The following is a 57,671-nucleotide window of genomic DNA, read 5'->3' on the forward strand; positions in this document are numbered from 1 at the left end:
GCTCCCGCCTCAATCACTTCATCATTTTTTGATAAACGGAATAGCCCTTCCATCACGTTATTTAAAACGTTAAACGAGACCGCATCTGTTACTTTACCTGAATTTAATGATGGAATTTCACCCGTTTCTAGTAGCTGTAATACTTTCTTCTCATCTTTCGGCTTTGTAGCTGTTTTTTCTTTTGCACAGCCAACTAAAAATGAAGAAACTAATAGAGTACTAACTAATGAGTAGCGAACAACTTTTTTCATGTAAAAACCCCCCTCTATGTTTTAAGGCAAGTAACGACGTGCACCAGCAAATTCTTCAATATATCCTGGTGTATTGAGCGGTATAATTTCTACCGACCTTTCAGCTTTTGGAGAGTGAATCATATTTCCATCACCAATATACATCCCCACATGATGAACACTACCTTTCCCCTGATCATGTGCAAAGAAGATTAAATCCCCTTTTTGTAAGTTTTCTTTATCAACCGCAACTCCATTTCTTGATTGTGGACCAGAATCCCGCGGAATTGTAATACCGTGTGATTTATAAATCGTATGTGTAAACCCGGAGCAATCAAATCCAAAACCACTTGTACCTGCCCATATATACGGTAAACCTAAAAACATTTTTCCAGTGTTTATTAAATCGTCGGCCGTCGGAGCCGGAATATCATTTTGAGAACGATAAACAGTGCCATCATTTTTCCGTAGCCACGCCTTCTGACCATTTGGCAACAATACACGGTATGAAATTGTATCTTCACTAAGTAGCGGCAGACGCGTATTATAGCTAACTTCAAGTGATTTATATTTTTCAGAAGGATTAATATATATAATCGCTGTCGGTTTCGTTACTAATACGAAAGGTTCATTTGTTTTATCTGCAAATTCCTGATTATATGTTAATTGTTTTTCAGGCATCCATCCCGGATAACCTTCTTCGTTTCGTGGTGTTGGCTGACCATGGACTAACACTTTCACCCAGTCACCTCTCTTATCAACAACCGTTACTTCTTGACCGAGTAGTGCTTGCGTTTCTAATTTATTCGCACTTGTTAACCATAGCTTCTCATCAAGTGTCATTGATTTCGTCCACTTCCATAAATCAACTGGATTTGTAGCGCTCGGTGCATCAATTGGCCGTAATGAATCAGGCGCAGTCCAAAGTGTCGCAGCAGATACATCTATAAATGCTGTACTATCCTTCTTTTCTTCAGCATTTACCGATGTAAACGATGAAAAAATAAATAAAGTTGTTAAAAATGCAGTTCCTACTTTTTTCATATATATCCTCCTTAAAAGATAGTTTACTAGTCACTTCTTCTAAGATTAAATATTCACTGTAGAATGGAGGTTTACCTTTGAACCAGAATACGTCATTCCCTCAGGCTCCTCCATTAACCACAGTGGTGCATCAAGATCAAAATAATGAATATTAGGATGAGCTGCTGCTAAATGTGCAACAGCGCTAACAGAAAGCGAAGATTCCATCATACTGCCCACCATACATCTCACACCAGCTGCTTCTGCGATATCTGCAATACGCCATGCTTCGCGTATGCCACCACATTTCATTAATTTAATGTTGATTAAGTCTGCATATCTTCCTTGAACGAGTTTTAAGGCGTCACTTGCTGAAAATATACTTTCATCCGCCATAATTGGCGTTTGTACATTTTCTTTGACGTACTTTAACCCATCCCAATCTTTCGCGTGTACAGGTTGTTCAATAAATTCAATATTTAAATTACGATTTTCCATCTCTTTAATGATAGATACCGCTTCTTTTGGACTCCATCCTTGATTCGCATCTAAACGTAACGTCGTATTTTTTGGGACCACATTTCGAATTGCCTCAATGCGCTCCAAATCTAAATGTGCCTCTTTCCCCACTTTAATCTTTAATGTTTGAAATCCTTTTTCTATATGTTTCTTCGCCTCTTTTGCCATAAATAAAGGTTCATCTACACTCACTGTAATATCTGTATAAATTTCTTTCTTCCCGCCTAATAATGCGTAAAGTGGAACGTTTTGATATTGACAATATACATCGAATAAAGCGATATCTACCGCTGCTTTCGCACTTGTATTTCCAATACAACTCATTTGAATATACTGGATCAATTGTTGAAATTGAATCATATCTTGACCAATTAAACATAAACGAATCGGCCCTAATATCGCTTCCTCAATCCCACTTGCAAAATCACCTGTAATAACTGGTGTTGCAGCCGCGGCACCCTTTCCAACAATGCCTTCGTCCGTATGAATATATACATCTATAGTTTCAATTTCTGTTACAGTGCGAAGTGCTGTTTTAAAAGGAGTATGAAGCTTTACATGTCGGCGCTTCACTTTTATATCCGTAATTTTCATGTCGATCATCCTTTCGTTGTCCAATAAAAAATCCAGCCGTAAGAACATGCTTACGGCTGGATTTTGTCTATGATTGAGTAGACAAAGCAGCAATCTGATTATATTTTTTTTGCGCATCTTTTAGCGCCACAAGTAGCGCCTTTTGAGATGAACCGAAATAACGATTTTTAATTTCCATGACTAGCTCTGGATCGTTTATACTTTTATATAAGAATAAATATTTAACGAACTGCGATGTTAATGCAATTGTTGCGGAACAATCTGCATCAACAATTTTTCCTGTATCCTTTTCGATTACAAATGCTACAAAATAACTTTTAAACTTCTCTGTAATCGGATTATTTTGAGGAGATTTCGCATCTCCTACAATATAAATTGTATTTGAAGCGTACACAACTATCTTCCTTTCTTATACGAGGATAACGGTTTTCTTAATAGACGTATGAGTGGTAACTCAACGATGATTAAGAAATGTATCCGCTTACGCACATTATATAAAATTATCAGAATTTTAACAACATTTATTTTTACATATATTCCATAATTAAGGATATTCATACATTTAACTGGAGAAATCTCTAACTCTTCATCTAAAAATATGTCACTATCCCTTGTAACATGCTATTGAATGCCTTCTTTTTCCACACTTTCTTCACAAATAAAAAACAGTTAGCTATAGCTAACTGTTTCATTACTTTGGCAATACGAAAATTGTTTCATTTGACTTAGAAAATTGATATTCTTTTCTCGCAAACTTTAATATTTCCTCTTCATTATCCGTTAAATTCTCGATATTCGTCTTTAAAGACAAATGATCCTTTTCTAATGAAACTAATTGTTTTTTTTGACTTGTAATCGTATTTTTTTTATTCATTATTATCTCTTGTTGCTTCGTTAAAATATATTGAACGTACAAAGTAGTTGCTGCAATAAAAAGGGTCATTAAAATAAGTCGTCTTAACTTCTTTTTGTTTATAGTACGATTGTGACTAGGCTGTGATTGTTGCTCTGGTATATTAGGAACATTTACTCGTTTGAGTTTCCTCATTCAAATCCCCCTAACCCATATTTTTCACTACCATCGGCACGTTTTCTTATTTAACTAAATTCTATTTTTATAAAATAAGCTCCTTCACAAAAATATCTCATAAATTAACCAATTAAAGATAGCATTCGACGACATTTCCGTATTTCCATCGAATTTTTTTATGTATGCTGCAATAAAATAGTAGTTTATGTTATTCTTTTTCTACTATTGTAGAAGAGTTTTTCCACACAAAAAAATAAATATAGATAAATGAAAGGACATTACATGACTAATATGTAATGTCCTTTTCCTCATCAATCCAGCAACTATAAACTTCAACATAAGCAACCTTTTCAAGTTAAAAATCCATATAGATATATTTTGAAGAATCCAGTTGCGACAATATATTATGTCTTCTAGTTTGAATACCCTATTTTTTAACTTTAGTAATGAAAATAAGCCGATATTACACAATGCTGTATAATATCGGCTCTAGTAATTTTATACGTTATAGAAGATTAACTTTTCATTACATTTACAGAACTCTTCTAATTAAAAATGATCGGAAAAGTAAATGTAACGAAAGCTGCCCAAAGTCCATAGGCCGGCAAATACTTAGTAACGGCATCTTGGATAGCTGAAGGTCCAGATTTATTTTGTAGAAAACGCATATAGGAGAACATAATCCAAATTAGATTTGCACAAATAAGTATGTTTACTCCTAAAACAGCCAGCCTATTAGGCGTAATCCCATAAGAAGAAAGTCTAAATACGATAGCTGACAGAGCTACACTGTCAATGATAAGCGCAAGAACAATTAAGGCAAAATTTATATAATCTGAAATGTTCTTTTGCTCGTCTGAGTTGCTCTCGGTAATAGAAAATACAGTAACTACCAATACACCAAGAAGTATCCCGTTGAAGGCTATCAGGAAATTGCGATCCAAGAATGGATTTTTCCCTACCCATATAACCGTTATAAGATATACCAACAATGTAACCAAGACAAGCGGACTAAAAATTTTAGCTATATAGGGTGTAATATTCTTAGCAAGTTTAAGATTCATTGATACTACATATGCAGCCACAATAGCGAGAGCGGCAGCACCAAATAAAACGACATTACTAAAATAGAAGTCTCCTATATCCAAGTCAATAAAGCTAAATAATCGCATGGTTAATATCGCTAGTATCATTCCGCTAACTGCCATACAGGCGTAGAGAATACAATATTCTAAATTGAATTTAATATAAGCTAATCTTTTACTTCCTTTTGAATATTCATTTCCTGTAAATGCAAGTCCTACCAATACCCATAAAAATATAGGAAAGTGTAAATAGGCAAGGATAATACTGTCTTTATAATTTAATGGCAGCATATTAAAATACAATCCGGAAATTAGGAACAACGCTGCAATGGAATATATAACACTTTTTTTCGGCGTATTTTTGTAAATAAAATAGGCAGCAATAAAAGGGATTATACCAAAAGCTAGGTTAATTGGAGCAATTACTTCCTGTTCAACAAAATGGAAAATGATCCTAGTGCTTATCCCGGCCAAAATGGATAAAATGCCCATGAATAAGAAACCTTTTTGAATCAAGGAAGTTTTCCCTGTATTTTCCGCCTCCTTGAAATGCAATCTTTCATACCAAATACCCAGAACTTGAGAATCAGGATTTTGTTCCCATGCATGTGAGAATGACTTTTTAAAAGCTTTCGGGTCTTTTCTATACATTTTCTCCAACTCATGAGGGTTATCAATATTTTCAACAATCCAATTGTTAATATCCATAGTTATGCCTCCCCTAATAATTATTATGTTACGTTTCTCCGACAGTAATTAACTGTCTTCATCACTCCTGAAAAAATAACAGCTATTTTTAAATACAAAGTTGTTTCTTTTTCAATAAAAAGCACCTCAATTATTCATTCTGATTTTAATACAAACTTTATTGTTTTACAATAAATTTTTATCAATTAAAATAATATTTTTATTGTATTTTTGTTTCAAGGAAAAATAAAAAGTATTTCTCATTCCAAGAAATACTCTATAACTTTTTATAAACATCGACTAGGCTACTTCTAGTTGTTATCTTAATTGCACGTTTTCATTTGAAAATCAATAGTTTACATAATAATATTATTTGATTGATTTTAATTAAACTTTATTGTCTATTTTAAATATTAAAATTTTTTGTTAAAATAATCGTATTATGCTTATTTTAAGGGGGAGAGATTATGTTACGAGTAATGCCTTTAGACACTGAAGACTATGATTTAATTAAAGCTGCTGAAAAAGTAATCGAAAAAAACTATAAGTATGGTCGCCACCATATCGGTTCAGCTGTACGAACTAAAACGGGAAATGTTTATGCAGCAGTACATGTTGAAGCAAACGTCGGAAGAATAACAGTATGCGGTGAAGCTATGGCAATCGGAAAATCTATTTCAGAAGGTGATCATGAATTTGATACTATTGTAGCAGTTGCTCACCCACACCCTCACGAAGATATAGAAAAATGTTGGGTTGTTGCTCCATGTGGCATGTGTCGAGAATTAATAAGTGATTATGGAAAAAATACGAACGTTATCCTTTCTTATAATGGCGAAATTGTAAAATGTAACGTAATGGAATTATTACCTGAAAAGTATACAAGTGAAGTAAAATAATTTTTAATGCTTACAATTAATAAAAAAATATTATTCCAATAAATACAAAAAACAATCCGTTTTTGAAATGGATTGTTTTTGTATTTCTTTTTTATGCAGTTTATTTTTTCTTATTTTTATTCTTAATAGAAATTCATTAATGAAAAATGAAATCAGAATATATTCGTGTATATCACGATAGAATTTATCATTCGAAAACAAAAATCCACTTTACCCTTACATTTGAAAAATATGTATAAAACTCTCTTAATTTAGTAGCCTTATCATACCAATCTATAACAATTCTGTCTTCTGCCCTTACCTGTTTCCTTTAACACATACGACTTCAAAACAAGAGCGGTTAACGAATCTGTTAATGTTTTATATGATAAATTAGATAGCGCCAATAGATCGTTCGTATATAACATTCTATGTTTCTCTAATAATAATAGTACTAATCGCTCTGACGGTTTTAATGCCTCATCACTTTCTAATATAAAGTCTATATTTTTCATTTCTCTAATTCTTACTCCTCATATAAAAAAATACGTTAAATGATTATTTAATATAAAAATAATACATAACAAAATTCGAAATATATTAAAATAACATCGTCTTAAAACACTATTACACTATAACATATAAAAGGCATTTCCCCAAATTGGAAATGCCTTTTATATGTATCTATCTTATTTATATAATTGATATGATTGTTCTAGCCCTATATTATACTTTATATTATTATCTGTCCATTCTCCCCCTAAACCTCCTGGCCATTCTGATGTATTGGTAACATATTTAAGTAAATTTCAACCCTTCAATCTTTTTTACAACACGTTCATACGATTTGACTACACTGGAAATTTCCGTGAAATTACTGCGGCATATGTTTAAGTCCCTAGTACTTTTTTACCAAGAGGTTTCGTGCTATTCGAATCTGGTTCAATTGTAATACCAATGTTATCAAAGGACACGGGCTGTTTTTGTGAGATTTCATATGTCAAGAGTCCAGAACCAGTTTCATCAGGTTTAAATATCCCAGCGTTTTTTCTTTCTCCATCTTTTAACAACCAAACTTGATACACTTCTGAATTTTTTACTTGTGGCAAATGTTCGGCTTGTACAACTAATTTTTTCTTTTCTCCTTGTTGCATAACAAATATATAGCCCTTTGTATTTTCATGGTTTTGATCGCTTGATATTAATGGCCGAGTAGAAATTACTTTAATCGGATCACTGCTTAATTCATGCTTAGCTAAAGATTGTATTTTTAATTGCGAATTTTCGATTGTTACTGCTACAGTAATCACTGCCATTATCCCTAATAATACCGTTGCCAACGGTGTAAATTGTTTTCTTAGTAAACCCGTCCATTCTTTCAATTTCGCTGTTACTGTATTATCTCTACTCGTTTGTTCGTGAACAAATATAAAATCAAACACTTCCGCTTTTAATGTTGCTGGTACTTCTTTCTCTTCAAAATCGAAATGTAACGCTTCCCAAGCTGCCTGCATTGATGAATACTCAGTTTGACATTTCAGGCATGTCTTTAAATGTTCTTGAAACTTTCTTTGTTCTCTTTCATCAAATGTATTCGTAACGTAAGATAATAAATGCTCACATTCTCTCTCCATACTATCCCCTCTATTCTAGATATCTTTTTAATCGCTTTAAAGATTGATGAAGACGACTTTTAGTGGTTCCTACTGGTTCACCTTCCATTTTAGCAATCTCACTAAGGGAATAACCTTTCCAATATAGCAAGTCGATTAATCTTTTTTGAGATATAGACAAATTCTGCTTTGCCTTTTGAATTTCAACACTGTGCATCCTTTGCTCGATTTGATTTTCCGAATCTGCTATATGCATATGTTTTTCAGAATCATAAATATTTTGAAAGTTTTTATACATAAGTTCTTTATTTTCTTTTCGGACATAATCAACACATACATTCCTCGTAATAGTAAGTATCCAATTTACGAAATCACCTTTTGAAGGATTATACATACTTTTAGTTGTCCAAAGTTTCAAGAAAATTAATTGAACAACTTCTTTTGTTTTGTCTTCATTTCCTTTGAAAAATTTAAAAGTGAAGCTATATATCAACTTAACATATCGTTCATATATTTCTTCTAATGCAGGACGATAGTTTCTTTGTACTAATTGCATTAACTCATAATCATTTTTTTCTTTCATTTTCACCTGCACTCCCTATTGTTTTTCTTTAATTTTTGATAATTCTAAATTAACTTAATTATATAATCCAAATAGAGAAAAAGGAACCACCAACAACGTTGGTCGCTCCTTTTAGCAGAATATTTATCCCGCTATTCGCGGGCAGTAAGACCCCCACTTCAAAATTCATTGAGGTGAATAACTGCTGGCATGTGCCCTATTCAACATGCTTCCCATCACTGCTTAAATGTAGTTTCACTATTCAGTACAAACCATATATCTTTAACCCCTTGTCCATTTATATCCCCTTTTGATTTATCATTAGCAAAATAGTAAAGAGGATAGCCTTTATACGTTACTTGTTTCTCTTTTGTATCTTCTCTTGTTATCGTAGCAAAGTCTTTTTTATCAAATCCTTTTGGAACTTCAAAATCTTTCGCAACAAATGGTGGCCAAAGTTTTACACAATCACCACTACAATTACTTACCTTAGATGTGTCTTTTGCAAAATAATAGAGTGTCTTTCCGTTTGAATCTGTTAAGTATTTTCCAACCTTATCGTTCTCTAATACTTGTAAACTAGGAGATTCGTTTTTATCACTACTAACTTCACTCACCTTTTCTCCGCCCGTTTTCTTACTTTGAGAATCTTCTTTCTGATCGCTATTACACGCTGTTAATAAAAAAAGGCTTGCTAATATAGACACAATACATTGCCATACTTTCATACTGATTCCTCCTTCAATTTTTTATTTATATTTAAGGTAACGATAGAAAGGTTTAAATGGTTTGATAAAAAATAAAAAAAGATGCAAGTTAGTCATCTCTCCCTCTACTTACATCTTTTTTAACTCTATCAATTTATGTATTTTTCTTATACCAAAAAGGGATACTCCCCTCATAGTATTCTATATCTCTACAATAAAGTTCACTCAAAAATACCTCATAACCAAAAGTTTTACGATAAATAAAAAGAATCAATTTTGAAAGGATTGATCAAAATTGATTCTCTTCTAGTAAATTTAAGTTTAGTTTTTATAGAAAAGGGCATTTATTTAAAAACGAAATACCCTTTTTGTATTATGATTTGTTGTGCGATTCTACATTTATAACGACATTTCCCTCTTATCATTTCCGTTACAAAATGAAACACATATATACGGATTAAAAATTATGGGATTACCTACGTCTTTTTGATTAACATTTTTACCTTATATAATATCTCTTGCAATATGCGGTTTACTATAATGACTCGTTCCACCACCGCCTACTATTACTTTTCCACCTTTATCAAAGATTAATAATTTTCTTGAACCATCAGAAAGTAACACTACTACTTCTGCATTGTCATTCGTAGCCGTATATATTACATATCCACTCTTCGAAATACAAGTTGCCCAATTCTTATCAAATTCCGATCTTAATACTCGATTAGAATACACTTGATTTTCAACTCTTCCCGGTTGTTCGTTTTCCAATTTCCTCTTACCTTCCTTCTGAAGTTGTCATTTTTATATAAATGACGGTTTCTCAGTAAATTAGTGACCGCCTTTAATATAAATAGTATATGTGTTTATTAAGAAAATGCTTGGACAACGAGAACATAACAACATTTAAGTATTTTACAACCGGAATTTTTCCTTAAGCATTACAGCTACTTCTTTAGCACTCAAATGAGTATTATTAATTTTTATATAATCTTCTTTTTCAATTTCACCATGAAATGAATTTAATCTATGTTTTTCCAACGTCTCTTTTAAATTTTTTTCAGACCACTCAATGTCTCTTTTTTTCGGTTTTTGCTCTAATCTATGTGGACTTTTATTGCGTTCCAACCTTTCATTTAAGGCTGCTTCCAGCTCTACAAAATATACTGTTCCACCTTTCGACTCAAAAATGCTTACTATATGATTTATATATTCCCAATCAGATTGTAGGTCAAATGCCCAAACATATGTAAATATCATTCCGTATAAGTTACTTTTAGACACTTCTTCAAAGAGTTCATTCCGAAACAAACTCACTAATCTTTTTGCTTCCTTTGTACTGTAATCAAAAAATGGACAAACAAAATCAATTGTCATATGATTATGAAACAACTTCAAATCGGTTATTTTCTCTAATTCATGTCCAACCGTCATTTTCCCAACTGCTTGTGGGCCAAATATTATTATGAATTTCATATTTTTTCCTCCGAACCACATAAGATTGAAAATAAGACAGTCACTTTTGTATCAACTTTAAAATTACCCTTAAGAAATAGAATAATGACTCGTCCCACTTCTAACGTTTCTTCGAGAATTTTAACAAACGTTCTTGGTAATACTCATTTCCATAGACTGTAATCATATTGTATAATATTCACTTCAAAATAAACATGTGGAATTCTCAAAAGGAGGATATAATGAATTCATTAATTGGATTTCTTTTTCTTCTTATCGCTTCTAATACACTAATTTTCTTTATAGCAAAGAAATATAAGCAAACATGGAAAATAGCTAGTTGTATTTTTATTCTTTCTTCTCCTCTTGTTTTCTTCACCACTTTACACATAATTGGTGAAAAAGTAGGAGATGGGTTCGCTGGAGGAATTGCTGGACTTACCTTTGGAGGACTTTTAATCATAAATGCAATAGTCTTATTTGTTGTAAGTTTTTTTATTTCAACAAATAAAAATTCATAATAAATCACTACATTTATAAAAATATATCATTTCAAATGACAAAGAGCTTACTATAGTAAGAGTAAGCTCTTTGTTTTTAATCATTTATTTCACAATCGGTAATGTCACTTCACTTAATTTTACTGTTAGTTTTGTTCCAGCTTTCGGTCTAATTGTATAGTCGTAGTCACTTGCGATTAAAACAACTCCTATTTGATGCCCAGCTTTAAATACATAATCATCTGGTTGCATATCCCATGTAAATGTATAATCTTTACCTGGTTGAAGTGCTGTTGAGTTTTTTATGCTATTTAAGTTTTGTGGGTCCATCCAACCTCTCGTAACAATTTCAGGCTTCGCTCCGCCATAATCAACAAGTAATGCCGTTAAATTAGATACAGAGCGATCAATATTTCCTGTAAATGAAATCTTCGGTGTACCGCTAATACGCGTGTCTTTTTGCAGTACAGGCATTGTATACACTAATCGATTTGCTACTTCTAGATCCGGATTTTCTACTAATTGATTTGACTTTATTTTTGCATCATCAACAAATGAGAAAACCTTATTAGCAGATCCCATACTTAATGGTAAATTAACTGCTTTATTACTTAAATACATGCGAACTTTTGATGGTACAGCTGCTGGATCTGGCCAATTTTTCAACTTTTCCCATGCTTTATTTTCTCGTTGTACATCAACCATTGGTTCATCCATAATTCCATTTTCAATTCCGTACAACCAATAATCTAACCATTTATTTTGTGTTTTTTGCCAGTCATTACTTGACGTACCACCATGTCCACCTTGATGTAACCACATTTTACGAGGTACATCATTTTCTCCCAGCGCATCCCACCATTGTGCGAACTGCTTCGTTTTTACGTTCCAATCGTTTAAACCATGAACGACAAATACACTTGCTTTTATATTTTTAGCATCTTTTACATAATTTCGTTTATCCCAAAAATCATTATAATTACCAGTTTTCCGGTCCTGTCCAGCAGTCAGTTCTTTTATTATGGGACCACAAACTTCTGGATTCTTTCTTGTTAGTACTGCTTCTGCCATATTATCTGTATCTTCCCCTTGATATCCACCAGGAGCAATAACTGCACCATTTGCGCGATAATAATCATACCAACTACTAATCGCTGCGATTGGAATAATCGTTTTTAATCCTTCAACTCCAGTCGTTGCAACAGCATTTGGTAATGTACCATTGTAAGAAACCCCTGTCATACCGACATTTCCTGTAGACCAATCAGCCTTAACTTCCTCACCATTTTCTGTATAGGCTTTCGCACGTCCATTCACCCAATCAATCACAGATTTCGTCCCAAGTATTTCTTGTTCATCTCCAGTTGTCGGACACCCATCTGATTTTCCAGTCCCAATACTTTCTCCTAAAATAACGGCATAACCTCTTGGCACGTAATAATTTCCGTATGAACCAAGATTAACCGCCCCATACGGCTTTCCTTCATACGCATACAATTCTTCATCTACATTGTAAACCGGAACATCTTTTAACCCTGCCCGATATGGGCTCATTTCATAAATAACAGGAACCTTCACATTCGGTTCAGTCTTTGGACGCATTACCTTTATTGATACGCGGTCCTTTTTACCATCGCGATCACTATCAACTTCTGTCTCTACAAATAAATTTTCAATAATTGCTTCATCAAGAGAATAAATTGGTTTTGTCATCCCATTTTCTAATTCAATTTTCGTACTGCTTGTCTCGTCCTTCTTCTCTGCATGCACATCCGTTGTCAAGTTAGGTATAAAAGTTGCAGATAGCATTGCTGACAGTGTAATTGCTATTTTCTTTTTACTCAAAATGTCCCCTCCCCTTAATTGCTCTCTTTTACTATATAATAAAATAACTGAAAATTCAGTTTTAATTTTGTGTAAAAGTTGAGAAATTTATGGTGATGTATCTATCGATCATCGGTAATTTCTAAAACTGTAAAAAAGACTAATATTTCATTAGCCTCTTTTCATATTCACATAAAATTGTATTTCTTCACCTATAATAGAAACTTCATATCCAAAACCGTCTTTCGCTAATAAAACTTCGAAATCTTCTTTTTCAAAATAAGCTTTTAGAATTTTTAACATATCTTGTTCATCATCTGCAATTAATACTTTCATGCTTATTTCTCCATTACTTTTAAACAAAAAATCAATTGTATCATACAACTTCTTTGTTACATGAATGTGAAAGAAAAATATTTATATCTATTGAGGGTATAGTAATGATGAGGTGTTATACTATGATTAAAAAAATCGGCGTCATTACTCTTCTTTTCTTCTTATTATCAACAAATGCTTTCGCAAATACAAATAAACAAATTGAAGTATTTGATTGTCAAAAAGAAATGGTCGTTCAAAAGCAATCTTTAAATCCAGCGCTTGAAAAAGAAGCAGTCCAATACGCTAAAGCAATCACTGGCCCATTTAAAAACTTAAATGTTGTTCCGAAAGATGGCCATATGATAAAAATCCCTTTATCTAAACCAGTTTCCATCACAAATCAATGGTTACATTCAACAATTGATGAAGTACTTATCTTACTTCCTCTTAATGAAAAACCTTATATTATGCTTTACGATGATGAAAATAATCCACATTTTTATTATGTAAAAGGTGATCCAAAAGTTTTATTGAAACAGATGAAAGTTAAAATGTAATTGGATTGGTCTCTAATCTAATTTTCACAATATAAATCAACAACTAAAATAGCTGTCCAAAACTTTTCTTTGGACAGCTACTCCTATAATACTTTATAATGACTAGATCCTTTATACATGTTCCCTCTTACAAATCCATTTGCCATATAGAACGCATCACCTTGTTTTGTATCTGTATGTAAAATAACAATTTGAAAATACTTCTCCGCATGACTTAATAGCCGATTTAATAATAAGTTCCCTAACCCTATACGCCGATAATCCTTTGAAATGTAAAATCTCCTTAACCGGCCAATCTTATTATCTTCTGTGTATGGATCTTGATTTAAGCCCCCAATTCCAATTAACATTTCCTCTTGAAACATACCATATAAACATTCACCAGTTTTATTAAATGTATTTACTTCGCTTTCATATTCATTTACTAATTTCGTTAGGAAGTTAAAGCCTTCTTCTTTACTTTCTTGGACAAGGTGATGAATCTCATATTTGAATACATCTTCAAATTTCTTCATTTGTATTTCTTTCAACTTTGCCACCTACTCCATCTTTTGAAATTTATTTGAACGTTTGCTTATTCATTATTTAACCAATTCAATAGTTTAGGAATAGTATCTGCATAAAGATTGATGTCATTTAATGTTGTAGTCACTTGATTCGTTCCTAGTTTTTGCTCCTCTTCATCCGTACATTCAAGCCTTAACGAGCGCTTTACATTATACTCTAGCCAACCTAACCTCCCTAAAAATCCTGTTGCTAATATATTTTCCCAGTTCGCATGTAGTGCACCAAACTTCTTTTTATATCCATTTATAAAAGAATCGAATCTTTGTTTATTAAGTTTACCTTGTTCATTTTTTGACCAATAAATTGCAGTTTCTATTAAATCCTGCATCGGATTAATATAACCAGCTGATTCCCAATCGATAAGTACTGGTTTATTATAATTCCACATTACATTCTTAGGATCTAAGTCTCTATGACTAATTACCGTAGTTGTTGATAGCATTTTGGATGCTTCATTCGCAATTGCATTCCACCTTTTAAGGTTTTCATAGCTTTTTAAGAATAGCTGATACCATTCCAAATGTTCTTCTTCGCCTCTTACTAAGTAATAGTTCCAATCAATTAATTGGTCGTTTTCGAATGTATCATTGGTTATACTTAACTTTGTAAAATCAGTTTTATGTATTTCCGCAAGTATTTCACCTATCTTTTCACATTGGGTATTATTTATTTCATCGTCTTTCAATCTTTTACCTTCCACCCAATCAAATATAAGATAAAATTGGTTATTAATTTTATGTAAGGAATCTCCATTGATTTTTTTAGCGGGAAGAGCTGGTACCTTCTTCGATATGAGAGTAGCTATCTTTTCTGAATGTATATAGTTTTGCACCGCCGTCGTTCTAATCATAATTTGTGGATTTAAAAGTTTTATCGCGTACTTTCCTTTTGTCGTTTCAATTGCATACATCCGATGCAAAAGACCTCCACATATAGGTTTTGGAGAAGTTAACAATTCTCCAAGAAAAGATTGTTTACATATCCCTTCAAATTCTAATTGATAATTTATGCTATCCATTCTTTTCACCTGCTATTCTAAAATTACTTGTTCAAATCTATGAAAAAATGCTCAAAAATATTAGAGCATTCACTCGATATATTTTTAATAGTCCCCATTATTTAGTTTCGATTCCTTTAAATAAGCCTCAAATATTCGTCTACATCTTTATGAATTTGCATAAAGGCTTTATTCCAAAATTCATAATCTGTTATATCTATTTCAAAATGTTTTTTCATAAGTTCTTCTACTGGGGCCTTTCCTGTTTCTCGTAAAAACTCTTTATACTTCGAATGAAAAGTACTTTTACTTTCCTGAGCTACTTCTAATAAACTAAAACTTGCTAAATACCCGAATGTGTATGGATAATTATAAAAAGGAACATCTGCAATATAAAATTGAATGTATTTCATCCAAACGAAGGGCTGGTATTCACTTAAAGCATTTCCATACGCTTCTTCTTGTGCTATTATAGATGTTTTTTCTATTTCATCAGCACTTAAAGGACCTGCTTTACATCTCTCATAAAACTTCTTCTCAAATTGAAACGATGCTCGAATTGCCATTACATAATTAAAACAGTTTCTTATTTTCCAACTAAGCAATGACTTTTTCATATCAATACACTCTGTAGTTTCGATTAAATAGTTTATGAGTACAGTTTCAAAAAAAATAGACGCTGATTCTGCTGTACTCATTGGCAAATAATCATCTAAAAATGAACTAGACTGTTCAAAACTCATATTATAAAAATGCCAAGCGTGACCTAATTCGTGAGCAAGTACCCTTACACTATCAATACTTCCATCATAACGCATTGAAATTCGCGATTCTTTCTCACTGAAAAAAGGAGCACAAAATCCACCTGGTGGTTTATTCTCTCTCGGTTCCGCATCTATCCATCCACTCACAATCGCATTCCGTGCAAATTCTGCTAATTCTTCATCTATAATCTTTAATGCATCATATATGTTTTGTACTGCTACTGAAAAAGGAATACTATCCCCATTATTTTCCTTTACTGTCATAAGTTCATGCCATGTAATCGGAGTTTTCCCTTTCTTATACACGTTTAAAGCACTTACTAATTTATTAAGATTTTCTTCTGTCGCATTCCACATTTGTAATAATACAGTTTCAGAAATACCATTTGCATGAAGAGATTGTGTTAAAATCTCACTATCTTCTATCTCGCAACTTTTTGCATTACGTAATCTCCCTATTTGATTTAACACAGTCGCAAAGATTTCTTTTTCCTTATTCAAAGCATTTGTAAGAGAATCAAATACTTTTAATCTTTTATTAGGATCATCATTATTCATTGCAACGTAGTTTGCTTGTCCATAAAATAACGTATCTTTACCATGTATTACTTCAATCTTGTTTCGTAATTGTATATACATATTTTCCCAAGCTTTCAGTTCATTTTCTAATAGGTTAATAATTGGATTGTTAACACTTTGTTCCTTACTAGATTCTATTAATAGTTGAACTTCTTTCTTTAATTGATTTGTTTTTACACTTAGTAAAGTATCTTCAGGTTGTGTATCATCTTCAATAGATCGGCAATATAAGTAATACTCTGCTTTTTCAATTGCCTGTATAAGTTGTGAAAGGATTACTTGGTCTTTTGTTGCTTTATATTCTACTTTTAGCTGTTCTATAGAAATCATAAGGTCCTGTTCATTGGAATATAATCTGCATAAATTCCAGTTAGTCGGAGCTTGTATAAGCATTTTCATTTTAATAGCCTCCTATTTTTACAAATAGTTACAGAAAATTAACCTCTCCACAATTATATACGAACCTACAATATTTTAATATTTTTAAATATTCTTTCTTAAACGAATCCAGATTAACATTCCTTATTTTCTCCTATTTAAAAGTCTACCTTTTTTCGAATGTAAGTAGCATTAAAGCACTAAATCTACTGCTATTGGAATAAGTATTACTCCTCCAATAAAAGGGTAAACCGCTTCACAACATGTAAACGCAATAATAGAAAAAATTTCACCTAGCCTATTCTTTATTAATTTAACTCCAACCACAACAGAAGGATATCTTCACTCTTTAACGAATACAGGATTATAAATAACCTTATCAAAAGTGGTGAGATAAATAGGAAAACAATTTAATTTCTTATTAGACGATAAAATGGAAAAATGTATAATTAAACAGCTTCAGAGCGCTGGTTGTGTTTTCGCAGCAGAAGAGGCTCGTTTCCTTATCTCAGAGGCACGAACTCCTGATGACCTTAAGAAAATGGTGAAAATGCGAGTTGATGGTTTACCTCTAGAATATGTTGTTGGATATGCAGATTTCTGTGGTGTGAGGATAGAAGTGGACCGAGGTGTTTTCGTACCGCGCCAACGTACCAAATTCCTTGTTCACCAAGCTGAAGCCCTGTCATGCTCCAATGATGTCATTGTTGACTTATGTTGCGGATCAGGTGCTGTAGGTGTCGCACTGTCGGCAGCTTTAGGACGGGTTGAATTATATTCTGTTGACATTGACCCTATCGCAGTACAATGCGCTGGACGCAACGTAATGGATTTCGGTGGCCATGTTTTTGAAGGTGATTTGTATAAATCTCTTCCCCTTTCACTTAAAGGTCATGTGAACACCTTAGTTGCGAATGTACCTTACGTTCCTACTGAAGCTATCAAACTGCTTCCACAGGAGGCTCGCCTATATGAATCAAAGTTGGCGCTTGACGGCGGAGTGGATGGACTTGATATTCAGCGAAGAGTAGTAGATGAAGCGGTTCTCTGGCTAGCACCAGGAGGACATCTTTTGATAGAGACGAGTGAAATACAGGCACCTCAGACATTTGAAATTTTCACTCGTGCTGGCCTCACTACGAAAGTGGCTAGAGACGAGAAATTGGACGCTACTGTTGTTATCGGATTGAATTCTGTTTTTTAGATTAAATACGTACTTAGACTTAATCACAAACGAAATAATAATTTTCTTAGCATTATAACAATAAACAAAAAGGATTGATCAAAAGATCAATCCTTTACCCTACTTTATTTAAGAAGAACAATGTTATAACACCAGGTCCTGTATGTGCCCCGATTGCTGCTCCGATTGTATTTACAATAAATACTTCACAGCCAAATCTTTCAGTAATTAACTCTTTTAACGCTTCAGCTGTTTCTAAGTCATCACCGTGTGTTATACCAATTGTTTGACCTTTAAGGTCTTTTCCACGCTCTTCCATAATATCTACAATTCGGCCAAGTACTTTCTTTTTCCCTCTTACCTTTTCAAGTGGTACAAGTTTTCCTTCTTCCACGTTTAATATCGGCTTAATGTTTAATAAACCGCCGATAAAACCTGCTACTTTACTTAAGCGCCCGCCTCTAACAAGGTACTGTAAGTCAGCTACAGTGAAGATGTGTTCCATATGCTTCATTAGAAAAGCGACACGGTTTAAGATATCTTCTTTTGTTGCGCCTTCTTTTGCCATTTTAGCAGCCTCTAATACGACAAGCCCTTGACCTAGTGAAGCGCATTTCGTATCGATAATTTCTAAATCTAAGTTAGCGTATGTTTCTTTCACTTCTTCTTTAATAAGAACTGACGATTGATATGTACCTGATAGTTCAGATGAGAAAGCTAAATATATACAAGGATTACCTTCTTTTGCATAAGAAACAAATTTTTCTTGGAATGTTTCAAGTGAAGGCAATGACGTTCTGTAAGCCGCGCCTTCTTTCATGTTTTGCAATAATGTAACTGAATTTAATGTAACTCCATCTAAATACTCTGTTTCTGCTTCATCATATACACGGAGTGGAATTAAATCAATATCATATGCCCGCAGCAATTCTACCGGTAAATCCGCCGCACTATCCGTAATGATTTTAACACCCATTTTTAAACCTCTATTCTGTTAAAATATAAAAAAATAATAATAAATAATAGTACTTTTAAATTATATACGTAAAACATAAATGAAGAAAGGGAAAGACTTTATATTGTATGCACTATTCTTCAAAACTTGAACCACAGAGAAAAATCATTTCGATTTATCCTCTTTTCACCAGTTATTGAGCTATATATAATGAGAACATTAATACTTTTCCGAAAGGGGAGGCATATGGGTATACAACTAGCCACCATTCAAGATTTAGAATGGATTAATAATCAATATGCATCTGTAGGATTTGCACCAAGTGATTTAAAGCGGGATAAAGTTGCGATTATTACATGTAAGGGTGAGTATGCAGGTGTAGGTCGTTTAGTCCAAATTGACGGAGAGACTATGGAAATGGGTGGTATTTTCATCGCTCCTAAATTTAGAGGGTTACAATTAGCAGAAGCACTCGTTTCATTTTTAGTGCAAACAGCGCAGGAATCACATATTCAAAATGTATTCTGTCTCCCTTTCGAGGAATTAAAAAACTTTTATAAAAAATATGGTTTTACTGAAATAGATACTACACAAGAGGTTGTCCATCCAGTTATTCTAAAAAAATATAATTGGTGTTTAAAAACTTACGATAAACATGTATTACTATTTAAGTTGTGAGTTTTCTTTACTTGTAGGGGATATACCTTCTAATACACATCATGTTTTAACGAATATTTATCCGTTTTATCTATCGTATAATTGCATAATTTTTTCAATCAACCCATCAGTTGTATTTTGGATTTTTTCCCATCCCTTATTTGCTAGCTCGTTTACAAACTTGCTAGCATTATTTTTAAGTTTCACTATTACATACTCCTGAAGATATTATTAGCTAATTTATGGAGATATGATCATTTATTTAATCCGCACCCAAGCTTCCTGTTCTTGTAATAATTGTACTGTTAATTCCAATACAATATTTTGTATTAGCTGATACGCATTATCATGAAATGTACTGCGCTCTGATATAAATTCTATACATTGAAAAATATAACCTTCTACAAGTAAACTCCCTTTTTCAATTTTAGATGGATTATTTCCTTCCTTTATTATTTTAGGCAATAAGAATTCTTTTTTTGTTAAAATAATTTCCTGTGACACCTCTTTTATCCCTGTAACTTTTTCTTTAAATTCCACTTTTTCTTGCAAACTAATTTCACCTTTATATCTCCCTATTTCTATTGGTAGTTTCGCAGTTATATAATTATTTACGTCTGCCTCATCTTCCTTCTCTAATATTATACCGTGGATAGGAATCCACGAAGATGCATCTACCCAATTCTCCTCCATATTCCCTTTTACTTTTTTATTAGGAAGTTCTAAAAGCACTCTCTTTTCATAAAGATTTGAAGAAATTAAATTACAATTAACTTCTCCATGATAATGTTGCACTGTAGTTAATAACTTAGCATCCAGCTCACGCCCGCCTACATTTTGTTCATTACGAAATAGAAACGCTTCTTGAGTTTTCACATTTATATTAGGGAATTTTATAAAACTAGTCACATCCGAAATAATAGAAAATGGAGTTTTTACTACTATTGAACGCACTGAAGTCTCTATTTTTGATCCTGAATCTATACTTTTTTTCTCTACTCCAATTTCTTTACTTTCTTTCTTTGATTCAATCGCTATTTCCTCTTCCTCTAATCTAACCTCTTTATCTTCTTTTACTGATCCAGTTTCTTCTCTTTCTTTCTTTGATTCAATTGTCATTTCTTCTCTCTCTGGTTCAATTACTACGTCTTCTTTTTTTGATTCAATTTCTTCAATCCCCCCTTTTTTTCTTATTTCGCCCGAATCATCTTGACCATTCAGTATTTTCCCTTTGTAAACTTTGTTCCATATTTCCTTACCAACCCATGGCTTATTCATCACCATCCCCCCCATCTGATGAAATTCATAAGAATATGCTTTTGGTACACGAGTATTTCATCATTATATATGTTTTATAATAATAAAAAAGACATTGTCTTTTTATTAAAGACAATGCCTTTTTTATTTTTATACTTGTACTTGTTGTACTTGCAACACTTTTAAAGTAAGGTCTAGTACAATTTTTTCACGAAGAGTACCAAATGGCTCGTTTAATTCTGTTGGACAAGGGGAAAAGTCTAACTCGAAAAATTGAGCGCTTACTAATTCGCAATACGGTTGTTCATTATAAAAAACTGTATTTTCGAAGAAGTATTTGTCTAAACGTGGTAGATCACCATTTTTAGGATTAATAAAGTGAGAAGTAGTATCTGAGGAAGCAGCTACTAAAGCTAGTGATAGAAAATCAGCTTCCATTAAATCCGCAAAACCAGAAAATGGAACATTAGCAACGCGGTCATATAGCACTCCATTACACTCATCATTTGCATATTCAATATTTTTACGAATATATCCTTGTACAAATAATTTTGCTCTTGTAACTCGGCGGAAATTTGTACCTGGTACTGGAGTAAATGCTACAGGAACTAACTTGCATTGTGTTAAAAATACATTTTTTAAAATACGTTTAATTTCCACTGCTGGAGGATCTAATGAAATATCAGATTCTACAACAATTTGAATTGTTCTTTCTGCTAATACAACTGGTATTTTTACAATTGGCGCTCCTGGAGTAAGAATTGGTGTTGCAGCTGCATCACTTAATGGTGTTTGAGTTTGTCCTTCTACTTGACATGGTACATTAATTGGGCATTGTTCACTCATATTTTATAATCTCCTTTATAAAAGAATTTAGAGCTTTTTAACTCTCTTTACTGTATATGTACTTTTTCTATTAATGCGCGGGCTTGTATCATAGTCACTTTTATCATTTGCAAATATAAAGAGTGTTCTCTCTTTAATAATCAAATACACCCAGCTTAATATACCTAGTTTTTATGAATATTTACCTATTAAAAATGAAATTTCTTAACTAGAATCGCGGAAAAATACCATAATATGTTGAGTAAGTTCAATAGTTAAAAAGATAACAATATTTCCGAAGAAACTTTCAAAATTCTATTCTTAAATTTATTAAAACAGATAAAATTAATTTTGTTAATTTCTTCATTTCATAATATTCATGAACCAGCAAATTAATATTGGAAGCACCTTACCTTATTGTTAAAAAATAAAAACCGACTTTTTCAAGTCAGTTTTTATACCCAATTTGTCATTTTAAAAAAGGATTAATTAATATTAATTTAATAGGATTTATTAGCTTTTTTGTGTTGTTCAATTCGTATCAATCCCCGTTCATTTACCTATTATCCACAAAATAAGTATCATAGGCCCTGTCAAAAATATATCCTAGCTTTTCTGCTAATTTGGCAGATGTAGTATTCGCTGCATCCCAGTTTGGATATTTACCCTTTTCTAAACAATCCAATATTAACGCCGCACTTACTACAGTCGCCAAACCTTTTCTTCTATGATTTTGATCAGTCGCAACTTCAATCTCAATTCCATCATCATAAATGATATATGATGATGCACCGCATACAACTTCTCCTTTATACAAAATACAATACCCTATACCTCGGTTTATATAATCTTCAACTGATTGAAATTGACTTGTAAAATCTTCAGAGGCTTTATGTAATGTAGGGTTATTTACGATATCTTCATCTATTCTTCTTAACTCGTATCCTTTTGGAAGCACTGATATAAAAGATTGTAATTTTGAACGATTAAAAACTTCAGCATTACGTTTGAATTTATAGCGTAAAAACTTATCTATTTTTCTTCCGTAAAATGTTTCTAAACGCTTTTTCCAATCTTCACTATTTACGATTACTAACATTCTATCAGGAATGTTACGTACTAATTCTTCTGTTTCTTTCGCATTTGAATCCCCAGCATAAAATGTGAAAATCCCTATCGTAACTTGCGCTACTGTTGGATTTTCAAGATTATTTACCCAAGCGGTCCCCATATGTCCCTGTAAATAAGACAGTAAAACAACGTTATTGAAATCTTCGAACATAGTAACTAGTTTTTCTCTTGTATACATATTCGCTTCATATATCATTTACATTCCTGCTTTCATTAGAATCCATGTACCTCTACTTTTTTCATAAGCCCTTTTATTCTACAAATATGCAAACGTCTACTAAATTCCATATAATTACAAAATATTCATAAATATAAAATTATTATAACATCTAATCAAAAAAGTAAAATTCACTTTTGCAATTTCAAAATACACATCTTTATATCTAAATAAAACCAATTTATTGAAAAACTTTTTCACGTATACCAAACCCATCTAAATAACTGTAAGATTAATTTGTAAATAAACTTTTTAAGGGGGATTATAAAATGTCTGATTTCTATTCTCGTCTTTCAAAAAGTGATGCCGCTGTTCTTCTTGTGGATCATCAAACTGGTCTAATTTCTAGCCTAGTGCGTGACTATGGAGCTGATGAGTTCAAAAATAATGTTTTAGCTCTTGCAAATACCGCTAAGTTTTTTGATTTACCGGTTATTTTAACAACTAGCTTTGAAGATGGCCCAAATGGCCCACTTATGCAAGAATTAATTGAACTTTTTCCAAATGCGCCTAAAATAGCGCGTCCTGGACAAATAAACGCATGGGACAATGATGAATTTGTAAAAGCTATTGAAGCAACAGGTAAAAAACAGCTAATTATCGCAGGCGTCGTTACTGATGTTTGTGTTGCATTCCCAGCGCTATCTGCTGTAAATGCAGGATATGAAGTATTTGTGGCAACTGATGCATCTGGAACTTTTAATAAACAAGTCGCTAATGCCGCTCTTATGCGTATGGCCCATGGGGGAGTTCAACTCATGAACTGGTTTAGCGTTGCAGCTGAATTACAGCGTGACTGGCGAAATGATGTTGAAGGCTTTGGAGCTTTACTTGCTAAGCACCTTCCAAGTTATCAAAATATCATCGGAAGCTACATGGGAGCTCAAAAAGAATTTAGTAAATAACACAATTATTAATTAATCTTAAAAAAAGTTACTCACAACTATTTGCATAGTAAAAAAGGGCTACTTCAATAGCCCTTTTCTTATTTGCTTTACTAACATTCATATTAACAAAGCAATTTTTTCGTTAATACAATTCAATTCATATATATAAAAACTCTCACTATCTTGCAAGAGGATTAATCAATTATAAATACGTTATATTTCCTTCTTAGAAGTAAAGGATTCTGTGGCACCATTTGTATATATTTTAGTCAACTTAATAATTGACTTATACAAAGTATGATCATCAATTATCATTTTTTTCATCTCTTCAATCTCAACATTACCAGTCCCACTTTCTATTTTTAAACAGTTCGAAATGTTGAGATATCCCCTTGATGCGAAAAGAATAATAAACGTAACATCAGGGAAATTAATGAACAGTACTCCAAACTTCAAAGGATTCGCAGCTGTATTCGATAAAACTAATCGAAAATCTAACAGTTCAGGTACTTGCACAAAATCTTTAGAAACAACCGCTTCCCCAACTATTGTAACCTGCTTCACTGCATTGCCATTTTCATCTGTAAATTTAGTACAACTAGGCGCATCAATTGTTTTTGCTTGTAGAGATACATTCAATTCTGGATTGTGAAAGTCAAAAAAGAGTGTACTTCCCTCCGTTAAACATTGTGGACAAACATTTCCAAGTAGACTAAAATCCTCTTCAATAAATTTAACTTTCGTTTTACAACTACACACTTTTCCTATTCGAATTGCATCAATCTTTGAACAATCTACAAAGATAACATCATTGTCCTCTTGTACGAATGATACGATGCCTTTCATATTATTAAATGAGAGAAAATAAGATACAACAATTTCGTTTCCAGCTATTACGACACTTTCAACCTTTGTAAAAGGTTCTAAACTTCGTAAAAATTCACAAATTCTATTCTTGCGACATCTATAATTACGTTTCGGCTCACAATCCACTTACACTCCATCCCTTCCCTATTTGTTTTTATCTAATACATATAATATGAGCGGAATATAAGAAAAGCTTGGACAATATAACTTTAACGTAGGAATATAGTTACCTACTCATCACATTAATAATGAAATTACGTCAATAATGCGTAATAACACATAAATTTTCCTATAAATACATATAACAATTTCATCTTTCATGAAAAAAACGTTATAATAAAGTGAAACTTTCATTAGCGGGAAGATTTCCCCCACTAATGGTTAGTTGAACCAATCGAGCTCTTACAGGCAGTTATCTGCCACGCTTCTCATCATTCGCTTCTTCACCTTTGGGTGGGAGTTACTGCTCGTTAGCGCGGGATGATGTGTAGCCTCTACGATTACGTTATAAAGGAGATTAAAACAATGGCTAAAATTAAAGTATACCAAGCAAAAGAAGAAAATATGGAAGCAGTAAAAAACATCATTGATGTTGAGGAACAAAACCCAACTGCTGAAAACTTACAAAATCTATACGCATGTGTATTAGATACTGAAGATATGGCATTACCTGAATCATATATTGAAGAAGATATCTTAATTGATTCTATTGAAGTTATGGTTAACGCTTCTCAAAGCAAAGTAAGAGACTTAGGTACATACGATGTAATCGAAGTTCAAAACAAAGGTAAGAAAACACAAATTTTATTATTAGCAGACGAAGAATACGAAATTATCGAAGGCTAATTTAACGCCGTACATACGAAAAAGCTCCTTTCAACTTTGAAAGGAGCTTTTTCATTACGCTTTTGATGTTTCACTCTTTTTATTCATTTGTTGTTTCTTAATTACCATGCGCTCATTTCCCATAAAGAAAATGAATATGAATGCTAAACCAGCTGGTACTAATGCCCACATGAACGTTTGAACGATTGAACTAGAAAGAGCTTCAATAATTTTATCTAATATTTGCGGAGGAATTTGAGATCTTGCCGATTCTGATAGAATGGCTCTTGAATCTCCTAATGCATTTGTATTCATTCCTCCGCTCATCCCTTTAAAAGCTTCCTCTAATTGATCTTGGAAACCTGTTCTTTGGATCATTCCAAAGATTGTAATACCAAGTGTCATTCCTAATGAACGAATGAAATTACTCGTTGAAGTCGCAGATCCGCGCTGTTCCATACCAAAGTTATGAATAGCTGCCATACTTAGCACAGAGAAGGAGAATCCGACTCCAAAACCAATTATAATCATGTACATAGTTAATAATACACGGCTTGTTTCTGGGGTTAACGTACTTAATAAGAATAATCCAATTAGCATAATAACTGCAGAAATAATCATAATGTTTCGGTAGCTAAGCTTTGTCGTTAAAAATCCGCCTAATTGAGCTGTTACAACTGACCCTAACATCATCGGTAAAAGTAATAATCCGGAGTTTGTTGCGGTACCACCGTATACACCTTGAATAAATAGCGGTATGTATACAGTTGCTGACATAAACGCAGCACCGTAACATAAGGCAATAATTGTACTCATTCCAAATAAGCGTTGTTTAAACATTTCAAATGAAATGATTGGCTCTTCGACTTTTCGCTCAATAACAATAAATGCGATTATTAAAATAGAAAATCCACCAAATAAACTTAAAATAAAGCTAGAATCCCAATCATATTTTTGACCACCTAACTCTAAGGCGAACATTAAACAAATTACTGCACCAACTAAAGTAATTGCGCCAAACCAATCAATTTTTTGCTTTCTATGAACTCGTGACTCTTTATAAAAGAATGTAATAAAAATAAGTGCTAAAATACCAAGTGGTAAGTTAATGTAAAATACCCAGTGCCAACTAATGTAATCTGTAATATATGCGCCTAGTAGTGGCCCAAAAATACTCGATAAGCCAAATACTGCTCCGAATAACCCGCCCATTTTCCCACGCTTTTCAGGAGGGAAAATATCAAAAACGATTGTAAAAGCGATCGGTACTAATGCCCCGCCGCCAATACCTTGAATAGCACGATAAATACCTAACTGTGTAATATTTTCAGCAGTGCCACAAAGTGCCGAACCAATCATAAAGACGATTAAACCAAAAATAAAGAATCTCTTTCTACCATACATATCTGATAGTTTACCGAAAATCGGCATACCTGCCATTTCTGCAACCATATAGGCAGAAACGACCCATACAAAGTTTTCAAGGCCTCCTAAGTCACCAACTATTGTTCCCATCGCTGTTACGACAATGGTATTATCCATTGATGCCATTAAAATACCTAGCAATAAACCCGCCACAACAAAGCCGAGCTTATTATTCTTCTCAACCATATCTCGTATTCTCCCTCGCATTACTTATATTTGTTTATGTTCTTTTACGACTGCGTTACCTTTCTGATTAAAACTAGTATGATATTCTACAACACTAATTTCACATCCAGGACCAATTATAACGTTGTTTCCTCTTACTACTTCAGCAATAGTATGTTCTAAATAAATATCATCTCCTTCAATAATCGATGTTTGAAGGCTTCCAGCATGACTTATAAATGGAACGAATCGTGCTTTTTTACGAACGGTAATCTTTTTACCACCGATTTCTCTTACTTTACTTCCTTCATAACGAAGTGAAATTTCAATATTTTCAGCATTAAGTAATCCATCACTTTCAAGACCACCAGTTAGTGATAGTTCCTCTACTTCAATATCTCCCTTCACATTTAAAGCACCTTTCACATCTACGAAATCACCTGAAAGCTTTCCTTTCACTTCAATCATACCTCTAACTTTTGTTTTTTCAATATGAGCATCACCATTTATTTGTGTATTACCGTATACTTTTACATAATCCGCATTTACATTTCCTTGTACTTCACTATCTCCATACACAACATAATTTTTAACTTTCATATTACCGCGTACATCACTTGTGCCGTACGTTTTAAAGTCATTACAACTCATATCGTTAGAAATTGTTCCTTCGCCGCGAATCTTCACTTTATTATAATCTCCGCCTGCCGAACTACCAGAACCATTCACTGTAAGACTATGTTGATGTTCCATACTGATTTCTCCCTTCCTTTATACCTGCTTAATTTCTTTTACATTTGCACTTTTATCAACAGTAAGAACACCGGTATATTCTATGAGTTCAATCTCACAGTTCGGTCCTACTGTAACATTGTTTCCTCTTACCGTTTTTATGTGAGCATAATCAATATCGATATTGTCACCTTCTAATAGTTCCGCTTCTAACTGCAAACCAAATACTGTTTTAAACAGCCTACTTAATGTACCTGATCTATGTCTTACTTTAATCGTTTGACCACCAATTTCTTTCGCTCGACATGTACCGTGAATATTAATATTTATTTCATCAGCGCTTAATAATCCGCCAATTGTAAATTGTCCTTCTGAAGAGAAAGTATCCACTTCACAATTACCGTCAATTGTTGCTTGACCATTGACTTTAAATTCTTCACCAGTGACATTTCCACCTATCGTACCTTTTCCTGCAATTTTCAAACTGTTTGCCTTTACATTTTGCGTAATTGTTGCTTTTCCATCAATTCGCATCGTTTCAGCATGAACTGTGCCATCGACTTTACCAGATCCGCTAATTCGTGCACTACTACTTTTCAAATCGCCAGTAACTGCACCGTAACCGTTACATTCAAATTGCTCACATTCAACATTTCCATTCACAGTCCCTTTTCCATTTAGTTGTACTTTATAAAACCCACCACCATTCGATGTACCATAGCCGTTTATAATTAAATTTTCTGTACGCATTATTTCTCCTCCACTACAATAGTTTAGTTTTTAATGCTTCTGTATACTTCATAATTGCTTCACGTAAAACAATCTTCGTTCCCCTTTCAAAAATCAAATCTTCAACATTTGATACTAATAAGCATGTAGAAATCCCCATTTTTCGGATCATAACTAAGTCACAATTTTTATGCTTAATCGCTTCATAATTTTCTCGTAAAACTTGCAGAACCATTTTTCCTTCTTCTAAACTAACTTCTCCCGATTGCAATAGTTCTTCTAACATATACACATAAAGAATATCTACAAATTGAAAATCTTCCGTTTTGTTCGTTTGCTCTATGAAAAACTGTAAAACAGATTCTGATGTAATCCCTTTATGAATGAGATCTTCTTTCGTTAAAAGAATCTCTGTTACACTTGGTGAAAACATATTCGCTAATTCATCTAGTGATAAATCCTCTTTCATCGTTTGGATTTTATCAATACGCTCTAAAATCTTTTCTTTCGGAAAAAATGTCTCCTGACCAGTGAATGTTGATTTCCGTACAAACCAATCTTCCGGAATTAAATTTTTTCTCTTCCACCTATATAACTGTCCATATGAAATACCAGTAAGCTCTAATAAATCTTTTTTTGAAATTAAATCTGTACTCAACTGTATAACACTCCTTCCTAACAACAATGTAACATAACACTGTTACGCTGTAAATAAACTTTTACTACATTTAGCGTAACAATGTGTAAACCAAACCTGTTTTACACAGAAAAAAGGCTCTTGTACATTTCATGAAAATGCATAAGAACCTTTATTCATCAAGGTTTAAACCATATTTTATAATAATCAATCCACCCTTGTGAATTAATTATTATATTTTGTACTTTTTCGTGAGAACTTACCTCTTGTTTGTTGCGATATAACGGAACAATATGAATTCTACGTAACAATGTGTCCTCAATGTCGCGCAACAATGTGACCCGTTTCTCTAATTGATTTTCGGTAAAATACAGCTGTAATTCTTCATTAAAATTTATATTACTATGCTGATGAACGAAACTGTTTTTTGTAAGAAACATGTACAGCAGACTATCTTCTAACCGTTCACTAATCGTTGCGCTATCATGCATCATATCAGCTTTTTGTATTATATTTATGTGCAATAACTCTTCTGTTTCTAGAAAATTGACTTCAATATTTACGCCATATTTTGCACACTCTTTTTGTATCCAATGTGCATCTTCAACATGGTCCCGTCCTTTAAATGTATAGAGTTGTAGTACTTCATTACGGTAAATACTTCTCTTAATTAAACCTTTTATATCTTCTTCACTCTCTATTACACTGCCATTTGCTAATAGTAGCTCCTTTGCCACTTCTCCACGTTCTCCGCCGAGTTGTTGAACGATTGGATTGCCATGAATGATTTTATATAACGCTTTCCGGAATAACTCATCTTGCATTGGTCCCTCTTTCACTTGATTACATGTTATATATGTTACATTCGACTCAAGTCGAGACAGGTCTTTATTATGTTTCTCTCTATCTTTATACTGCGCCTTTACTAAAACATCATATGTATTGACACTTTGCTTTACATTCCATAATTCAACGCGATCTAGAAAAGGCCTTTCTCGAAAATATAAATGATGAGCTTCTAGTATAAAGAGATTTTCATTCCTTTTATATAACCTAAAAGGCCCTGTCCCAATTAAATTTCCTGCTTCATCTTCATTTACGATAGAACACTGTTCTGTACTTAGCATATGTAAAAACATACTATTTTCCATATGTAATTGAATTTCTATAATATAATCATCTACTGAACGGACACTTGCAACGTGTTGTAACATCCATGCATGTGGATTGTTTTCAGCTTTCTGAAATCGATTCAGTGAGTATACAACTTCATGTGCAGTAAGTTGTTTTCCATTATGAAAGTAGACTCCTTTTCGTAAATAAAACGTCCATACCTTTTCAACATCATTATATTCCCAGTGAAATGCAAGTCTTGGTTCTATAATGTTTGTATTACCGTCTACATACACGAGTGTGTCGAATATATGTTTTACCATATGACACTCCGAACGCATTGTAGCGTAGACAGGATCTAATGCGATATCTAGATTCATTTGTACTTGCAAACGAAGCACATCTCTTCTCCCATAAGATGTCCTTTCAACTTGATAACCAAATATCGAATCGATCCACGTTTGAAACTGTGTTTGAAGCGATGGAAAATACGAGCTATACCTTTCAATAAATGCATTTCCGCTTTTTACATCCCCTTGTCTCGTTATTTCTTTCCCTCGTTCTAAAATTAAAAATAGTGGATGTTTTTCAAATGACAATTTCGAACGATTTCCTCTTCCTCTGCCAGGAAACCACATAATCCAATGTAAGTCTTCCAATTTCTTTATGATTAGTTTACTATTTCTCTCCGTACAAAATAATGTTTCAGATATATTTTGTATTGTTATTTCTACTTGTTCCCCCTCTGATCGTCCTTTTCCATACTGAAGCCATAGGTGCATATATTGCTCCAAAACCGTCATAAAACGCCCCCTAAAAGATGAAAAATCTTCCACTTTCATTCTACACTTTTTCATTTCTTGCTTCCATCTTATCATTTCAATATAGAGAGGAGGATATAGAAATGAATCAACTAATAAAACGTTATAACAAGCCCATTCTCATTCGATTTTTTGGTGAATTATTAGTCCGAACGACAGAAGCGATGCTAGCCATCATTTTTATTGTTCACGTTAATAAAGCGTTACATGGAAATATCATCGTAACGATGCTTCTTTTCGGATTACAGCCACTATCTGATATTGTGTTTACATTAATTGCTGGTGGCGTAACAGATAAATACGGCCGAAAGAAAATCATGTTAATCGGGTTACTTTTACAAGCTTTTGCCATAAGTGGATTCGTTTTTGCTGAATCAGTCGTATTTTTCGCCTTACTTTATATCTTAAATGGTATTGGACGCTCCTTATATATTCCAGCACAGCGAGCTCAAATCGCTGACTTAACAAAGAAAGAACAACAGGCTGAAATATTTGCTGTTTTGCAAACGATGGGAGCGATTGGGTCTGTAATCGGCCCATTAATTGGCGCCTTTTTCTATAATAGTCACCCTGAATATTTATTTGTACTGCAAGGTGTAGTCCTTACGCTATATGCCGTACTTGTTTGGACGCAGCTTCCTGAAACAGCGCCACTTATGAAAAACATCAAAACAACGAAAGAAGCATATTCACCAAAACAATTTATTTCAAAACATTATGCTGTATTTGGACTTATGGTTTCGACACTTCCTATTAGTTTTTTCTACGCTCAAACCGAATCGAATTATCGAATATATGCCGAAAGTGTATTTCCAAATTTTCTATTCGTACTTGTATTTATCTCGACTTGTAAAGCTGTTATGGAAGTCATTCTCCAAATCTTTCTTGTAAAATGGTCTGAACGATTTTCAATGTCTAAAATCATTATCATTTCCTATACTTGCTATACATTAGCTGCGCTTGGATACGGTTATTCTACAACTATATGGTCATTATTCTTTACATTACTCTTTTTAGTAATGGGGGAAAGTATTGCTTTAAACCACTTGCTTCGATTCGTTTCACAAATTGCTCCAAGTCATAGACGCGGATTGTATTTTTCGATTTACGGTATACACTGGGATATTTCAAGAACTTGCGGACCGTTTGTAGGAGCACTATTAGTAAGCATATTTAGTGGTAGTACTCTATTTTATATTTGTGCCTTCTTCTTAGTTATTGGTGGAATTATTCAAGCAGTTTTCGTTCAGTCATTAGAGCGAACAAAAGTAAAAGAGCTATCCCTATAGGAACAGCTCTTTCTTTTAACCTGCCATTTTATTCATACTATCCTCCGGTGAGAAAACCGAAATATGATGTACTTTACCAGTTGAATTTGGAATAATGAACTTTAATTCAAATTGGTCGTTTACTTTATAGACATATATTTTATCATTCCCATTTACTTTAACCGATGACGGTTTTCCTAAAGCTTTTTCGATTTCTTGTAACGTAATTAACTTAAGCTCAGCATGGTAAGAACGAACATCAAAAACTTGTGATCCTTTATTAAAGCCGAATGCAACATTTTTATTTGTAAAAGTTGCGTACATTCCGTTCCCCGCTTGCTCTGTTTTATCTGCTTTTCCCCACGCTTTTTCAATTTCCTCGATGTCACCTGTATGTGCTGCGTATGGTACGTTAGGTACTTTCCCTTCTTTTGCTTGCTCAAATAACTCTTTAACATGGTTAATTGATTTTTGATTAAGTGTTGTATTTTTCGAATTCGAATCTGCTGAAGGTTTTGTTGAATCTTGATTTTTTGGTTTTTCCGTTGATTCTTTTTTCGATGCAGTATCCTCATTCTTGTTACCCGTTTCAGGCATATCATTTTCAGATGTTGAATTTGTTTGTTTCTTTTCCTCGGTATTCGCACAAGCAATCAATGTTATTACACATGTTAAAGTTAGAAAAAATTTCAGTACTCTCAAATATACTTTCATACTTTTCTACCTCCTATTCATAAACATTCTATAACATTATTTTTACCTTGCATCGATTTCAAATAAATTGAGATTTTGCTGTTTATACTTTCCTTATATACACCTTCTCTTCTTACCTGCTATATCCTTCTTCTATTGCATGAAATAAAATATGTCACAAAAAGCATATGTAAATGCCAAAAAACAACAGACTTTATACCAAATAAAAAAAACCTGAAGTAAAACAGATTCTTTTCAAAATAATATATGTAGATACCTTATAAAAGTAAAACTAAGAGATAAATGTTAATTTTTTTACATATGTAGTAATTGTACTTTTTACAGTTTCAAAATTATGAGCAAATGTATTATCTCCACTCAGTGTCGTTATACATGTTAAGCCTGCTGCTTTAATAAAGTGTTTTACATCTACAAGCATTGAATTAGCCTCCATACATTTACTTACGCTCATTAGAACAGATGTATTGCCATAGGAATATGGAAGAAATAAACAAGCCATCGTAAGCTCCCCTTGTTTATCCTGCAATCTACATGTCCCATATCCTATAATTAAAAAGCTGTCCTAATTAAGGACAGCTTCAAATATGTATATTACACTTCGATTGATTTACCATCTTCAACGATATGATAAAGTAAATGCGCTAAATGATGAATCGGACCATACTCTTCCTCTTCTTCATCTGTCTCGCCATGGAATTCAAGATCGTTTAAGTATAGTGCTAAAAATTGATAGTATAGTTTTAAATCAAATCCGTAGCAAGCACTAGGCTCTTCATGATCTCCTTCATATTGTAACATTAAGTATTGATCATTTCCTTCTGCATCTTCTGCGTCAAAGAATACAAAGAAGCCAACGTTTGTATCTAAATCAAATAGATGACGAGTACCTTTTTCTGTTGCTTTATTGAAGTCCTCTTCACTTAGTTTATGTACTGTTGTCGCTTTTGCATTATCTTCTTGATGGAAATTTACTGTAAATGTTTTCAATGCTGACACCTCCTGATTGTATAACAGTAGCATAACAGATTAAACAACATAATTCAAAGGGACTGCTTACAAATGCAAGCAGTCCCTTGTATTCATTTTCGCATTGACCGAAATAGAAAACTTACGATGAAAATCAAAATAATTGCACCAATTAAAGCTGGGACAATTGCATATCCACCTATAACAGGTCCAAAATTACCAAATAGCTTCGTACCAAGCCAAGAACCGACAATACCAGCAATAATATTACCAATTACACCACCAGGTACATCCCTTCCAATAAGTAAGCTTGCAAACCATCCTAATATACCACCGACAATTAAAGACCAAATCATATGAAAGCCTCCTTTATATAGAAACAAAAATTATAATCAGAAACAATTGCTTACCATTAGTTATGTTTCATTTCTCATAAGTTATTCGCTCTTCAAAAATCAATCAGATTGTGTATACAAAACTTAAGGACAATCCGGCTTCAATATCGTCTTCATAAACTCTTCTTTAAAAGCCGGATAGTTAAAACCAACCGCAATTTTTTGTACAGGCCTATTATCAAACACCGTCGGCTCAGCTATTTTCCTAAAATCCGCAACACTTTGACCTCTCGTTACATCATTTGTCGTATTTATCCAAATTGCGGATTTTTTATATTCAAAAATATCATCATTTATAAATGAAATGAACGGAAGTAAATCGTGAATCGGACTCCCACCAATACCCGGATACTCTTTTTTATAAAAGTTATCATAGTAAAAATCAAGCATTGGCTTAATTAATTTCGCCTGTCCGGTTCCTTGTTTATCTATAATATCGACCGTTTCAGGTGTAATAAGTGCTTCTTGCGTTACATTTAACGGATATATAGTAGCGTTCTGCGCATACTTCATAACAATATTCGCCGCAATTGGGTCGCCGTAAAAATTCGCCTCAGACACTGGTGTAACATTACCAGGAAATAGGAAAGCGCCTCCCATTATATAATATGAAGAAATACGATTCATTACATTTGGATACAATAAAAATAACGTTGCAAGTGTTGTCAAACGTCCCGTCGCCACAATAACAATCTCTTCTGGACACGGCTCAATTAATGTAATCAACTCACAAAAATTTTCCCTTTTACAAATCCTCATTTCAGGAGGGATTATTGGTCCTAAACCATGATCACCATGGATTTCAGGGAAAAATAAAGGTTCTTCAGCTGTCATAGGCCTACTAGCGCCCTCAATAATTTTCACTTCTGTCGCATAATATCTTTCTAAAAAATATACATTTTCCGTAACAATTTCCCTCGATACATTTCCATACTCTGCAACAATACCTAAAATATCTAATTTACATGTTTTATTCGCATAAATTAAAGTAACAGCATCATCAATACCAAAATCTCCGAAAAAAATTATTTTCTTATTAACTGTCTTCACCCCTCTTCAGCATAATCTACTACCATTATTATGCGAAAAAGACAAGGTGGTGAAACCGCACAAAATAATAAAAGCCGCCTATTTATTGGCGACTTCTATCTTTTTATAAGATAAATATGCTAATACATTTTTACTGGAATCATATTTTGGATTATTTCCTCTTCTCGGTTCTCTCATATGTGTTTTTTCAAAACCAGGAATGTCCGGCATTTTCTCCATAAATTCAAGCATTTCTTCCTCGTTTCCTTCAATACGTACACGAATCATTATTACTATTCCTCAATTCTCATTTTCTCTGTACTAAGTATATCGTACTTCGGAAAGACTGCAACATATTTATTCTGCTATTTGCCGGGTAGCTCGATTGGTGAAGACTAGTAATTAGAAATAAGTGGGCACTCCCTCGTTGACTAAAATTTCACTTTATCTTTTTAACGTTGTACTTTTTTTACATATAAACATTGCCATTTCAGTATAGAACGACTCTACTTTATGATTTTTAAATTGAATATGAAAGTATTCTTTCATTTCATTTGGTGTTTTCATCATACACTCTGTTAACTTTTCACGCTTTTGTACTGGTACGTCCATCATGTCACACCACCAGTCGAAATCAAACTTTTTATCAAAGGTGAAACATGACTGCATTTGCAAACCGCTTTTTTCCAATAACGTAATCCATTCTGTTTTCTTCAAAGCTCGTTCATGACTCGGATCTCGTTTCTTTTCTATAAAATTATAGAAAGTATCAAATTCATTATTTTCTGGTGAGACATTATCTATTAATATAAATAGCCCTTTATCCTGTAACGTACGATTCACCTCAAAAATAAATTGCATTGGATTCGTAAAATGATGTGCTGCAATGCGGCATGTAATTGTATCAAAAGAATGATCTGCAAATGGTAAATCTTCTGCGTTTCCAGCTACAAAAGACACATTTTCATGACCATTTTGTTTTATAAAACCTTTTGCTTTTTCCAACATCGTTTCTGTTAAATCAAGTGCAACTACCTCTTCGAACATAGGTGCTAATATATTTGCAACATGTCCACCACCAGTAGCAATATCAAGAAGACGAGTATTATGGCGAGTTTCAACTTGTTGAACTACATATTGTAAATCCAGTCCTTGTGCATGAATTTTACTTTTCACATACTTTTCTGCATTACTACCAAATTGTTTCTTTACAAGCTCTTCTTTGTTCACTTTATCATCTTCTTTCTATTATTATTCACATATGCGATTCAATTAATTAATAAGTTCTCGTTCATATTATCAATTCCTCTTTTAGACGTATGACATATAATCCTGAGAAGTCAACTACCCCTACCGAGATGACTCCGGCGTGTGCAACAAGCCCCGACAAGTCGAGTACACATAGATGGTTGACACACCCACTAAACTATACGTGAAGCAACAGCCTTACGTTTTTGCACTTCTAATAGAATCGGTGTTTTCACTTTGAGATTTTCATGTAATTCTACAACTCTTGATTTTTGCAATGTATTCAATGCAACATAAATATCAACGTGTATACATGTTCCTGCTTTACTTTGGTACTGCCCACGAGTGATTCGTTTGCCACTATATCGATAATGCGTCCTATTATCCTTAGACCAAACTATTCGCCCTCAAAAAATTATTTTGAACGAAACAAAAGAGTTCAGTCTACCTTCTAACGGCAATTCATCTCCACCTGAATTGTTGGGCTTCACCCGTAATACAAATCAGATGGAGATGAATTGCCGAAAAAGATAAAAAACCCTTAATAATTTATCTATTTAACGATAAATCATTAAAGGGTTACTAAATTTCATTACGTATTATACTTATTTCTTCTACGTTCCATCCTTGTTTGTCCTTGAGCAGTCCCTTCTTTATATTGATCTATTTGCTCTGTCATTTCATACGTTGCAGCTGGTTCTTCGTAATTACGCTCATGGACTCTTTCTGGATTTTTACGTTTAGACGTCTTTCTCCCAAACTTAAATAATTTCATTTTTAATTTTGGTAATCTTGGAAGACGGATCTTAAATGATAGCCTTTTGCGTTTCTTTTTTTGTTGAAATAGATTTGTATTCTCTTTATTATCTTTCTCTTTGCGATGTATTAACATCGCAAGTAACCCTCCTAATATAAGTCCTCCAATTAGAAGTAGTAGGTACACATAATGGCTTGTCATTAAACTTGTCATGCGTTCAAGTATGACTAACGACTGTACTTCTTTTATATCCCATAGTAAAGCAGCCCATAATGAGAATAAGCCCAAAGTAAGTCCATATGTACGAAAACGGAATAAACACGGAATTAACGCGATACAAGCGGCAATTTTTGCGTTCGAAATGATTGAACTTGTTGATATATCCTGATTCCAAATGACTAACAGTAGTGTTATAAATGGTGCATACGCTATCCAGCTACATATACGTGAATATATCTTTTTCGCAAAATAACTACCGAAACTAGTAAAAAATAATAGTCCTCCAATATATAAAGATTGTTCTAGCGGGATTTGCTTTATAATTCCTGCAATTGGAAAGAGGCCGCTCAGTAGCATTAATAGAACATCTAATTTCTTCACAATTCCCCATTCCTTTCAATTTTTTAAATTAGTAAAACTCGTTTTTTCATATGATATAGTTTTTATATTTCTAAAAAACATCTTAATCCTGTATGTTCATAAAGTAAATACTTAAAAGAAGCGATACATGACAAAGGATAGCATTATTTACATGAAAAAATGACAAATCCTGATCGGTATATAACGAACAGGATTTGTTAACGTTATTTATAGTAGAATCATGGAATCTTTCTTTTCTATTTTTATTATATCTACATCTAATTCATCTTCAAACTCTTTAAACTCTCTTGCATCTATATCTGTAACGTAACTTTTGATCACTTTAACCATATGTCCGGAATATGTCATATGTACATTCTTTTCCAAGAGCATACTAGAATTACAACACATGTAATGTATCATTTTAGCAATGTAATCCCTTTCTATAGGTTTTACACCTAACGGTAAAATTTCAAGTATATGCCGCTGCAATATTTCACGACCATTTAATGCATATTCACCAGTGCTATAATACATACCTTTTTGATCTGCATATAAACCTGTGCCATCCGTAACATCATCATGTTCTATCACACCATAGCTTGGTACATCAAAAGCTGTATTTATTCTTATGACATTTAAGTTTGGAACCTTTTGCATAGCTGGAACAATCTCAGGTAAAATATTTATGTCAATTTTTTCATTTTGCAACTCTTTTATCCAATATTTTCTCATATCCGCATCTACAATGAAATACACTTGTTCATTTCGCTCTTTCGCATGTTGTAAAATTTCCATTAATGTATCGGAAACAAATTGTTTAAAAAGAGCCCCCATATCATTTCTTTTTGATGGTTGCGGCAAAAATGCATTATGTTTATTTATATTTAATAATAACTGGTCAATCATTTGCCACTCTTTATTCCCATATAATTTATATAAAATTTCCCTACCTTGTATTTTCGAAAAAATAGGCAAGAAATCAACTTTCGAAATTCGTTCAATTGATAAATTGACATATGTACAAGGTAAATGTATTTTATTCCAACTACGCTTCAAAAACCCTTTTTGTTCTAATAAACTAAAAATACAATCTACAATTGTTTTACGAGAAACACTTTTACCTATAAATAAATTAATAAATGATGAAATACGATTTGTTCGTGCAAATCCTTCTCGAACAATTTGTTTTGGATCAACTTTCTCTCGCCCATCACAATTTTTCATTGCGATTAATGCTAATGTCGCATCACACCGCTCTCCTGCAGTTTCATAAACCGCTTTCGTAACATCATCTACAAGGTTTGTCTTATACTTCTGGCAATACTGCATTTTATATGGATTTTGCAACACCTTTTCAATATTAAATCTCACTACCTTTAACAATACTGGTGAATCTGTATTTAATACATAAGATGACTCACCAATTGTAGCTAAAACAAGTTCACTATCCATTAATGCTTGTTCTATTTCCATCGATATATTTTCAGACCAAACTTCTAACGTTAAAGTCTCTAATCCTTTTGGGGCAATTAAAGGAAATAATTCATCTTCATTATTTGTTACTATCTTTTTACATTCTGGGAGTAATGTGAAATAAGTAAACTTCTGCTGAAATTCTTTAAATAAATACTTCCTATCCTCTACTTTTATACCACACTTTATTTTAGTGCCTTGCACTTTATATATTCTCTCATTATATGGAAGTAGTACCTTAATATTTGTTCCCATAATATAGTCTTTCGGATATTCGAGAATATGGTCTAATTCTACTTCTCCACCTATATGAAAATCATCTTTTAAATTTCTAAATATCTTAATCCATTTCATACCGTTTGTCGCTTGCTGTACTTTCAGTTTTACAAACCTCAACTTTTTATTATTTAATGCAGAATCTGGGGTAGAAATCAATATCATTCCCCGTTTTCGTCTCAAAAGCAAAGGAATATCTGGATGATTATATTCTTGATAGAATCTTCGAATACCTACTGAAACATTTAATAAAGGGGTATTCTCTCCTGCACGAGTTATACATTCAAACCTATATACATAGGCAAAAAAATCTTGTGTTTTTTCATCTTTAATCGGTTCTGACATTGCCTCACAAATATTTTGTGATCGTAGTGGCGAAAAATAGATCTCTTCTTCAATTTTATCTTCCATTTGTACAGGTCGTTCACAAAAAATATGTGAAATTAAAGCGGGTACCCACTTAGCATACGTTTCATTATCATGTAAAATTGCCAAATTAGAAATTAAATCGTTATGCCATTCATATTTTGGTGGTTCTATTAATTTGTTCGGTTTCCAATCATGAATGACTTCATACCAGCATTGGAAAATATAATCGAGTTGTTCTTGTCTAATCGGTTTTTTTGATATAATCCATGGTGTATCTTCATTTAATACATACGGATTATGCTGAATAAACAATATATCAGAAAACATATCGTACAATCTTTCATTCAAACGTTTCAACTTACTCGTTAATAAAAACGTCTTATAATGTATTTCTACAATGTCCAGCCATTCAATAGGAAAATATATAAATGATACACTTTCGTTTAAAAGAGGTTCTACTATATTTTCAAATGTTAATAACGATAATTTTTCCATGTAATGATTACTTCCTTTCTTCATTTGTCTTGATCATCCAAAAAACTAGAAGAAGCCGTTGCTTAATCTAAACAATTTAAACCGAGTATTTTTTAAAAACATTTTATTTGTATAATACATTATTAAAACAACCTTTTTAAAAGTTTAAAGTAATTATCATTTACATCCCCCTCTCGGAATCATTGTAATTACACATTATGATTATACAATATACAAGTGTATTACATTTAATATTTACAATATTTTTACAAAAAACCAAAAAATAGCATAGTTATATAAATTCTATACCTAATAGAAAGCACCCTATCATTTAAGCATATAACGATTCCCGACTTCATCTTTTACAGGTCCAAACGATTCCATAACTTGTACATCTTTCTGGCCAAAGGTTACGTAATATCCGCAAAAGGAAGCTTATCTTTGCCGTAGCTTAATTATTAACCCATAAGCTTGCCGTGAATGCTAGTGGTTTGTAATAAATTTTGATCAAAAGCATGTTACAAAAATTGATTTTTCAACAGAAGAAACCCAAGGATTTTGATCAAAATCCTTGGGTTATTTGTTGCTAGTGAATAATTTTTCATAAAAAAGTTTAATCATTTTTCTACCTGTGTTTGCTCAACAATCGTTCCCGATTGTTGAAGATCATTGCTTAAATCTTATTCAAGACAAGCACCCGTTCGCTGAATATGGAATATCGTTTAACAAATCATAGGATATTGTGAATCTAACCTTTTAGAAGGTTTAAAAAGACCGTTCTAAACTCTAGAAGCGGTCTTTCCTTATATATTCAAATATTAACTACTGCTCTCGTTACTACTTTACTCATGAGGTTGATGATGATGATGGCTGTTCTCTTCCCGGTTACACCGGTAAGCTAGTGTTGCGGGATTCGTATTGCCAAACGTCAGGTACCACGGCACTCCCAATGGTCCGCCCTTTTTATAAGGGGGGACCACCTCCTTGAACTTCTTGCTATGGACATTATAACGCCGTACTGAACCGGTAAATTCGCCTGTAGGGGCCCCCGTAGCATTGTCAAACGGGCCCGTAATAGGGACAAACAATTTTCCATTCGGTCCAAAAAGGAGTGCCTGTGCGAAAGCACGTGGTTTTCCCGGGGCATAGAGGTCAATCTTGTCGATAAACTCGCCAGTATCACCATCGAAGATCAGAATTTTGTCGGTGTCATTAGGGTCATCAAGTTTTTTGAAACTAGTGACGTAGAGGTTGCCGTCAGGACCGAAGACTAAACCTTCGGGACGATGGAGTTTGTTCTTGTTATCACTCACAATAAACACATCGAATCCCCCTGATTTCAGGTTGAAGCGCAGCACCCAACCTTTATTCGAATCTAAAAAGTCAATGACGGAGACATACAGCAAGCCGTCAGGACCGAAGACCAATCCGCGGGGGTGGAATGGGTTGAAGCAGGGGTGGTCGACATTGCCTAGAAACATCCCAGTGGAACCATTGTACATCCGCACTTCTCCAGGCACTTCTATGCCCGTGTTGAAGTCGAAGTCACCCAAATCCGCCACAAACAGGACATTATGTTTGGAGAGTAAGATACCACGCGGTGCCAACGGAGCGCCTGGTTCGGCTGAACGGACGAGTTCGCCCAGGAACGCCCCGGTTTGCCCATTTAACTTCAATACGTCGCCATTCTCGGGTTGCCCGACGTTCTGGTTAGTGACAAGGAGATTGCCCACATGGTTAAAGATAAGTCCCCGGGGACCATGCAAGTTTCCACTATTTGGTGCGACAAAAGTGCCAAGGAACTTCCCTGTTTTCGGGTCGAAAGTCTTCACAGTGTCGTCGAAGCTATCACCAATGTAGAGAAAGTCGCACTGGAAGCACCTGTCCTGATCTTTTTGATTATGCATTTTATCACCCTTTTAAAAACATATTTTAAATAAAAAACTAGCTTTTACCTAAATTAATATATGCTTACGGAGATTTTTTCGTATAGGACATGCAGCTGATAATATAGCATATTTTTAAAGTAACCTGCCACGTTTAGTTTAAGTAAAACGTTTCACAAATGATCTTTAATCAGGATTCTTACTCTTTCTGTTTCCTCCACAATCTGGCCCTTTAGTGGAGGAACTTTATTGCTACTCAACAGTTCCTTAAAATGAAATTTTTATATTAATCTAAATTACACATTTAATTGAATAGTAATTCATCAGACACGAATCATTTCTTATAAGGACGCACTGCGCTTGCTCCCTTAATTAAATACTTAAATTTATCCTCCCGTATATTTTTATAAATTGTATACAGTTCCATATGGAACCGTTGCAAAAGAAATTCCGTATGGCGTAATATAATGCATTGGGTAATAATATTCCGTAGATGAATAGTACGGCTGTATACCTTGTTGCATTTGCTGCTGTGCTTGTAACGCTTGTTGAACAGCCTGAATTGTACTTTGTGCTCCGCTATACGTAATACCCGCCGTACCATACGGACGCATTCTAGCTCTGGTATCAAAATATGAATAAAACATTATTATTCAACTCACTTCCATATAAGTTATTACAAAGTATGTTATGATTCTTAATTTCAGTGAGTGTTAAAAACTGGCCCACTAGCCTTTATTCAAATAGTGTTTTTATTATAGCCTTTTTAACTTGTCTTTTCCTTTAATCTTTACTTTCCAACACAAAATTTTAATTGATAGTACTTCCGCTTTTCTATCATTAGGAGCATAAATTTTATCTCCTACTTTCAAATCACCATCTTGTATCATTAACTCAAAATCATAGATCAATTTTCCCATTTAGTTCTCTTCCTTCTAAAATAAAGATTTTGCATTAAATCCACACAAACCTAAGAAGCATACATACGATAACATTTGGTATTCTTTTTCAATATTAATTTTGGTCAGAGAGCGCATTGGAAATCACTCTTTTATGTTTAAATAAGAATTCTGTTCTGTTTTTTTATTTACGTTGTTTTCGTAAGAATTGTTGCTATCTTGACCATACTGATAAAAGGTTGACTTTCAACTAGTAAATTGGATTTAAAGGAGGGTTAATATGAAAGATGAATTAAGTATAAATATCTATTTAGATGAAACTGATACTCCGTTTTCAAGATATTATAGCTCAGATAATGTTCACCTAAGCTCTGACCTTGAAGATTTTATTTTGTCAAAGCTGCACAGTGGCAAAAGAAAAGAAGTAGAAATATTTTTTTCAGGTCAGAATGATTTTGACGAAAAGTCATTGAAGACTGCAACATTTAACACTTTTTCTAACCTCTTGAACGAAGAGGAATATACATATGCGAGAAATGTCAAAAAGGCTATTGTTTTGTTTGTGCTTGGTATTATTGTTGGGTTAATATTCTTGAAACTTTCAAGCACTCATGCCTATGTTGCAGGAGTATTAAGCATTGTCTGTTGGGTTTTTATTTGGGCAGGTACAGAGGTTTATTTTTTTGAAAATCAGCAAATCAAGCGAAATATCAGAAAATGCAACAATATTCTAAATGGCAATGTGCACAAAAAATAGAATTTTAGTAAATATTTATATTTATAAAGCTGATTTTCGGATTCTACCTTGTGCATTTATTTAGGTTATTGTTTGAATTTAGAAATTGTGTTGAAGATTAATATCGCCATACGAAGAAAGCTTTCATAAATACTTAAGACCTGGATTTGATCTAAGGTCTTATTTTCATCGCAAAAAAAAAACAATCTACACGAAAAGGGCTTTTATTTAAAACATATAAATATGCGGCAAGTAATTATCTTGATCATTACGCACGCCCGATCATGTCACCTATACAAAGTGCTCTTTTTTTGTTTGTATAATTAATTAATGCTTGTTTAAACTACAAATAGTTAGTCCTTTCCAAACACTAGCTTGCTTCCATTGTTGTTTCAATTTCCCTACATAAGAAGGGCTACGATCATCGATTATGAGCGCATAGATACGTTATCCACACATTATTTTTTTCAAAGAACTGTATAGGTATAGCGTATATTGATTCTATTTTGAGAAATCCCCGGAAACGTCCCCTTTTTCTCGAAAAAAAGACCTGCATGCATGCAGGTCAAATATAAATTAGGGAATGTCCTTAGAAAAAATTACTGATGAAATTTCATATCACTTATGCTTTTGGAGACGGAAATCTTGCAGCTTCAAAATGCGTACTGTTTTCTACATTAGAAATAACTCCAGCTGCGCTACTTTGTGCAAAAATCTCGACTAAATCCCCTGCATTCAATTGAATGATTGATGAAACAGCAACGACATTGGCAAAGTTTATTGGACCAAAAAAGTCATTATCTATTGCAATTGCTGGATTTCCATTAACACGAATTTCTACCCGCGCTCTATAATTTACGTTTATGTTATTCGGAATAAAAGCAATCGTTCCAATAACAGAATAAACGCCTCTTGTCTTTGGAATAAAAATTGATGTAGCTGGATTATACTCATTCGCTAAATCAAATTGTTCATTTTGGAATAATACTTTAACAAAAGTATCAGCTGGAACATTTTGGCTTCCTGTTTTTATAGCTCTAAAAGCAGACGCCCTTACAAGCTTCTCCCCTTTATCATCACAACAATCCACTTTCACATGAACCCAAGGGTTTTCCTCATGCTTTTTATCACATTTTTCATAATATCCATCATATTTGTCATAACACTTACTACTTTTTTGACAATCATGATATTTCTTTTTGTAACTCTTACAATTTTCACCATAAGAATAGGACATACTAACATCTCCTTTCAAATTTATTACTATATATTATGTAAGATAGATTTAAAAAGTTTGGACGAGCTTTTACTATTTTTAATAGAATTAAAAAAATCCCACCATTTTGTGGGGAAGGAAACAATAAAATGTATAAATGTTAATAACCGTAATTCCCCCATATAATTCTTACTTCCTTTTCTCATTTCTCTTGATCATCAAAAAACTATAAAAAAAGGTATTGTCTATACCTATGTATAGCAATACCTCTACTCTTTATCCAATTACATCTTTTACGTCTGTATCCACTGGCCACTTTTCTAAAGTATAAGCCATTTCCCAAAATGAATATTCATATTGACTACTAATAATAAAATGCTGTTTCATACGGTTACGATCTGCCTCTGTTACTGTCTCAGCTATAGCATCTAACCGAGCGATCTGTTCCTCAACTAACGTACGGAACCAATCAGATCCATAAGCAGAAATCCATTCTTGATAAATTGGCTCTTCAGGTTGACACACTTTTAAACGTTCACCAATTTCATAATATAACCAGTAGCAAGGTAAAATTGCTGCAATAATATCCCCTAAATGTCCTTCGTACGCAGCTCGATACATATGTGAAGTATACGCATATGCGGTTGGCGCAGGGATAAAATGATCTTTTTCTTCTTTTGTAATCCCTAGCTTTTTGGCAAAATTCTCATGTAATGATAATTCCGCCTCATACGTATTTTGAGCATGGTGCGCCATACGGGCAGTTATTTCTAATTCAAGAGCTTTTGCAGCTCCTAACGCTTGTACTCTAGCAAAATGACTCAAATAATATGAATCTTGAAGCACATAATAGCGAAAACTAGCTAAATCTAACGTTCCCTCTCCAAGTTTTTTTACAAAAGGATGATTAAAACTAGCTTCCCAAATTGAATCTACTTCTTTACGTAATGATTGTGAAAAAGTCATTTAAATCCCTCCAATAATTTATAAAACATACGTATTTACCCACAATTATTAAATCTATAAAACAAAAAAACTTTCTTTACAGGCGTAAAGAAAGTGAAATTGACAGTATTTATTCATTAAATAGCAACGTCTTTCCCACTTCCCTACGCTGGCATTAACCAGATCAGGTACTAAGAGTCTCAAAATCCCATTTGATCTCAGCCTATAAAAGGCCCCCCTAGTGGATAAATATTTAGTTATCGTATTGTAATTATCATAGCATACTTCGTGGAACTATCAAAAGTTTTAATTGCGCAATTATCTTAAAAACCTTCTTCTTTCCTCACTTTTAATGAAGTTTCAATTATCATATCTAATAGTTTACTATAATTAATCCCCGCAGCATCTGCACTTTTTGGCAGTAAACTTGATTGTGTCATCCCTGGTAACGTATTAATCTCCATTACATATGGAATTCCGTCCTTCACCATCATATCAACTCTTGCATAAACACTACATTTTAATGCTTTATAACAAGCCAGTGACGCCTTATTTACACGTTCCTTAATTTCAGCTGGAAGTTCGATCACCTCTTCAATTGTACTAGCATCATCATATTTTGCATTGTAATCAAAGAATTCAGCTGCATGTCGAATCGAGATGATAGGTAACTGTTTTCCATCAAAAATGGAACATGTAATCTCTTCACCCTTTATATACTTCTCAATTACTACTTCTGAATCCCATTCAAATACAGTTTCCAGCATTGAAATCAATTCATTTTTATTATAGACGATTTTCACTCCAACACTCGAACCACCAGAGTTAGGTTTTACCACTAACGGAAATCCTAACTTCTCTAACTCTTCAAGGTTTAGATCCTCCATTTTTGTAAGTTCAATCCAATCGGGTGTTTCTACTCCTTCATAACGTAAAATCTTTTTTGAAAGATTTTTGTCCATACATATACCGCTAGATAACATATTGCTACCGCTATAAGGAATACCTAAACTCTCAAGCGTCCCTTGAACCGTACCATCTTCTCCGTATTTTCCGTGTAATGCTAACAATGCAAAATCAATGTCTTTCGCTTTTTCAATTAAATCCATTTTTTCATTTAACGTAATTGGAACGATTTCATACTTACTTTTATCTAAATGTGCAATCATTTCATTTCCAGTCATAATTGATACTTGTTTTTCAGAGGATACTCCTCCCATAATAACGCCAATTCTCATCTTCTCAACTCCAAGTTTCATTTTTTAATGTATCACCAATTATTTGAATCCCGCTAACTATTTCCTTTTCTTTCAAACGTGAAAATCCTAATCGGAAAGTGTTCGCTCCTCCTCCGTCAGAATAAAAAACATCTCCTGGAGAAAACGTAACTCCTTTCTCAAAACACTTTTGTAAAAGTTTTCGGGCATTAATATGCTCTTCTAGTTCTATAAATAAATGAAGTCCACCGTCTCCAGTCATTCTTTTAAACGGAATGTACTGATTGCACGCTCCAACAGCTAACTCATATTTTTTCTTATAAACAGACCTTGCCTTTTTTAAATATTTTTCAAAATATCCTTCATGTAAATATTGAAATAAAACAGCTTGATCTAACGTAGATGTGTGAATCGTTCTCGCTCTTTTTACACTTTCTAAATAATGAATTAGCTCTTTATCTGCGATAATCCAGCCTACACGTAACCCGGGAAAAAGTACCTTTGAAAAGCTACTAATATAAATGACATTATTACCAGCTCCAGCAAAAGTTAATAACGGTGCTAAATGTGAACCTGAATAACGCAATTCTTCATTAAACCCATCTTCTATAATAGGAATCTTATATTTTGAAAATAGTCTCATTAGTTCCGTTCTTTTCTCTGAACTCGTAACTATACCGGTTGGATTATGATAAGAAGGAATTAAATACGCAAAATCAAAATCCATTTCACGTAAACTTTTTTCTACTTCGTGCGTATCAATACCATCATCATTCATATCAATCCCATGAACTTCAAGTCCATGCAAGCGAAAAAGCTTCAGTGCAGCATGGTGAGTTGGATTCTCACAAATAACACGCCCTGATTTCTTTGATAAAGAAGAGAGTACAATATCTAATCCTTCTGTAAATCCATTTGTAATTAAAATATCTTTGTTCGAAATATCTACACCTTTCATTTCCATATAATGAAGTAGATAATTCATTAAAGGTCGATAACCTTTTGCATATCCGTAATTCAATACGATATCCCCTTCAATGGACATACGAGTAAGAAAAGCTCTTTTGAAATTTTCAACATCAAATAGCTTTTCATCTGGTGCTATACTATTAAAAACAATCATTCCTTTTTCCCAGCGAACTCCATGTTTCATTAAATCTAATTCATCCGCTAATGCGGTAACTGTATTAAGTTTATTTTTCCAATCTATTTCAACAGACGAAGTGTTAGAAATATCCACCTTCGCAACAAAGTTCCCTTTTCCTTTAACTGCATAAATGAGCCCTTCTTGTTCTAAATCCGCATAAGCAGAGAGTACTGTATTTCTGCTCACTGATAATAATTCACTCAGTTCCCTTGTTGATGGGATTTTTTGGTTCCCTAACAAATGCCCTTTCATAATCATCTTTTTCAAATAATCCTTTAATTGAATATAAACGGGACGATCTTTTACAACTTTAAAATCCTTAAACAATTCCTTACCCCCTGCAATTATTTTTGCATATTTATTTCATTCTCAAAAGGTCCACTACATATGTATTTTCTATAATGGGCGGTACGGTCTTATAAAGTGAAACTTTAATTAGTGGAGGATATCCCCCCACTAATCGGTCTGCTCATAAATAGCGGGACAAATCTTTTCGGTATAAGTTAATTATATCTTTTAAAGCAGCCGCTGCAGCTCCGCGCGGATTAGAAGCACCACCAATTGTAGTAACTTGCCCCATCGTATCTGTAAAGAACGTAATTCCTTTTTCTGTCCCATTTACTTTTGCTAACGGATGTTCTTTATCTATTTCATATGGTTCAACAGTAAGATTCACGTTGCCATCCTTATCTTTATACGCTGATGCAATTAGTTTGATCCATTTATTTTGTTCTTTAGCATTTCGTATTTGCTGTATTGTAACGTTCTCAATTCCTTTTATATGTATATCTGTAAGCGCATTCTCTACTCCCATTAAACTGTTTGTTAAAAGTAACAATTTACATGCACTATCTGAACCACTTACATCTAATATTGGATTCGTTTCAGCAATTCCTTTATTTTGTGCTTCTTGCAATGCTTCTTCAAACGAAATATCATCTTCATACATCTTTGTAAGAATATAATTTGTTGTCCCGTTTAATATCCCTTCTATTTTCTCAATATTACAGCCCGCTAAACTCAATTGCCCAATATCTAGTGTTGGTAATGCAGCTGCTGTTGCACCGCTATATCGAATTCGTACATTCGCCTGCTTTGCTGCTTTATTTATTTCTCTCCAGTTTGTAACAAGTGCCCCTTTTGAAATTGCAACTATATCCATCTGTTTCTCAATCGCTTGTTTCATATATTGTTTCCCTGGATTTCCATCTCTAAGGTTTGTAACGGTTGATTCTACCAAAACAGTACCACTGATGCTATTTGTTGCACGCTCATTCGGATGATGTTCTAAATATTTTTCAATTGCAGCAGTACCGCTCCCAAACATTAATAAATGATGAATAGACAACCCTTCCACATTATGTATTGCAACATTTCTACCTAATACACCACTTACAACTAAATCTATTCCATATGTTTCATTTATATATAAATATTTTTCATTTAATAATTTTATAAACTCTCTTCCTACTGTTCCATATCCTGATAACACAATTTGAATTTTCATAATATCCCCCCATATTTTTCTACCAAATCCCTCTTTCAATATAATATAAAGCGCCCTTGAATTCCATCGAGGGGCTTTATCATTTTCTGTTTTGGTAATGAGGAAACCTACAGATTAAAAATAACAAATAATAATTACTAAAATAGTATGTAAAAAAGCTTAGAGTTTTAGGCTCTAAGCTTTTTACATACTTCATTGCATTACAATTCCTTTTAAAGAGCGATACTTTTTATTCCGTATTGACGGACAGTAAGACTCTCAGCTAAAAATTCAGCAAATGCGAGGAATTTAGCTGGGAGATAACTTCCCGTAAATACCCAATTGGTGAAGGCTAATAATCAGTGGGGATAGTCCCCCACTGATTAAAGTTTCACTTTATCCATTCTGATTTACTCAATATATAATGATTGTATAGTTCGTTTTCTATCGTCTGTTGACTCAAATAAGTAAACCCGCATTTTTCAATAACTTTATTTGATGATACGTTATGAATTAAAGCAATTGCGTTAAGAATGTCTACATTTGTATATTCAAACAAATAGTCAATCATTCCTTTAGTCGCTATTGTAGCGTAACCATTATTTTGATATTTATTTGAAACGGCATACATAATTTCTCGGTTTGGTGACGGAAGTTCTTCCTTCATACTTGTACAGCACCATCCAATAAATTCATTTGTATTTTTCATAAATATTCCTAGCTTTAAAGAATAGCCATCTATGTTAGATGTGGTTTTGACGGCGTCAAGAAATGCTTTATTTGCTGGTATTTCATAATTTGCAACCCAATTAACTCGTTGTTCTTTTGTTGATTTCCAGTCTGGCAAATACTTTTCTATCTCTGGTTGATTTGATATTTTATAAATACTCTCCGCATCTTTGATGGTAAACTCTTGTAAGTAAATATCTCCACAATCTATTCTAAATAACTTAGTCAAACTTTCTTCTCCCATAATAATCCCCCTTAATTACGTTTGAAATTGAAAATAATTATAGATACCTCCTAGCTAGAGGTACCCATAATTACATTAAAGCTCTTTTATCTGCTTCGTAAGTTCTATAAATCTTTCATCAAGTTCTTTATATCCTTTGTCCTTAGAAGTTAAAAAGCTTAATTTACCTAATACTTCTTGTCGCTCTGTTTCTAGCGTTAAACGTAGCTCTTCAATGTCATCTCTTGTTTTAGCAGACTCTTCTAGCTGCTTTTGTATCGTGTTATTTGAAAACACTAATTTCATATTAGTTGTTTTCTCCAAAAAATATCGATCGTGAGAAACTATAACTAGTGTTCCATTATACTCCGCTAATGTATTTTCAAGCTGTTCACGTGAAGGAAGATCCAGGTGATTCGTCGGTTCATCTAAAATAAGTACATCTTTTTCTTCTAAAATATAAGCCATTAACTTACACTTCACTCGTTCTCCCATGCTCATATGCTCAATCGGCTCTTTCCATTGAGAAGCTTGGAATCCTAAATGTTTCATTAGATTTTGGACTTTTCCTCTTTCCTCAAATGTCTCTTTAAAAAACAAATCTTCTGGTGTTTTATCCAGTGGTAAATCAAATACTTCTTGTGTTAAATAACCGATGTTTGCCGATGGTGAAATCCAAATTTCTCCTTGAACAGTTTCCGTTTCCATAATCATCTTCAATAATGTTGTTTTCCCGCTACCGTTTGGTCCAATAATCGCAACTTTCTCACCGTGTTGGATTGTAAAATTAACGTTTTCAAATAATGTTCGTCCATTAAATTCTTTCCTCAATTGTTTCACTTCTAAAAAGCGTTTTCCTACTTTTTTATTCGCTTGAATAGAGAACTCAACTGAATACTCTTCTTTCACACGCTCTACTTTCGTTTTCTCAAGCTCTTTTTCGAGACGTTTTCGTTTTGACTTCACTTGTGCATCCATTCGCTTCGCTTTTACACGATAAAATTCTTTAACTCCTTCTTGTTTTGTGGACTGCGCGTGTGCCTTTTGTGACCATGAACTTAATTCTTTTATATTTGCTTCTACTTCTTCTATCTTTTTTTGTTGTTTTTCATATTCACGCTGCTGCGTCTTTCTTTTTTGCTCACGTGCTTTCATATAACTCGTATAATTACCACTATGCTCAATTAATTTCTTATCCTCAATTGACCATATTTTTGTTGCGACAACATCTAAAAAATATCGATCATGCGATACAACGATAACTGTACCTTTCATATTTTTTATCTGTTTAATAAGAAATTCCGTACTTATCTCATCTAAATGATTTGTCGGTTCATCTAGTATTAATACATTAGGGTTTTCAGCAAATCCTTTTGCTAGTCGAACCTTCAACTTTTCACCACCACTTAACGTCACAAAATCGTTCGTTGGCACGCCCCATTTTGCAAGAAGTTCTGCTTCTGTTGCAATCATATCACTACTAATAAAAGATTCTATTTCTTGTTCAACATATGCCGTTGTCATATTCATTTGCTGCCATTCAACAATCCCTTTTGATGGTTCAACTTTCCCATTTATTAATTGAAGTAACGTTGATTTACCAGCACCATTTTTACCGATTAATCCGATAACATCCCCTTGTTTTACTGTCACATTCATTTTTTCTAACAAAGTGTTTTCATTTATTTCAACATAAACATCATTTAATTTTAAAAGTTCTTTCATAAATATCGATCCCTTTCATTAAGGGAGAACAAAAAAATCCTCCCAAAGTAATTTTGGCAGGATTAGTCGTTACATTATTTATACCCAAATAAGCTATTACGCAAAACAAATAGCAACACCGTTGTTTGGAATTGGGCAGACTAATCCTATTTTTTATAAATTGAAATTTATTTAATTTCAACATTTAAAAATAAGATTAGTTAATCATCGTCCACCCATCATTCCTTTCCATCATTAGTAACCATATTGTACCATGATAACACTGTATGCGTAAATATTTTTATATGTACTACAAAAGTGTATTTTTTCATCGCTACTCTTCTTATGTTTATCAACCATTAGTTTTCACTATGTTGAATGGTTTATTCATTCGAAATTTCTTTACAGTCCATATTTCCGCCGTGATCATGCGGTGTCCCACATGAAATACTCTCTTCTTTCGGGGCAGTACCAATTACACCGATTATTGGATTAATTGGAATTTGTAGTTCATTGCTAATTAGCTTTTTTCATACAAGCTCCTCTTGAAATTTTAATGATATTTGCATGTAAAAAAGCACTTAGTTCATTTTGAAACATACACTCTTTACTATAACAGTTATAGAAAGGTGGTATCACTATGCCCCTTATTCCATACAACGAAAGTGATGTTGATTTACTAGCTCGTTTAATTCGTGCTGAGGCTGAAGGCGAAGGTCGGCAAGGCGAACAACTTGTTGGATGTGTTGTAGTAAACCGTGTATTTTGCGATTGCTTAGATTTTAAACAACTCCGTACCGTACCTGATGCTGTATATCAAAGCCCTGGTGGATTCGAAGCGGTTCAATACGGATACTTTTATCAACGTGCCCGTGAATCAGAAAAAGAAATCGCAAGAAAAGTTTTACAAGGTGAATGGCGCTGGCCAGCAAGGTGGGCTCTTTGGTATTTCCGTCCAGTCGGAGCTTGTCCGCCCCAGTGGTATAATCAGCCATTTGTAGGACAATTTAAAAGCCATTGTTTTTATGAACCAAAAGGTGATGAATGTCCGAAAATGTATACTCGATAGCCAAAATAACCAACGTAAGTATTTATTCATTTAATTACTTGCGTTGGTTATTTGCTGTATTTTAGAAATCTAATAATGTGACGAATTTTTCGATACCTACCACATGTATTAATAATGGTATACGAGGGCCATTTGATTGATTCAAAATGAGCTTATATATAATAGTAAACAATTGTTTTTGATTTTCTTTCATTATTTTTTTATTTTCATGATGGCAAATCGGATACAATTGTTCCATTAAGTTAGCATAGTCTTTATTAGAACGAAGTATTTTACAAACTTCTACTAGCCATTTTTTCTGCCTTTCCTCTAATGAGTTGTAAAACTCTGTATTTCTCTCTTGATTTACCGTAATCAATTTTTCAGATTGAAAGTTTCTTATCCAATACTCTGCACGATTACTTATCGCTATCATGTCAGGTAATGCATAGCTCCTATCTATTTTCTCTAATATACCTTGTAAAATAGATGAATCAAAATTTAATAATGGTAACGTTCCTGCTACTTGATTAAATTTTGGATATTCTTTAAACCCGCTATCAACTCTAGAGAGTTTAATTGCATCAAATAAATCTTCATTTTTCAGCGTTTTATTTTCATAACTGTCCTTCAATCGTTCATACTCTGTATAATTGCGAATCACATCTTCATCCAATCCAATATGAAAAGCAGCGCCTGGCCTATATTTTGCAAACATAAAAAGAATCACTTCTGGTAAATACACTTTTAATAAGTCGCTAGGTGTAATACTATTCCCTAAAGAACTGGACATTTTTTCATGATTACCTTTAATCCCAATGAAATCATAAGCAACGTAATGAGGAGCTTCACGATTGAATATTTCCCTTGCAATTTCTTTTGATACATTATAACTACCTGTTTCCGATGAATGATCTCTTCCGCCCGGTTCAAAAATAACATCCTCTGTCATCCATCTCATTGGCCAATCGATTTTCCAATTCAGTTTCATTTTATTTGTATTTAATACCGATAATTCATTTTCATTTCCGCACTTACAGTCATACCGAACTTTTTTTAATACTTCATCAAAATGTGAAATATTTGTTGTATCTTTCCCGCATTTCTCACAATACAATGTAGCTGGATAAAAGCTCTCTCGCTCTTCTTCACTACACTCTCCAGTTTTAAAACCCATTAAAATATCATATATTTCTTTTCTTCTATCCAAAGCCTCTACTATGTTTCCGTTATACTTTCCACTTCTATATTCAGCATGTTGATAAATGAATTCCACTTCAATTCCAAATGCTTGGAGCGATTTTTCAAACTCTTTTTCAAAATGCTCTGCATACGAGTTATGACAACCAAATGGATCTGGAATATCACAGTATGGCATACCAATATACTTTGCAAAAGATGGATCAATATTTTTAGGAACTTTTCTAAACCTGTCGTAATCATCCCATGAAAAAATGAAACGAGTCTTTTTCCCTAAATCTTGAAGAGCCCTTACAACGAAATAAGTCGTTACGATTTCACGGAAGTTCCCAATATGAACAGAACCTGATGGACTAATTCCAGATGCACAAACAAAAGTTTCTTTGTTTGGATGTTTCCTAATTAATTCATTTGCTACTTCATACGCCCAATGCATATTTTACTCACCTCAATTGTTTTTTGTTTTCACATTTTCAGTTTTATGCAATAAAAAAACTCCCACCCCCAAGATTATTCATCTTGAGGACGAGAGTTATTAGCTTCGCGGTACCACCTCAGTTTGTTAATACGTCACCGCATTAACCTCTTCAGGTACGGCAAAATATGCTTATACCCTATCTCTATAACGGGAGATCCCGTCGCACCATCCCTAAATAAATTAGTTCCTTGCGCAGCTCCAAGTCTTTTTTCATTAAGATGTATACCGCTCTTTCTCAGCTACTAGAGCTCTCTGTACGTATTCGTTCTTAACTACTCTTCTCTTCAATGCCATTTTAAATGTTAGTTTTTTATATGATAATTTATAATGCTTTTATTGTCAAACTTTTCCGAACGAAAATATATAGCTATCTAAAAAAATGTTTTATCATTTCTAATTGAATTTTGTGGCTACATTCATCACAGCAATATATCCCTTTCGATTTCTCTTTAAATCGCTTATATTCTTCACTTCCCTCGTATACACGGAATATATTTTTACACGAAAAGCAAACAATCTCATAAAACATCATATGCATTTTCCTTTCCGTGTTTATACACTTTTTTTAATAATTTGAGAAGGTCGGTTTTCTACCTTACAAATCTTAATATCCTCTCACTAAAGGTTTACCTCTATTCTTATCGAATTATATAAATATCTTATAAAATGAGGTGAACATCTTGTTCAGTAATATAGAATTAGTTTTAGCTGCTAAAGCTAGTTTAGCTGAAGGACCATGTTGGAATGAAAAGGAACAGCTCTTATACTGGGTTGATATTATGGAGAAAAAATTGTGCATTTATAATCCTACTAATAATACGAACCGAGTAATCACCCTCGATCAGCAAATTGGCTGTGTTGTACCATATGTAGAGGATGTAGTACTTTTAACAATGGAAAGCGGCTTTTATTCTCTTAATCTAAATACTGAAAAACTGACACATATTTTTGACCCCGAACCACACTTAATTGAAAATCGTTTTAATGATGGGAAATGTGATCCAGCTGGTCGCTTCTGGGCAGGTACTACAGATACATACGGTATTAATGCTGCAGGTTCCTTGTATTGTTTAAATAATAATTTGAGCGTAGAGAAAAAAGTTTCACATGTAAATACATCAAATGGAATTGCTTGGTCACCTAATCATAAATACCTTTACTTTATTGATACACCTACTAAAAAAGTGGTTCGCTATCATTATGATATACGTAATGGAGAAATTCGTAATCCAAGTGATGTAATCATTTTCCACAAAAATGATGGGCTACCCGACGGTATGACAATTGATGAAGAAGGCTGTTTATGGATTGCTCATTGGGGAGGTTCAAAGATTACTAGGTGGAACCCTTTAACTGGAGAACAAATATTGAGTATTCCAATTCCAGCGTTATATGTAACGTCGTGTACATTTGGCGGGCCTAATTTAACAGATTTATATGTTACAACAGCTAGAACAAGAATGACGGATGACGAATTAAAGAAGTATCCACATGCTGGTAGTATCTTTCGAATTCAAACAAATGTTAAAGGTTGTCCTACCTATTCATTTTTCAATAAAAATATTGGAGCTGAAACAATATGAATCGTATCAAATACATAAGACAAGAAGAAAAGAAATATCACGATCTTTGCTATGAACAATATAAACTATTTGAAACTGGATCTTGGCTTAACAAACCAGTTAAAACGGTTATGGACTTAATGTACTACTTTGAAGGGCAAAACAATTTACAAGTACTTGACCTTGGGTCCGGTGTCGGAAGAAATAGCATTCCAATTGCACAAAAGATACAAAATACTAGCGGCATTGTTACATGTGTCGATTTACTTGATTCTGCTTTGACAAAACTACAAACTTATAGTAAAGAATATGGTATCATTAATACTATTAAAACCGTACAAGCAGCAATTG

At 33.3% G+C, this 57,671-nt stretch carries 58 protein-coding genes, 5 pseudogenes, 1 riboswitch and 1 other annotated feature (2 of these 65 only partly in view); of the genes and pseudogenes, 12 read left to right on the forward strand and 51 right to left on the reverse strand.

Translation table 11 applies throughout. The features are described from left to right. From ACQKNI_RS03885 to ACQKNI_RS03910, 6 genes are all read right to left on the reverse strand, one after another. A protein-coding gene (locus tag ACQKNI_RS03885) for a peptide ABC transporter substrate-binding protein (RefSeq protein WP_088229219.1) crosses the window boundary here: on the reverse strand, nt 1–251 show its beginning. 1,372 nt of this gene lie to the left of the window's left edge; 251 of the gene's 1,623 nt are visible here — the first part of the coding sequence; the start codon lies at nt 249–251; the stop codon falls past the left edge of the window. Nucleotides 252–272: 21 nt separating this feature from the next. Then, nucleotides 273–1,274, reverse strand: a complete 1,002-nt coding sequence (locus tag ACQKNI_RS03890; RefSeq protein WP_088229218.1) for a C40 family peptidase — start codon at nt 1,272–1,274, stop codon at nt 273–275. A gap of 45 nt (nt 1,275–1,319) precedes the next feature. Continuing rightward, nucleotides 1,320–2,366, reverse strand: a complete 1,047-nt coding sequence (locus tag ACQKNI_RS03895) for a dipeptide epimerase (protein ID WP_088229217.1) — start codon at nt 2,364–2,366, stop codon at nt 1,320–1,322. A gap of 67 nt (nt 2,367–2,433) precedes the next feature. After that, entirely contained in the window at nt 2,434–2,760 is a 327-nt protein-coding gene (locus ACQKNI_RS03900) for a DUF3870 domain-containing protein (protein WP_088229216.1), read from the reverse strand. Between the two features lie 297 nt (nt 2,761–3,057). Beyond that, nucleotides 3,058–3,414, reverse strand: coding sequence for an FtsB family cell division protein (locus ACQKNI_RS03905; protein ID WP_088229215.1), 357 nt, complete (start codon nt 3,412–3,414; stop codon nt 3,058–3,060). Nucleotides 3,415–3,941: 527 nt separating this feature from the next. Beyond that, nucleotides 3,942–5,189, reverse strand: coding sequence for a DUF4153 domain-containing protein (locus tag ACQKNI_RS03910; protein ID WP_098252100.1), 1,248 nt, complete (start codon nt 5,187–5,189; stop codon nt 3,942–3,944). A gap of 446 nt (nt 5,190–5,635) precedes the next feature. Here ACQKNI_RS03910 and ACQKNI_RS03915 point away from each other — a divergent pair, with 446 nt between their 5' ends. Beyond that, entirely contained in the window at nt 5,636–6,067 is a 432-nt protein-coding gene (locus tag ACQKNI_RS03915; RefSeq protein WP_098252101.1) for a cytidine deaminase, read from the forward strand. Nucleotides 6,068–6,330: 263 nt separating this feature from the next. Here ACQKNI_RS03915 and ACQKNI_RS03920 read toward each other — a convergent pair whose 3' ends face one another. From ACQKNI_RS03920 to ACQKNI_RS03950, 7 genes and pseudogenes are all read right to left on the reverse strand, one after another. After that, the gene (locus tag ACQKNI_RS03920) at nt 6,331–6,561 is read right to left on the reverse strand and encodes a hypothetical protein (RefSeq protein WP_000789031.1); all 231 of its coding nucleotides are present in this window, start codon (nt 6,559–6,561) and stop codon (nt 6,331–6,333) included. A gap of 174 nt (nt 6,562–6,735) precedes the next feature. Further along, nucleotides 6,736–6,910, reverse strand: a pseudogene (locus ACQKNI_RS03925) (invasion protein); the annotation flags it as partial. 26 nt (nt 6,911–6,936) lie between these two features. After that, a complete protein-coding gene (locus ACQKNI_RS03930) occupies nt 6,937–7,680 on the reverse strand; it encodes an anti-sigma factor (RefSeq protein WP_088229212.1) in 744 nt (247 codons plus the stop codon). Nucleotides 7,681–7,690: 10 nt separating this feature from the next. After that, entirely contained in the window at nt 7,691–8,242 is a 552-nt protein-coding gene (locus ACQKNI_RS03935; protein ID WP_088229211.1) for an RNA polymerase sigma factor, read from the reverse strand. Between the two features lie 215 nt (nt 8,243–8,457). Continuing rightward, nucleotides 8,458–8,949, reverse strand: coding sequence for a COG4315 family predicted lipoprotein (locus tag ACQKNI_RS03940; protein WP_088229210.1), 492 nt, complete (start codon nt 8,947–8,949; stop codon nt 8,458–8,460). Between the two features lie 483 nt (nt 8,950–9,432). After that, complete coding sequence (locus ACQKNI_RS03945; protein ID WP_098882315.1) at nt 9,433–9,699, reverse strand: hypothetical protein; 267 nt, start codon at nt 9,697–9,699, stop codon at nt 9,433–9,435. A gap of 144 nt (nt 9,700–9,843) precedes the next feature. Further along, complete coding sequence (locus ACQKNI_RS03950) at nt 9,844–10,404, reverse strand: AAA family ATPase (protein WP_098882314.1); 561 nt, start codon at nt 10,402–10,404, stop codon at nt 9,844–9,846. A 221-nt stretch (nt 10,405–10,625) separates the two neighbouring features. Between ACQKNI_RS03950 and ACQKNI_RS03955 the strand changes: the two genes are divergently transcribed. Then, nucleotides 10,626–10,904, forward strand: a complete 279-nt coding sequence (locus ACQKNI_RS03955; RefSeq protein WP_141552065.1) for a hypothetical protein — start codon at nt 10,626–10,628, stop codon at nt 10,902–10,904. A gap of 84 nt (nt 10,905–10,988) precedes the next feature. On the opposite strand, the gene ACQKNI_RS03960 is transcribed toward ACQKNI_RS03955, so the two are convergent. Next, the gene (locus tag ACQKNI_RS03960) at nt 10,989–12,728 is read right to left on the reverse strand and encodes a Xaa-Pro dipeptidyl-peptidase (RefSeq protein WP_088229206.1); all 1,740 of its coding nucleotides are present in this window, start codon (nt 12,726–12,728) and stop codon (nt 10,989–10,991) included. A gap of 216 nt (nt 12,729–12,944) precedes the next feature. Then, a pseudogene (locus ACQKNI_RS03965) lies at nt 12,945–13,043 on the reverse strand (response regulator transcription factor); the annotation flags it as partial. 122 nt (nt 13,044–13,165) lie between these two features. On the opposite strand from ACQKNI_RS03965, the gene ACQKNI_RS03970 reads away from it, so the two are divergent. Next, complete coding sequence (locus tag ACQKNI_RS03970) at nt 13,166–13,582, forward strand: hypothetical protein (protein ID WP_088229205.1); 417 nt, start codon at nt 13,166–13,168, stop codon at nt 13,580–13,582. An 83-nt stretch (nt 13,583–13,665) separates the two neighbouring features. On the opposite strand, the gene ACQKNI_RS03975 is transcribed toward ACQKNI_RS03970, so the two are convergent. The 3 genes from ACQKNI_RS03975 to ACQKNI_RS03985 all read right to left on the reverse strand — a co-directional run bounded on the left by ACQKNI_RS03975 (nt 13,666) and on the right by ACQKNI_RS03985 (nt 16,888). After that, nucleotides 13,666–14,097: a GNAT family N-acetyltransferase gene (locus tag ACQKNI_RS03975; protein WP_098252108.1), complete on the reverse strand. Its 432-nt coding sequence runs from the start codon at nt 14,095–14,097 to the stop codon at nt 13,666–13,668. 59 nt (nt 14,098–14,156) lie between these two features. Continuing rightward, the gene (locus ACQKNI_RS03980) at nt 14,157–15,167 is read right to left on the reverse strand and encodes a phosphotransferase (RefSeq protein ID WP_088229204.1); all 1,011 of its coding nucleotides are present in this window, start codon (nt 15,165–15,167) and stop codon (nt 14,157–14,159) included. 116 nt (nt 15,168–15,283) lie between these two features. Continuing rightward, entirely contained in the window at nt 15,284–16,888 is a 1,605-nt protein-coding gene (locus ACQKNI_RS03985) for a M3 family metallopeptidase (RefSeq protein ID WP_098357528.1), read from the reverse strand. Between the two features lie 412 nt (nt 16,889–17,300). Here ACQKNI_RS03985 and ACQKNI_RS03990 point away from each other — a divergent pair, with 412 nt between their 5' ends. After that, entirely contained in the window at nt 17,301–18,071 is a 771-nt protein-coding gene (locus ACQKNI_RS03990; protein WP_088229203.1) for a putative protein N(5)-glutamine methyltransferase, read from the forward strand. A 94-nt stretch (nt 18,072–18,165) separates the two neighbouring features. On the opposite strand, the gene ACQKNI_RS03995 is transcribed toward ACQKNI_RS03990, so the two are convergent. After that, nucleotides 18,166–19,026 carry a DegV family protein gene (locus tag ACQKNI_RS03995; protein ID WP_088229202.1) on the reverse strand — a complete coding sequence of 287 codons (861 nt, stop codon included), beginning with the start codon at nt 19,024–19,026 and terminating at the stop codon, nt 18,166–18,168. A 225-nt stretch (nt 19,027–19,251) separates the two neighbouring features. Between ACQKNI_RS03995 and ACQKNI_RS04000 the strand changes: the two genes are divergently transcribed. Beyond that, nucleotides 19,252–19,683, forward strand: a complete 432-nt coding sequence (locus tag ACQKNI_RS04000; RefSeq protein WP_088229201.1) for a GNAT family N-acetyltransferase — start codon at nt 19,252–19,254, stop codon at nt 19,681–19,683. A gap of 237 nt (nt 19,684–19,920) precedes the next feature. On the opposite strand, the gene ACQKNI_RS04005 is transcribed toward ACQKNI_RS04000, so the two are convergent. The 3 genes from ACQKNI_RS04005 to ACQKNI_RS04015 all read right to left on the reverse strand — a co-directional run bounded on the left by ACQKNI_RS04005 (nt 19,921) and on the right by ACQKNI_RS04015 (nt 23,071). Continuing rightward, entirely contained in the window at nt 19,921–20,940 is a 1,020-nt protein-coding gene (locus tag ACQKNI_RS04005) for a BC_2427 family protein (protein ID WP_098357525.1), read from the reverse strand. Between the two features lie 129 nt (nt 20,941–21,069). Further along, nucleotides 21,070–21,765, reverse strand: coding sequence for a CsxC family protein (locus ACQKNI_RS04010; protein ID WP_088229199.1), 696 nt, complete (start codon nt 21,763–21,765; stop codon nt 21,070–21,072). A 535-nt stretch (nt 21,766–22,300) separates the two neighbouring features. Continuing rightward, nucleotides 22,301–23,071, reverse strand: a complete 771-nt coding sequence (locus ACQKNI_RS04015) for a GNAT family N-acetyltransferase (RefSeq protein WP_088229198.1) — start codon at nt 23,069–23,071, stop codon at nt 22,301–22,303. 290 nt (nt 23,072–23,361) lie between these two features. On the opposite strand from ACQKNI_RS04015, the gene ycaC reads away from it, so the two are divergent. Beyond that, complete coding sequence (ycaC, locus tag ACQKNI_RS04020) at nt 23,362–23,997, forward strand: isochorismate family cysteine hydrolase YcaC (protein ID WP_088229197.1); 636 nt, start codon at nt 23,362–23,364, stop codon at nt 23,995–23,997. A 195-nt stretch (nt 23,998–24,192) separates the two neighbouring features. Here the strand turns inward: ycaC and ACQKNI_RS04025 are convergent, their stop codons facing one another. After that, nucleotides 24,193–24,972 (reverse strand): BC_2878 family exosporium-associated protein, encoded by a 780-nt coding sequence (locus ACQKNI_RS04025; protein ID WP_088229196.1) that lies wholly within the window; start codon nt 24,970–24,972, stop codon nt 24,193–24,195. 399 nt (nt 24,973–25,371) lie between these two features. On the opposite strand from ACQKNI_RS04025, the gene ACQKNI_RS04030 reads away from it, so the two are divergent. Then, nucleotides 25,372–25,692: a hypothetical protein gene (locus ACQKNI_RS04030; protein ID WP_088229195.1), complete on the forward strand. Its 321-nt coding sequence runs from the start codon at nt 25,372–25,374 to the stop codon at nt 25,690–25,692. Nucleotides 25,693–25,746: 54 nt separating this feature from the next. On the opposite strand, the gene ACQKNI_RS04035 is transcribed toward ACQKNI_RS04030, so the two are convergent. From ACQKNI_RS04035 to ACQKNI_RS04055, 5 genes are all read right to left on the reverse strand, one after another. Further along, on the reverse strand, nt 25,747–27,282 hold the full coding sequence (locus tag ACQKNI_RS04035) for an MDR family MFS transporter (protein WP_088229194.1): 1,536 nt from the start codon (nt 27,280–27,282) through the stop codon (nt 25,747–25,749). 24 nt (nt 27,283–27,306) lie between these two features. Next, nucleotides 27,307–28,014 carry a polymer-forming cytoskeletal protein gene (locus tag ACQKNI_RS04040; RefSeq protein ID WP_098252145.1) on the reverse strand — a complete coding sequence of 236 codons (708 nt, stop codon included), beginning with the start codon at nt 28,012–28,014 and terminating at the stop codon, nt 27,307–27,309. Nucleotides 28,015–28,032: 18 nt separating this feature from the next. After that, the gene (locus ACQKNI_RS04045; RefSeq protein ID WP_088229192.1) at nt 28,033–28,743 is read right to left on the reverse strand and encodes a bactofilin family protein; all 711 of its coding nucleotides are present in this window, start codon (nt 28,741–28,743) and stop codon (nt 28,033–28,035) included. A gap of 13 nt (nt 28,744–28,756) precedes the next feature. Further along, complete coding sequence (locus tag ACQKNI_RS04050; RefSeq protein WP_088229191.1) at nt 28,757–29,380, reverse strand: YhbD family protein; 624 nt, start codon at nt 29,378–29,380, stop codon at nt 28,757–28,759. A gap of 158 nt (nt 29,381–29,538) precedes the next feature. Next, nucleotides 29,539–31,275, reverse strand: coding sequence for an ABC transporter substrate-binding protein (locus tag ACQKNI_RS04055; protein WP_427282203.1), 1,737 nt, complete (start codon nt 31,273–31,275; stop codon nt 29,539–29,541). A gap of 101 nt (nt 31,276–31,376) precedes the next feature. Here ACQKNI_RS04055 and ACQKNI_RS04060 point away from each other — a divergent pair, with 101 nt between their 5' ends. Then, nucleotides 31,377–32,582 (forward strand): MDR family MFS transporter, encoded by a 1,206-nt coding sequence (locus ACQKNI_RS04060; protein WP_088229189.1) that lies wholly within the window; start codon nt 31,377–31,379, stop codon nt 32,580–32,582. Nucleotides 32,583–32,597: 15 nt separating this feature from the next. On the opposite strand, the gene ACQKNI_RS04065 is transcribed toward ACQKNI_RS04060, so the two are convergent. The 13 genes and pseudogenes from ACQKNI_RS04065 to ACQKNI_RS04125 form a co-directional block, all read right to left on the reverse strand. Continuing rightward, on the reverse strand, nt 32,598–33,275 hold the full coding sequence (locus ACQKNI_RS04065) for a YjgB family protein (RefSeq protein WP_088229188.1): 678 nt from the start codon (nt 33,273–33,275) through the stop codon (nt 32,598–32,600). A gap of 271 nt (nt 33,276–33,546) precedes the next feature. After that, a complete protein-coding gene (locus ACQKNI_RS04070; protein ID WP_088229916.1) occupies nt 33,547–33,693 on the reverse strand; it encodes a chorismate mutase in 147 nt (48 codons plus the stop codon). A 173-nt stretch (nt 33,694–33,866) separates the two neighbouring features. Beyond that, nucleotides 33,867–34,262, reverse strand: coding sequence for a hypothetical protein (locus tag ACQKNI_RS04075; RefSeq protein WP_000847585.1), 396 nt, complete (start codon nt 34,260–34,262; stop codon nt 33,867–33,869). 92 nt (nt 34,263–34,354) lie between these two features. Next, on the reverse strand, nt 34,355–34,597 hold the full coding sequence (locus ACQKNI_RS04080) for a GlsB/YeaQ/YmgE family stress response membrane protein (RefSeq protein WP_088229187.1): 243 nt from the start codon (nt 34,595–34,597) through the stop codon (nt 34,355–34,357). A 123-nt stretch (nt 34,598–34,720) separates the two neighbouring features. Then, nucleotides 34,721–35,686: a nucleoside hydrolase gene (locus ACQKNI_RS04085; protein ID WP_427282204.1), complete on the reverse strand. Its 966-nt coding sequence runs from the start codon at nt 35,684–35,686 to the stop codon at nt 34,721–34,723. A 78-nt stretch (nt 35,687–35,764) separates the two neighbouring features. Continuing rightward, complete coding sequence (locus tag ACQKNI_RS04090) at nt 35,765–35,953, reverse strand: DUF3970 family protein (protein WP_098840947.1); 189 nt, start codon at nt 35,951–35,953, stop codon at nt 35,765–35,767. A 156-nt stretch (nt 35,954–36,109) separates the two neighbouring features. Beyond that, the gene (locus ACQKNI_RS04095) at nt 36,110–36,895 is read right to left on the reverse strand and encodes a class I SAM-dependent methyltransferase (RefSeq protein WP_098840946.1); all 786 of its coding nucleotides are present in this window, start codon (nt 36,893–36,895) and stop codon (nt 36,110–36,112) included. Between the two features lie 191 nt (nt 36,896–37,086). After that, a pseudogene (locus ACQKNI_RS04100) lies at nt 37,087–37,311 on the reverse strand (RNA-guided endonuclease TnpB family protein); the annotation flags it as partial. A 194-nt stretch (nt 37,312–37,505) separates the two neighbouring features. Beyond that, nucleotides 37,506–38,270 (reverse strand): DUF3959 family protein, encoded by a 765-nt coding sequence (locus tag ACQKNI_RS04105; protein ID WP_088229184.1) that lies wholly within the window; start codon nt 38,268–38,270, stop codon nt 37,506–37,508. 207 nt (nt 38,271–38,477) lie between these two features. Next, nucleotides 38,478–40,865: an RNaseH domain-containing protein gene (locus ACQKNI_RS04110; RefSeq protein ID WP_088229183.1), complete on the reverse strand. Its 2,388-nt coding sequence runs from the start codon at nt 40,863–40,865 to the stop codon at nt 38,478–38,480. An 821-nt stretch (nt 40,866–41,686) separates the two neighbouring features. After that, a complete protein-coding gene (locus ACQKNI_RS04115) occupies nt 41,687–42,751 on the reverse strand; it encodes a hypothetical protein (protein WP_088229182.1) in 1,065 nt (354 codons plus the stop codon). Between the two features lie 383 nt (nt 42,752–43,134). Beyond that, nucleotides 43,135–43,377, reverse strand: a complete 243-nt coding sequence (locus ACQKNI_RS04120; protein ID WP_088229181.1) for a DUF3947 family protein — start codon at nt 43,375–43,377, stop codon at nt 43,135–43,137. Between the two features lie 108 nt (nt 43,378–43,485). Next, nucleotides 43,486–43,650, reverse strand: a complete 165-nt coding sequence (locus ACQKNI_RS04125) for a hypothetical protein (RefSeq protein ID WP_170933737.1) — start codon at nt 43,648–43,650, stop codon at nt 43,486–43,488. A gap of 259 nt (nt 43,651–43,909) precedes the next feature. Here ACQKNI_RS04125 and ACQKNI_RS04130 point away from each other — a divergent pair, with 259 nt between their 5' ends. Then, a complete protein-coding gene (locus ACQKNI_RS04130) occupies nt 43,910–44,386 on the forward strand; it encodes a hypothetical protein (protein WP_098252140.1) in 477 nt (158 codons plus the stop codon). A gap of 601 nt (nt 44,387–44,987) precedes the next feature. Here ACQKNI_RS04130 and ACQKNI_RS04135 read toward each other — a convergent pair. The 8 genes and pseudogenes from ACQKNI_RS04135 to ACQKNI_RS04170 all read right to left on the reverse strand — a co-directional run. After that, nucleotides 44,988–45,602, reverse strand: a complete 615-nt coding sequence (locus ACQKNI_RS04135; protein WP_088229179.1) for an ABC transporter permease — start codon at nt 45,600–45,602, stop codon at nt 44,988–44,990. Nucleotides 45,603–45,857: 255 nt separating this feature from the next. Continuing rightward, on the reverse strand, nt 45,858–46,547 hold the full coding sequence (gene tenA, locus ACQKNI_RS04140) for a thiaminase II (RefSeq protein ID WP_088229178.1): 690 nt from the start codon (nt 46,545–46,547) through the stop codon (nt 45,858–45,860). Between the two features lie 123 nt (nt 46,548–46,670). Continuing rightward, a riboswitch (TPP riboswitch) is annotated at nt 46,671–46,776 on the reverse strand. A gap of 73 nt (nt 46,777–46,849) precedes the next feature. Continuing rightward, on the reverse strand, nt 46,850–47,764 hold the full coding sequence (ddlB, locus tag ACQKNI_RS04145; protein ID WP_088229915.1) for a D-alanine--D-alanine ligase: 915 nt from the start codon (nt 47,762–47,764) through the stop codon (nt 46,850–46,852). A gap of 4 nt (nt 47,765–47,768) precedes the next feature. Further along, nucleotides 47,769–49,217 carry a PLP-dependent aminotransferase family protein gene (locus ACQKNI_RS04150; RefSeq protein WP_088229177.1) on the reverse strand — a complete coding sequence of 483 codons (1,449 nt, stop codon included), beginning with the start codon at nt 49,215–49,217 and terminating at the stop codon, nt 47,769–47,771. A gap of 142 nt (nt 49,218–49,359) precedes the next feature. Continuing rightward, nucleotides 49,360–50,397 carry a homoserine dehydrogenase gene (locus ACQKNI_RS04155; RefSeq protein ID WP_088229176.1) on the reverse strand — a complete coding sequence of 346 codons (1,038 nt, stop codon included), beginning with the start codon at nt 50,395–50,397 and terminating at the stop codon, nt 49,360–49,362. A 370-nt stretch (nt 50,398–50,767) separates the two neighbouring features. Continuing rightward, nucleotides 50,768–51,349 (reverse strand): GNAT family N-acetyltransferase, encoded by a 582-nt coding sequence (locus ACQKNI_RS04160; protein ID WP_088229175.1) that lies wholly within the window; start codon nt 51,347–51,349, stop codon nt 50,768–50,770. 75 nt (nt 51,350–51,424) lie between these two features. Continuing rightward, on the reverse strand, nt 51,425–53,053 hold the full coding sequence (gene abc-f / locus ACQKNI_RS04165; RefSeq protein WP_088229174.1) for a ribosomal protection-like ABC-F family protein: 1,629 nt from the start codon (nt 53,051–53,053) through the stop codon (nt 51,425–51,427). 374 nt (nt 53,054–53,427) lie between these two features. Further along, a pseudogene (locus ACQKNI_RS04170) lies at nt 53,428–53,556 on the reverse strand (acetamidase/formamidase family protein); the annotation flags it as partial. A gap of 116 nt (nt 53,557–53,672) precedes the next feature. On the opposite strand from ACQKNI_RS04170, the gene ACQKNI_RS04175 reads away from it, so the two are divergent. Next, the gene (locus ACQKNI_RS04175; RefSeq protein ID WP_088229171.1) at nt 53,673–54,101 is read left to right on the forward strand and encodes a cell wall hydrolase; all 429 of its coding nucleotides are present in this window, start codon (nt 53,673–53,675) and stop codon (nt 54,099–54,101) included. A 61-nt stretch (nt 54,102–54,162) separates the two neighbouring features. Here the strand turns inward: ACQKNI_RS04175 and lysS are convergent, their stop codons facing one another. After that, the gene (lysS, locus tag ACQKNI_RS04180; RefSeq protein ID WP_427282205.1) at nt 54,163–55,716 is read right to left on the reverse strand and encodes a lysine--tRNA ligase; all 1,554 of its coding nucleotides are present in this window, start codon (nt 55,714–55,716) and stop codon (nt 54,163–54,165) included. A gap of 82 nt (nt 55,717–55,798) precedes the next feature. Beyond that, nucleotides 55,799–56,055, reverse strand: a binding site (T-box leader). Nucleotides 56,056–56,125: 70 nt separating this feature from the next. After that, nucleotides 56,126–56,296 carry a DUF2197 domain-containing protein gene (locus ACQKNI_RS04185; RefSeq protein ID WP_088229169.1) on the reverse strand — a complete coding sequence of 57 codons (171 nt, stop codon included), beginning with the start codon at nt 56,294–56,296 and terminating at the stop codon, nt 56,126–56,128. 142 nt (nt 56,297–56,438) lie between these two features. Between ACQKNI_RS04185 and ACQKNI_RS04190 the strand changes: the two genes are divergently transcribed. Together ACQKNI_RS04190 and ACQKNI_RS04195 are read left to right on the forward strand one after the other, a co-directional pair. Next, the gene (locus ACQKNI_RS04190; RefSeq protein ID WP_427282206.1) at nt 56,439–57,341 is read left to right on the forward strand and encodes an SMP-30/gluconolactonase/LRE family protein; all 903 of its coding nucleotides are present in this window, start codon (nt 56,439–56,441) and stop codon (nt 57,339–57,341) included. Continuing rightward, nucleotides 57,338–57,671, forward strand: a pseudogene (locus ACQKNI_RS04195) (class I SAM-dependent methyltransferase); it runs 368 nt beyond the window's last position. Before ACQKNI_RS04190 ends, ACQKNI_RS04195 begins: the two are co-directional and overlap by 4 nt.

Source organism: Bacillus sp. NPDC094064, assembly GCF_050279585.1.
Classification (GTDB): domain Bacteria; phylum Bacillota; class Bacilli; order Bacillales; family Bacillaceae_G; genus Bacillus_A.

Bases quoted from the DNA above. Each gene is read 5' to 3' on its own strand.
- ACQKNI_RS04115 (WP_088229182.1), bottom strand. From the start codon at position 42,751: ATGCATAATCAAAAAGATCAGGACAGGTGCTTCCAGTGCGACTTTCTC.
- ACQKNI_RS04055 (WP_427282203.1), bottom strand. From the start codon at position 31,275: ATGACGGTTTTGGAGCAATATATGCACCTATGGCTTCAGTATGGAAAA.
- ACQKNI_RS04120 (WP_088229181.1), bottom strand. From the start codon at position 43,377: ATGTTTTATTCATATTTTGATACCAGAGCTAGAATGCGTCCGTATGGT.
- lysS (WP_427282205.1), bottom strand. From the start codon at position 55,716: ATGCATTGGGCGTATGAAGTAGCAAATGAATTAATTAGGAAACATCCA.
- ACQKNI_RS04030 (WP_088229195.1), top strand. From the start codon at position 25,372: ATGGCTAAAATTAAAGTATACCAAGCAAAAGAAGAAAATATGGAAGCA.
- ACQKNI_RS04175 (WP_088229171.1), top strand. From the start codon at position 53,673: ATGCCCCTTATTCCATACAACGAAAGTGATGTTGATTTACTAGCTCGT.
- ACQKNI_RS03890 (WP_088229218.1), bottom strand. From the start codon at position 1,274: ATGAAAAAAGTAGGAACTGCATTTTTAACAACTTTATTTATTTTTTCA.
- ACQKNI_RS03935 (WP_088229211.1), bottom strand. From the start codon at position 8,242: ATGAAAGAAAAAAATGATTATGAGTTAATGCAATTAGTACAAAGAAAC.
- ACQKNI_RS03970 (WP_088229205.1), top strand. From the start codon at position 13,166: ATGATTAAAAAAATCGGCGTCATTACTCTTCTTTTCTTCTTATTATCA.
- abc-f (WP_088229174.1), bottom strand. From the start codon at position 53,053: ATGAAAGAACTTTTAAAATTAAATGATGTTTATGTTGAAATAAATGAA.
- ACQKNI_RS03920 (WP_000789031.1), bottom strand. From the start codon at position 6,561: ATGAAAAATATAGACTTTATATTAGAAAGTGATGAGGCATTAAAACCG.
- ACQKNI_RS04080 (WP_088229187.1), bottom strand. From the start codon at position 34,597: ATGATTTGGTCTTTAATTGTCGGTGGTATATTAGGATGGTTTGCAAGC.
- ACQKNI_RS04185 (WP_088229169.1), bottom strand. From the start codon at position 56,296: ATGCATATGATGTTTTATGAGATTGTTTGCTTTTCGTGTAAAAATATA.
- ACQKNI_RS03980 (WP_088229204.1), bottom strand. From the start codon at position 15,167: ATGGATAGCATAAATTATCAATTAGAATTTGAAGGGATATGTAAACAA.
- ACQKNI_RS04000 (WP_088229201.1), top strand. From the start codon at position 19,252: ATGGGTATACAACTAGCCACCATTCAAGATTTAGAATGGATTAATAAT.
- ACQKNI_RS03985 (WP_098357528.1), bottom strand. From the start codon at position 16,888: ATGAAAATGCTTATACAAGCTCCGACTAACTGGAATTTATGCAGATTA.
- ACQKNI_RS04130 (WP_098252140.1), top strand. From the start codon at position 43,910: ATGAAAGATGAATTAAGTATAAATATCTATTTAGATGAAACTGATACT.
- ACQKNI_RS03950 (WP_098882314.1), bottom strand. From the start codon at position 10,404: ATGAAATTCATAATAATATTTGGCCCACAAGCAGTTGGGAAAATGACG.
- ACQKNI_RS03915 (WP_098252101.1), top strand. From the start codon at position 5,636: ATGTTACGAGTAATGCCTTTAGACACTGAAGACTATGATTTAATTAAA.
- ACQKNI_RS03995 (WP_088229202.1), bottom strand. From the start codon at position 19,026: ATGGGTGTTAAAATCATTACGGATAGTGCGGCGGATTTACCGGTAGAA.
- ACQKNI_RS03910 (WP_098252100.1), bottom strand. From the start codon at position 5,189: ATGGATATTAACAATTGGATTGTTGAAAATATTGATAACCCTCATGAG.
- ACQKNI_RS04160 (WP_088229175.1), bottom strand. From the start codon at position 51,349: ATGGGAGAAGAAAGTTTGACTAAGTTATTTAGAATAGATTGTGGAGAT.
- ACQKNI_RS04065 (WP_088229188.1), bottom strand. From the start codon at position 33,275: ATGAAAGTATATTTGAGAGTACTGAAATTTTTTCTAACTTTAACATGT.
- ACQKNI_RS04135 (WP_088229179.1), bottom strand. From the start codon at position 45,602: ATGTCCTATTCTTATGGTGAAAATTGTAAGAGTTACAAAAAGAAATAT.
- ACQKNI_RS04090 (WP_098840947.1), bottom strand. From the start codon at position 35,953: ATGATTCGTGTACGTATTGAAGGAAACGAGGAAGAAATGCTTGAATTT.
- ACQKNI_RS04045 (WP_088229192.1), bottom strand. From the start codon at position 28,743: ATGCGTACAGAAAATTTAATTATAAACGGCTATGGTACATCGAATGGT.
- ycaC (WP_088229197.1), top strand. From the start codon at position 23,362: ATGTCTGATTTCTATTCTCGTCTTTCAAAAAGTGATGCCGCTGTTCTT.
- ACQKNI_RS03955 (WP_141552065.1), top strand. From the start codon at position 10,626: ATGAATTCATTAATTGGATTTCTTTTTCTTCTTATCGCTTCTAATACA.
- ACQKNI_RS04015 (WP_088229198.1), bottom strand. From the start codon at position 23,071: ATGATATATGAAGCGAATATGTATACAAGAGAAAAACTAGTTACTATG.
- ACQKNI_RS04040 (WP_098252145.1), bottom strand. From the start codon at position 28,014: ATGGAACATCAACATAGTCTTACAGTGAATGGTTCTGGTAGTTCGGCA.
- ddlB (WP_088229915.1), bottom strand. From the start codon at position 47,764: ATGAGAATTGGCGTTATTATGGGAGGAGTATCCTCTGAAAAACAAGTA.
- ACQKNI_RS04010 (WP_088229199.1), bottom strand. From the start codon at position 21,765: ATGAGTGAACAATGCCCAATTAATGTACCATGTCAAGTAGAAGGACAA.
- ACQKNI_RS03905 (WP_088229215.1), bottom strand. From the start codon at position 3,414: ATGAGGAAACTCAAACGAGTAAATGTTCCTAATATACCAGAGCAACAA.
- ACQKNI_RS04110 (WP_088229183.1), bottom strand. From the start codon at position 40,865: ATGGAAAAATTATCGTTATTAACATTTGAAAATATAGTAGAACCTCTT.
- ACQKNI_RS03990 (WP_088229203.1), top strand. From the start codon at position 17,301: ATGGAAAAATGTATAATTAAACAGCTTCAGAGCGCTGGTTGTGTTTTC.
- ACQKNI_RS04060 (WP_088229189.1), top strand. From the start codon at position 31,377: ATGAATCAACTAATAAAACGTTATAACAAGCCCATTCTCATTCGATTT.
- ACQKNI_RS03940 (WP_088229210.1), bottom strand. From the start codon at position 8,949: ATGAAAGTATGGCAATGTATTGTGTCTATATTAGCAAGCCTTTTTTTA.
- ACQKNI_RS04125 (WP_170933737.1), bottom strand. From the start codon at position 43,650: ATGGGAAAATTGATCTATGATTTTGAGTTAATGATACAAGATGGTGAT.
- ACQKNI_RS04005 (WP_098357525.1), bottom strand. From the start codon at position 20,940: ATGAATAAGCCATGGGTTGGTAAGGAAATATGGAACAAAGTTTACAAA.
- ACQKNI_RS03930 (WP_088229212.1), bottom strand. From the start codon at position 7,680: ATGGAGAGAGAATGTGAGCATTTATTATCTTACGTTACGAATACATTT.
- ACQKNI_RS03895 (WP_088229217.1), bottom strand. From the start codon at position 2,366: ATGAAAATTACGGATATAAAAGTGAAGCGCCGACATGTAAAGCTTCAT.
- ACQKNI_RS04035 (WP_088229194.1), bottom strand. From the start codon at position 27,282: ATGGTTGAGAAGAATAATAAGCTCGGCTTTGTTGTGGCGGGTTTATTG.
- ACQKNI_RS04155 (WP_088229176.1), bottom strand. From the start codon at position 50,397: ATGAAAATTCAAATTGTGTTATCAGGATATGGAACAGTAGGAAGAGAG.
- ACQKNI_RS04070 (WP_088229916.1), bottom strand. From the start codon at position 33,693: ATGCTTGTAGATGTAAAACACTTTATTAAAGCAGCAGGCTTAACATGT.
- ACQKNI_RS03975 (WP_098252108.1), bottom strand. From the start codon at position 14,097: ATGAAGAAATTTGAAGATGTATTCAAATATGAGATTCATCACCTTGTC.
- tenA (WP_088229178.1), bottom strand. From the start codon at position 46,547: ATGACTTTTTCACAATCATTACGTAAAGAAGTAGATTCAATTTGGGAA.